This is a genomic window from Kribbella sp. NPDC000426 (assembly GCF_040300265.1).
GTDB lineage: Bacteria > Actinomycetota > Actinomycetes > Propionibacteriales > Kribbellaceae > Kribbella.
The window spans coordinates 664,525-720,343 of the sequence record NZ_JBEPDK010000004.1 but is presented as its reverse complement, the minus strand read 5'-3'; the positions used below and the strand labels follow the sequence as shown (position 1 = coordinate 720,343).

Sequence of the window (55,819 nt, the reverse complement as noted above, 5' to 3'; positions counted from 1 at the left end):
CCGTACGCCGACACCCGGTCCCAACTGCTTTGTAGTGCGTAGGCATCCATGGGGCTCGGCTATCCGGCTCGGAACGGCAACTCCTGGGGCGGAACGGACATGTACTCCCGGTCGTCGGCGTAACTCACCGACGAGTACTGCGTTGACAAGAGTGCCCTCCTACTTTTAGTCCCCGAGCCTGTCCACCCCGTGATCTTCCCGATCTACCCCCGGGTTCGCGGCTTGAAACGGCGTGTCGGACTCCAACGTCTCGAAAATCTGGACCCCGGCTTGAGGGTCAATCGCTTGATTTACAAGGCGATTCCGAGACCGTGAAGTTGCTCCTGGCAACCAATATCGCGAGGTGTCCGGAGTTAATCGATTGACTGAGGCAGGCGCCGGCTGATCTGCTGGGAGGCTGGTGCGCCGGAACGGCCGGTGCGGACCGGGAGGAGGAGAGCCGATGTCTGTTCTGTCCTGCAGCTTTGCTCTGAAAGGTTCATCGGTTTGGCTTTCGCACGTTCGTTCAGTTGTGAACACTGCGGCGTAGAGGTCTCCCTCGACGCCCCTGGAACCACCCATCGAAATCACTGCCCGAGTTGCCTGTGGTCGCGTCATCTCGACCGCAACGTGCCGGGTGATCGCAAGGCGGACTGCTCCGGCGGCATGGAGCCGATCGCGGTCACGGTCCGCGGCGAGGGCCGCTGGGTCCTCATCCACAGGTGCACCAACTGCGGGCGCCTGCGGCTCAACAAGACCGCCGGCGACGACAACGTCCTACTGCTGATGCGGCTGGCGGCGTTACCGCTCACGATGCCGTTCATCCCGTTCGCCGCCGAGCCCGAGACTCAGGTCAACGGCGGTACCAACGGCAACGGCAACGGCAACGGCAGTCATCCCGTCGTCCGCAAGCCGAGGGCGCGGAAGGCGAAGACCTGAGCTCAGGCCGGTGCGGCGGGCAGTCTGCGCTTGACGAGGCCCCAGAACGTCTGGGGCCACGTGTAGAGGAACAGCGCGCAGAGGCCGACGTACATGGCCACGGTGAACCAGCCGAGCGCCTCGATCCCGGTGTGGTGGCTGATGACGCTCATCCCGGCGACGATCGACAGCGTCTGCAAGCCGGTGTCGAACGGCGCGGGCAGACCGGCCTGCGTCGCCTGATCGCCGAGGTTACCGAGTGCGTTGACGCCCTGCCCGAATGGCGCGATGCCGATGAACAGGATCGGCATCGCCTGGATCGGGAGCGGGCCGTGGACGAAGAGCCGCTGCAGCACGAGCGGCAGGACCACGATCGTCATGAGCAGGTCGAGCCCGAACATCGCGTACAGGCAGATGACGAACAGCGCCTTGCCCTGGCCCGGGTGCAGGTGCTGGAGCAGCGGCAGGGCGAAGGCTGCCGACACCATCGTCCCGGTCGGCGGCAGCAGCCACGCGGGGGACTGGCCGATGATGCTCAGGTCGTGCTTGATGATCATCAGCAGCGTCAGCCCCACCGCGCAGACGAGGCCGACGACAGTGCCGATGGTCCACAACGTCGCACTCAGACCGAGGGCCAGGCCGTCCGGCAGGAACGTGTGCCCGACCGTGTAGCAGATCAGTCCGGTGGCCAGGAACGCCAGCGAAATGCATGCGTAGAAGGGCGCAACGGTCGGGTTGAGCAGGTCGGCGCGGGCCTGGTCGCTGTGGAAGTACCAGTGGATGCCGCGGGCAACTACCAGTGCGACGAGCTCGAGGAACGCGAGTACGGCGAAGACCTGCCAGACCCGCAACGCGCCGGGGAACTGGTGCGGCAGCGTGATGCCGGCGCCCGGAATGATGGCCGTCCCCATGATCGCGGCGTACCAGTTGGGGCCCAGGTAACGGAACGCCGCCCAGCGGCGATCGGCGGCACTCATCAGATGTCGATCAGTGCAGCGTCGAGCAGACGGGTGAGCTGGGCCGGAGCGCGCCCGGCCTTGGCCAGCACGTTGGTCCCGATCACCACCGCCAGGAGAGCGCTCGCGGCGTCGACGGGATCACGGCCTGGGATCAGCTCGCCGCTGGCCTGACCGCGTTCGATCGCGGCCCGGAACGCCTCTTGGACCAGGTCGAACATCTCCTTCGAGACGTCCGCGACGGCATCGTCGGAGCTGCCGAGCTCGGCGACCGAGTTGACGATCAGGCACCCGAGCTGGTGCTCGCCGACGCCGGCGAGGTTCCGCATCGCCGTCCGCAGTTTGGGACGCACCGGCCCCGGTCCGTCGAGAGTCTCGGCCAGCTCGGCGGCGCGATGGGCGCTGTACCGACGGATGGCCAGCTGGAACAGGTGGTGCTTGCTCTTGAACGTGTTGTACAGACTGCCTTTGCCGATGCCGAGCTCGTCGACCAGGTTCTGCGGGGTCGTCGCACCGAAGCCGCGCTGCCAGAAGACCTCCACCGCCCGGTCGATGGTCTGCTCCGCGTCGAATGTCATGGGTCTCGCCACGCCTTCATCCTAGGGTTCTGTACTCTTAAGTCAAAAATGCGAACCGGGAGGGAACGAGAGTGCGGATCGGTTCACATGTCGCGGTCGCCGGTGGGCTGGTCAAGGTCGGGCTGGGGGAGGCCGCGGCGGTCGGCGCCGAGATCGTCCAGCTGTTCGCGGGCAACCCCCGGAGCTGGACGCCGGCTGCGGTGGACCCGGCGGCCGACGAGGCGTTCCGTACGGCGAGCGCCGAGCGGGACCTCCCGGTCGTCGTCCACGCGCCGCACCTGATCACCTCTGCTCGCCGTCGGACCTGGTGCTGAGCCGCTCGACGGCCGCCCTCGAGCTGACCATGCAGCGCGCGACGTCGCTCGGCGCGACCGCGGTCGTCGTCCACGCGGGGTCGATGGTGACGAACGGACGGCGCGCCGAGGTACTCCGTGGGCTGCGTGATCTCGTCGTACCGATCGCCCACCGGTGGCACGACGTACGGCTGCTGATCGAGCCGACGGCCGGTGCCGGTGAGGCGGCCGCGTCGACGATCGAGAGCAGCGTGGAGTACCTGGACGCTCTGGGCGAGCCGGAGATCGGGCTGTGTCTCGACACCTGCCACCTGCATGCGGCCGGCGAGGATCTGAGCGCCGTCCGGCAGGTGGCGGACAGGGTCGGGTTGATCCACGTGAACGACAGCCGTGATCCCGCCGGGTCGCGCCGCGACCGGCACGAGTCGCTCGGCCGAGGCACGATCGGGCTGGGCGCGCTGGAGCAGGTGCTGGAGGGCCTGGACGGCATCCCGCTGTTGGTCGAGACGCCGACGCACGCGCGCGACGTGGCCCTGCTGAAGGACATGCGTGCGGCGTACCGGTCGTCTGTCGTACCGTGAATCATGCCGTGGTTCCCGGAGTTCTCCACCGCGATCGAGCTGGCCCGTCGTGATGCCCGGGCGCGGGAGCAGGCAGATCCTGTCGCGCAGTACCTGAAGGCTCTGTACGACGACGCGCCGGGCGCGCTGGAGCGGACCTGGCCCGGAGACGTGGTCGTGCACGATCCGCGAGCCGGGGAGATTCGCGGGCATCGTGACCTGCACGCATTCATCCACAGCAACCGCGAGTGGATGGCCGCGCACCACGCCCGGCTGAAGGTGGCCGGCTCGATCACGGTCGACGGGCGGGCGGCGGTCGAGCTGCTCGTCCACGTCGTGCACGAGGGGGAGGAGGTGGCGTGGCCGGTCGCGGTGGTCGCCGAGTCGCTGGACGAGCGCTCGGTCGAGTTCCGGACGTACTGCAGCCAGTGGCCGGTCGACGGACTGCGCCACCTGCGGCCGGCCTTCCTGGAAGCCGGCGCCGTCGAGGCGACCGATGTCGTGGCCCGGCATCTGGACGCGCTGGCCGGTGGTGATGTCGAGTCCATCGTCAAGACCTTCGAGTCGGACGGCTACGTGCAGGAGCCGATGGACAACGTCCACCGCGGCGCGGACGGCCTCCGCGCGTTCTACGCCGACGCCGGGGCAACCGCCGTACAGCCGTGTGCTGTCACTGACGACGGCGTCGGCTGCGCGCTGGAGTACAACGTCGACGGACCGCCGCAGGCAGGTCTCGCGGTTTTCGAACGCGGCACGGACGGCCTCCTCGCTGCAGTCCGGCTGTACGACGACATCAGCCGGTAGGGCGCTTGTTCCATCCGTGGAAGGCGCTGTGGTCACCGCTGTCCCAGGCCTCCCGCAGCCCGGGCTTGCTCAGATCCCAGTCCGGACGAACTTCGCTGCTCGCGGCGCGGAGGTCCTGCCACAGCTCCGCGATCGTCGGCCGGCCCCAGAACCAGTAGCCGTTGTAGATGCTGTGGACAACTAGTCCGGGCTTGAGCACGAGCGTGTAAGGGATCATCGGGTCGTTGTCCGGGTCGGTGTACTCCTGGATGGCGAGATCCCGCTGGACGATCCGTCCCGGGTCGGACAGGAACGGCCATTGGGCACCGACCGAGGCCCGGAACTCCTGCAGTGTGTGGTGTTCGTCGGTCGCGATCGTCACGATCTGCGTGTAGCTGACCGCGATCTTCGGGTAGAACGCCGCAAGCTCCAGATGCTGCTGGTGCTCCTTGGGGCAGTAGTGGCCGCGCGCAAGCGTGAGGATCATCGGATCCTCACGCTGCAGGTCGCTCAGCCTGCGTACTACCTCGTCCTGGTCGGGCAGCTCGTAGTCGGGGAACACTGCGCCGGGCACGATGTCAGCTCGCATGTTCGTCACTGTAGACCCGGCGCATGCGCTCCCGGTTGCTGCTGACCGACTGGTATCAGGGCCGCGAACCCTGGTGCGTCAGACCAGGGAGTGACCCGGGTGCGGGAGACCGGTAGCGCGGAGCATCGTCGGAGCGGAACGCATCCGGGAGGAGAAGAAGACCTATGTGTTTCGCTCACTCGGCAACCGCCAGCGACGCCGTACATGTCCAGGCCGGGGTCGGCCCTGAGGCCGCCGCCAGCTTCGCCCAGTTGGCCGGCGAGGGCGGGCTCGGCACGGTCGACATCGCCGGATCGGGTACGCCGGAGACCGTTGCCGCTCCGCGTGGGGACCGCGTCCTGGACGGGTACGGGCAGGTAATGCACAACCGCTGGAACCGCGACCTGGAGCCGGCCGTGACGGTCCGTCCGGGCGAGGAGATCCAGCTGCTGTGCCGCGACGCTCTCGACATCGGTGATCAGGCGCAGACGTTGACGCCGGACGGATCGATGACGCTCGACCTCGGCAGGATCCATCCGCTCACCGGCCCGGTGCACATCGAGGGCGCCGAGCCGGGGGACATCCTCGAGGTCGAGGTGCTCGACGTCAGCCCGCTGGTCGACTTCGGCTACACGACCGTCAGCCCCGCTCTCGGTCTGTTCGGGACCCTGCGCCCGGACGTCCTCGGCGTCTTCGCCCCGTGGATCGAGGCGGCACAGCTGAGCGATCCCAGTCCCGGCCGGGTGCCGTCGGCGATCCCGGCGGACCAGCCGTTCGGCACCGGCGCGGCGTACGTGCAGCTCTACCGGTTCGAGCGCGGGCAGTCGTCCGGCTACGCCACGTTCGTCGGCTCGGACACCGGGACGCGGGCGCAGATCCCGATCGCGCCGTTCCTCGGGATCATGGGCAACGCGCCGATGCGCAAGGGCATGTACCGCACGTTCCCGCCCAGCTTCAGCGGCGGGATGGGCGGCAACATCGACGTACGCCAGATCACCTCGGGCTCCCGGCTGCAGCTTCCGGTGTACGCCGAGGGCGCGCTGTTCTCGGCCGGCGACGGGCACATGGCGCAGGGCGACGGCGAGATCTCGGGGACCGCCATCGAGACGCTGATGTCGGCGACCCTGCGGTTCCAGGTCATCAAGAACACCGTGATCAGCGCGCCGCGGGCGATCGTGCCGGCGGCGGACCCGACCCAGCGGGCGATGTCCGCCGAGATGGCCGCGCAGGGGTACTACATCACCACCGGCGCCGGTCCGGACCTGATGGAGGACGTGAAGAGCGCCGTCCGCGACATGATCGACTGGCTGGTCACCGACCAGGGCGTGAGCATGCATGAGGCGTACGCGTTGTGCAGCGTGGCCGGCGACCTGAAGATCAGCGAGCTGGTCGACCTCCCGAACTGGCTGGTCTCGATGACCGTCCCCCGCGGAATCTTCGAAGGAGCCGCGTGATGACTGTCGCCGATCTGCTGGTGGCCACGCTCAAGGCGTCCGGGGTCAAGCGCGTGTACGGATTGCCGGGTGACTCCCTCAACGGGCTGACGGACGCGCTGCGTCGCGACGGCGGGCTGAGTTGGCAGCATGTCCGGCACGAGGAGGCTGCCGCGCTGGCAGCGGCAGGAGAAGCTTCGACGACCGGCGAGCTCGCAGTGTGTGCGGCGAGTTGCGGGCCGGGCAACCTGCACCTCATCAACGGTCTGTTCGACGCCCAGCGCAGCCGGGTGCCGGTGCTGGCAATCGCCGCGCACATCCCGTTGGCGGAGGTCGGAAGCGGGTACTTCCAGGAGACCCATCCACAGGACCTGTTCCGCGAGTGCAGCGTGTACGTCGAGCTGGTGAGCACCGCTGACCAGTTCCCGCGGATCCTCCGGGTAGCGATGCGTACGGCGATCGAACGGCGAGGCGTCGCGGTGGTCGTCGTACCCGGCGAGGTGTTCAAGGCGGCGGCACCTGATGGCGCGGTGCATGGCATCCGGGCAACGTCCGCGCGGGTGCTGCCTGCCGAGGCGGAGCTGGTGGCGGCGGCCGGCGTGCTCAACTCGGCCGGCGCGGTCACGATCCTCGCCGGGGCCGGGTGCCAGGGCGCGCACGACGAGGTGGTCGCGATCGCCGAGCGGTTGAAGGCGCCGGTCGTGCATGCCTTACGCGGCAAGGAGTTCGTCGAGTACGACAATCCGTACGACGTGGGCATGACGGGTCTGCTCGGCTTCGTCTCGGGGTATCGCGCGATGGAGCATTGCGATGCGTTGCTGATGCTCGGCACCGATTTCCCGTACCGGCCGTTCTTCCCCGAGAACGCGCGGATCGTGCAGGTCGACGTCCGCGGCGAGCAGATCGGCCGGCGGGTGCCGGTCGACGTACCGCTGGTCGGGACGGTGAAGGACACGGTCGAAGCCCTCCTGCCGCGGCTCGCGGCGCGGGCGGACGTGAAGCATCTGGAGACGATGACCGCGCACTACCAACGGACCCGTCGCCGGTTCGACAAGCTGGCCGAGCCCGGCCGGCGCCGGCGCCCGCTGCACCCCGAGACGGTCGCGGCGGCGGTCGACCGGCTGGCCGACGACGACGCCGTACTCATCCCTGACGTTGGTACGCCGACGCTGTGGGCCGCGAGGTACTTCCGGATGAACGGCCGGCGGCGGCTGATCGGCTCCTTCATCCACGGCACGATGGCCAACGCGCTGCCGCAGGCTCTCGGTGTGCAGTCCGCGTTCCCGGACCGTCAGGTCGTTGCCTTCTCCGGCGACGGCGGGCTGGCGATGCTGATGGGGGAGTTGCTGACGCTGCGCCAGCTGCAGCTTCCGGTGAAGATCGTGATGCTGAACAACGGTGCGCTCAGTTTCGTCGAGCTGGAGATGAAGGCCGACGGCATCGTCAACTACGGAACGGACCTGGACAACCCGGATTTCGCGGCGGTGGCCCGGGCGGTCGGTGTGCACGGCATCCGGGTGGACACCGCCAGAGACCTGGACGGCGCACTGAAGGAGGCGTTCGCGCACCGCGGGCCGGCGTTGGTCGACGTACGGACGTTGCGCCATGAGGTCGCGATCCCGCCGCGGATCGAGTTGAACCAGGCGGCCGGCTTCACCCTGTGGGCGACCCGGAGTGTGCTGAACGGCGACGCCAGCGCGGTGATCGAGGTCGCCCGGACGAACGCGAGGCAGCTCGCGCGGGAGTGACTCAGTCCTGGTCGACCGGGAGGGCGACGGTCACGTGGAGGCCGCCGCCCAGCCGGGCCATCAGGGTGAGCGTGCCGTTGTGGGCCTCGGTGATGCTCTTGACGATCGCGAGGCCCAGACCGACGCCCGGCTGATGGGTCCGGGCGCCGCGCTGGAACGGTTCCGTCAGCGTGGTGACCAGTTGCCGGCTCAGGATCTCGCCGGTGTTCTCGACGGTCAGGACGACCGTGTCGAAGCGGGCCGCGGTGGTGACGGCGATCGTGCCGTGCTCCGGCAGGTTGTGGACGATCGCGTTGTGGATGAGGTTCGTCGCGAGCTGGAGCAGCAGCGTGTGCGAACCCGCGGTCGGCGTGAGCTCGCCGGCGGTCTCGATCGTGATGCCGCGCTTCTCCGCGAACGGGAGCAGGGTCTCGGTGGCTTCTTCGACGATCAGCGAGAGGTCGACCCGTTCCTGGGTGAAGGATCGTTGGTCGGCGCGGCTGAGCAGCAGCAGCGCCTCGGTCAGGTTGATCGCGCGGGTGTTGATCGCACGCAGGCGTTCGTCCAGGTCGCCGCTGTCACGGTCGGGGTCGTTGATGGCGACGTCCAGGAGCGTCTGCGTGATCGCGAGCGGCGTCCGCAGCTCGTGGGAGGCGTTGGCCGCGAACCGCTTCTGTTCGGCGACATGCGCCTCGAGCTGCGCGAGCATCCGGTCGAAACCGTCGGCGAGTTCACGGAACTCGTCGGTCGGTCCCTCGAGCTTGATCCGGTGGGACAGCGAACCGTTCTCGGCCAGACGCGTGGCGTTGGTGATGCGGGTCAGCGGCGCGAGCATGCGGCCCGAGAGGATCCACCCGCCGAGCAGGCCGAAGATCAGCAGCAGGATGAACACCGCGGCAGCCCGCGGCGCGAATACCTCCAGCAGCCGCGACCGGACCGGGAAGACGCTGCTGCCGGCCGTGCCGTCCGGGACGGTCAGCACTGCGCGCTCGGGGACGTACCGCAGGAGGAACAGCCAAACGGCCGCGAGGAGCAGGGTGCCCGCAAGCATGAGGAACGCTGCGTAGCTGAGGGTGAGCTTGAGGCGGACGCTCAACCCGGGCTGCCTATGCATGACCTGCTTCCCCGGTGAGCTCATACATACACCGGACGCTACCGGGCGGCGCATATCGTTCGCATATCCGAAACCGCATACGTTCCGGCAACACCACGGTGCCTTCACTGGAGGCCGGTACAGACGGAGGTAGCGAGATCATCAGAGGGTGGCACTGGGTCGACACGCTCACCGGCGTCGCCTTCCTGACGGTGCTCGCACTGCCGGTGGCCGCGCTGGTGGTGCCTTTGGTGCGCCGCGGACGTCCGTGGCGGATCGCGGTGGCTGAGGTCGGCATCGTCTACGGGACGCTGCCGTGGGTGTGGATGACGCTGATACCGGGCAGCCACGCCGGTGTCGCACCTCGACGCGTGAGCCTCGTACCGCTGCACGACCTGGTCACGATGCCGGGCCCTCAGATCGTCGGCAACCTGTTCGTGTTCGCAGCGCTCGGGTTCCTCGCCCCGTTGCGGTTCGCGGCCTTGGCGTCCGTACCTCGGATCCTGGCGCTCGCGGCGGGCTGCTCGATCGCGATCGAGGTGTCGCAGTACGTCTTCCAGTTGGACCGGGTGTCCTCTGTGGACGACGTACTGCTCAACACCGCCGGCGCCGGACTGGCTGCACTCGCATCACGCCGCTGGTGGCTGGTCAGGGCTGCGGAGCCGGAAGCTGCACAGTCTGTCCGGAGCTGATCGACTCCTCGATCGCGCAGATGAGTTCAGTGACCAGTACGCCGTGATCGATTCCCGGCCCGAGGTCGCCGCCGTCGACGAGCCCTGCCGCGAAGTCCTGGACCATCCACACCGCGGGACCGACCTGGGACCGGCCGATCCGGCCCGCGACCGGCCAGGTCGACCGGTACTTGTCGCTGACGACGGTCAAGCCCTGGTGCGACAGGTCCGCAGTCACTGATCCCTCGGTGCCGACGACCTGGAACCGGAAGTCGACGATCCCGTCCCCGGCATCCGGCAGCGTCCACGCTGACGACAGTGTCGCTGTCGATCCGTCCTCGAAGCTGACCAGCGCATGGACGACGTCCCAGGTGTCGATACCGCGCTTGGCGAGCACGCCACGAGAGCCGACCGCGTTCACCGACACGGCCCGACGGCCGGTGAGGTAGAGGATGAGGTCGACGGTGTGCGGCATCAGGAACCAGGCCGGCGACGACTTCGCGGCCCACGACAGCATGGTGGTCGGCACGAAGTACGAGTTGCTCAGGGTGGCTGACGCCGTGATCGGGTCGCCGATGGAATCCATCGCCGCCTTGGCCTGGACCACGTGCGGGTTCCATCGGTTCTCGAAGCCGACGAGACATCGCACGCCCGAGCGGTGGATCGCTTCGGCGATGGCATGGGCGTCGTCGAGATTCGTGGCGACCGGCTTCTCGATCAGTAGATGCTTGCCGGCCGCGGCCACGTCGACAGCAACCTCACGATGGGCGAAGTCCGGGGTCGCCACGATCACGGCGTCCGGGTCGAGTTTCTCGAGCAGCTCGACATGTGACGAGACGACGGGCAGTCCCGTGGCCGCTCGGGCTTGCGCGGCCACCCGCTCCGAGGGCTCGGCCAGACCGGCGACGGTGACGTCGGGCTGGGTATGGAGTGCCTCGGCGAACAGCCTCCCGCGCAGACCGGCGCCGACGATGCCTATGGTGACCATCAGAACAGTGTGAAGCCGCCGTCGACCTTGACGATAGAGCCGGTCATGAAACTGGACGCCTCGCTCGCCAGGAAGATTGCCACCGGCCCCAACTCCGGCGGCAGCCCGTACCGCTTCATCGCGGCCGGATCGACGCACCACTGTTTGAACTCGGGCTGGTCGACCGGCGACATCTCGGTCAGGAAGTACCCCGGCGCCATCGCGTTCACCCGGATCCCGTGCGGCGCCCACTCGGCCGCCAGCGCCTTGGTCAGCTGGTGTACTGCGGCCTTCGACGACAGGTACGACGCCTGCCAGCGCGGCTGGTTCACGATCTCCGCCGACATCGACCCGACGTTCACGATCGTCCCGCCGCCGCGCTCGGCCATCCGGCGGGCGACCGCACGACTGCAGTACCAGAGGCCGTCGACGTTGACCGAGAACACCTCGTGCCACGCGGTGTCGGGCGTCTCGAACGCGCGACCGGCGACCCCGATCCCGGCGTTGTTCAGCAACACGTCGATCTCGCCGAACTCGCTGCTGACCTGCTCGACCGCGCGCTCCACGTCCTCGACGTCGGACACCTCGAGCTGGACGCCGTACGCCCGGATGCCGAGCGCGGTGAGCTCGGCCGCGGCGGCTTCGGCGGCGGCGAGCGTCCGCGCGGTGACCGCGACCGCGGCGCCGGCGTCGCCGAGCGCCTCGGCCATCGCGCGCCCGAGACCCCGGCTGCCACCGGTGACGAGAGCGACCTTGCCCTCGAGGGAGAACTTCTGCATCGCGTTCATGGTGACCCTTCTGTGGTGCCTCAGTTGGCCGGAGTGGTTGGCCAGAGTGGAGCCAGGCCGGAGGAGAGGAGGGCAAAGCCTTGGTTGGCGGCTTTGACTGCGGTGGGCAGAGCTTTCGGGGCGGGGGTGCCGGACGCGCAGCGGTCGAAGTTCGTCATCGCCAGGGTCCAGTGGACCGAGGTGATCTGTGCGGCGGCCAGCCGGGCGGTGAGTTCGGGGGTCCCGGCGGTCTCGTGCAGGGCCGAGGCCAGTTCGGATTCGGAGTTCTCGTTGAACTGGAGCATGCGCGCCATCAGGGCCGGCGTGGCGCGCAGCAGCCGGTAGAGGTCGATCACCTGCGGGAGATCGGTGAGGCCGGTGAACGGGTCGTGGGCGCGGAGGCGCTCGATGAAGTGGGTGTGCAGCGCGGCCAGCGGTGACTGGCCGGCGGGGCGAGCGCGGACGACACGGGCCGGCTCGTCTTCGTGGTCGGCGAAGCGGTGGACGACGAGGTCCTCCTTGGTCGGGAAGTACGCGAAGAGCGTACGCCGGGACACATCCGCGACCTCCGCGATCCGGGTGATGGACACCTGGTCGAAGCCGTGCTCGACGAACAGCTCGATGGCCGCCGTCGAGATCGCCTCCCGGGTCCGGAGCTTCTTCCGTTCACGCAACGCCATGGCGGGAGCGTAGCACCGAGTGCTAATCTGCACTTAGTCTACTTTTGCACTGGGGAGAGTTTTCATGGACGTACTGATCGCAGGTGCCGGGCCGACCGGGCTGATGCTGGCCTACGAGCTGGCGCTGGCCGGCGTCGACGTGACCGTCGTCGAGCGGCTGGAGACGCGGATCGAGCAGACGAAGGGCGGCTCGCTCCAGGCCCGTACGGCCGAGGTGCTGGACCTGCGCGGACTGCTCGGCCCGATCCAGGCCCGTGAGCTGCCGCGTGAGCAGGTCGGCGGGCACTTCGCCGGGCTGCCGGTGTCGCTCGACGCGTCTGCGTGGAACACCCGGCATCCGTACCCGATCTCAGTGCCGCAGTGGATCGTCGAGGAGGAGCTCGAGAGCGCGGCGATCGCACGAGGAGTTCGAGTGCGTCGTGGCCTCGACGTCAGCGCGGTCTCGCAGGACTCCGACGGGGTGACGGTGACGGCCGGCGGCGAGGTCTTCCGGGCTCGGTATCTCGTGGCGTGCGACGGAGCGCACAGCACCGTCCGCAAGCTGCTCGACGTACCGTTCCCGGGCCGGCCGGGGACGTTCCGCGCGGTGCTGACCGACGTACGGCTGTCGTCGGTGTCCGACGAGGTGCCGGCGACCGCGGGTCACTTCAGCACGATGACCAAGCAGGCCGGTGAGTACTGGGGCATGCTCGTGCCGGTCGGCGAGGGGAAGTACCGGTTCACGTTCGGCCGGGACGGGGTCGCGTCGCCGGACGAGACGGCGCACGCGCTCAACGTTCTGTACGGCGAGGAGACCCGGATCGCCGAGGTGCTGAACTCGTCCGAGTTCGGTGACGCGACGAGGCAGCTGGAGTCGTACCGGTTCGGGCGGATCCTCTTCGCGGGGGATGCCGCGCACATCCACCCGCCGTTCGGCGGGCAAGGGCTGAACCTCGGCGTACAGGACGCGTTCAACCTCGGGTGGAAGCTGGCGGCCGCCGTCCGCGGTACGGCGGACCTGCTCGACACGTACCAGACCGAGCGGCATCCCGTCGCGGCGCGCGTACTGCGTCATACCGCGGCGCAGCGGGTCTTCGCCCTGCCCGGGCCGAGCGAGGACGTCGTCGAGCTGCGGGAGATCTTCACGGACCTGATGCGCCTGCCCGACACCAACCGCTACCTCGCCGGCATGATGTCCGGGCTCGACGCGCCGGACCGGATCCCGGACTTCGAGCTCGTCACCGGTGACGGACCAGTCTGGTTGTCGTCGCTTCTGCACTCGGGCCGCGGTCTGCTGCTCGACTTCGGCGACTGTGACTGGCCGGAGGGTTGGGCCGACCGGGTAGACGTACTGCAGGTCAAACCGGACGGAGAGCACGACGCGCTGCTGATCCGCCCCGACGGACTGCTGTGTTGGTCAGGAGAGGCTGATCTCGTGACCGCGTTGACGACGTGGTTCGGCGTCAGAGCGGGGTGAGGACGCAGAACTCGTTGCCGTCGGGATCGGCCATGACTGTCCAATAGACGTCACCCTGGCCGATGTCGAGCTTGCTGGCACCGAGGGTTTCCAGCCGGGCGACCTCTACCGCCGGGTCGTCGTCCGGGTACGGGCGGAGGTCGAGGTGGATGCGGTCGAGCCCGGTCTTGGGCTCGGACGAGCGGAGGAACTCGAGGTACGGGCCGACACCCTTCGACGAGCGCAGCGACGTGAAGTCGTCGGTCTCTTCGTGCAGGGTCCAGTCCGTCGCCTCGCTCCAGAAGCGGGCCATGAGGTGCGGATCCACGCAGTCGACGACGACCGCGGCGATCGGGCCGGTGTCGCTGTAGATCTCGCGGGGCTCGAGCACGCAGAACTCGTTGCCCTCCGGGTCGGCGAGGACCGTCCACGGCGCGTCGCCCTGGCCGACGTCGGCGGGGGTTGCGCCGAGCCCCTGCAGTCGCGCGACCAGCGCGGCCTGGTGATCCAGGGAGGTGGTGGCCAGGTCGAGGTGGACACGGTTCTTACCCGTCTTGGGCTGCACGCCCGGGATCAGGTCGACGACCACGGCACTGGCGTCGGGATACGTCACTCCCTCGGGCTCGAGGTTGGTTTCTTCGGGCTTGTCGCCGGTGACCTTCCACCCGAGGGCCTCCGCCCAGAACCGCCCCAGCGCGGAGTTGTCCTGAGCCTTGATCACAGCCTGCACGAGTCGCGTCGCCATACCGGGATCCTATGTCTCAGGGCGAGTGATATTTGAGCAGTCCGATCAGCAGCAGGGTGGCAACCACGATCACCGTGAGCATCGCAGGCCGGGGCGGGCGTTCGTTCACCGAGCCTTGGCCGCCAGTGCCAGCGACAGCATCCGGTCGATGACCTCGGTGCGGGACAGGCCGGTGGCGTCCATCATCCGGGGATACCGGCTGTACGACGTCATACCGGGAAGCGTGTTGACCTCGTTCAGTACGACGGTTCCGTCCGCCGTCAGGAACATGTCCACACGCGACAGACCACGGCAGCCCAGTGCGCGGTAGATGGCTTTCGCCGTCTCCTGAACGAGCGCGCGCGACTCGGCCGGGATGTCCGCCGGGACGATCACCGTCGAGTTGTCGGAGCCGCTTTCCGGCGTGCTCTCCTGGTGGATCTTGAAGAAGCCGTGCGAGAGGGCGATCTGGTCGACCTCACCGGCGAGCAGCTCGGGATCGTTGCCGAGGATCGCGCAGCCGATCTCGCTGCCGACGACGGCCTCCTCGATCAGCACCTTCGAGTCGAACTTTCTGGCGGCCTCGACGGCGGCCGGCAGCTCTTCCTTGCTCGCGACCTTGCTGACGCCGAAGGACGAGCCCGAGCGGGCCGGCTTCACGAAGATCGGGTAGATGAACTGGTCGGGATCGATGGCCTGGCTCGCTGTGAACGTCCAGAAGTTCGGCGTCGCGATCCCGGCGCTCGCCGCGACGGTGTACGCGAGGGACTTGTCCATGCACAGCACCGAGCTCTGGATGTCACAACCGACGTACGGAAGGCCGGAGAGCTCGAGCAGTCCCTGGATCGCGCCGTCCTCGCCTTGTTTGCCGTGCAGGACCGGGAAGAGGACGTCGAGGTCGATCGTCTCGTACTTCCCGTCGTCGAGCACGAGCAGCCCAGGGGAGGTGCAGTCCGGTGACAGCATCACCGGGCGGCAGGCGCCGTTCTCCCAATCCGTGGCCGGGCTCTCGCAGAGTTTCCAGGCGCCGTCGGTGGTGATGCCGATGTAGAACGGTTCGTACTTCGTGGGGTCGATGTTCTCCGCGACCTGTTGCGCGGACTTCACCGAGATGGGGTGTTCCTCGGAGCGGCCTCCGAAGATGATGCCGATCTTCATATCCACTGCTGCTTCCTGTTCTCGAATGTCCGGCAGTTGATGATCGAGTTCTCGACCGTGTCGCTGAGGGCGTGATCGGTGTAGTACGCGGTGTGCGGACTGACGATCACGTTCGGCAGTTCCTGGAGTCTGAGCAGTTGTTTGCTGTCGACGGGTTCGTTGCTGCAGTCGGTGTAGAAGATGCCGTCCTCGCCTTCGAGGACGTCCAGCGCGGCGCCGCCGAGCCGTCCGTCCTCGAGCGCGGTGAGCAGCGCCTCGGTGTCGAGCAGCGGGCCGCGGCCGGTGTTGACGACGTACGCTCCGGGCTTCATCTGCTCGATCCGCCGACGGCCGAGCAGATGGCGGGTGTCGTCGGTGAGCGGGGTGTGCAACGTGACGAGGTCGCTGACGCGCAGCAGCTCGTCTAGCGGGACATAGTCGGCCGACGTCGCCGGACGGTTGTCATAGGCAACGGTTCTGCAGCCGAAGCCGCGCAGCCGGTCGATCACGGCCGCACCGATGCGTCCGGTGCCGACGACTCCGACGGTCAGGTCGCGCAGTTCCTTGCCGCGGACATCGTTCAGCCGGTAGTCGTGGATGTCGGTACGGCGGATCATCGACTTCGCGTTGCGAACCGCCATCAACATCAGCATCAGCGTGTAGTCGGCGACGCTGTCGGGGGAGTAGGCAACGTTCTCGACGGTGATGCCGACGCTGTCCGCGTAGTCGACGTCGAGGTGGTTGTAGCCGATGCTCCGCGTCGAGATGTACGCGACGCCGGCCCGGGCGAGGGCCAGCAGCGTCGGGTTGGTGATGGGCGTCTTGTGCCCGACGCTGACACATCGCTTGCCGTGGGCAAGTTCGACGGTGGCCTCGGACACGGGCGCCTCGGTGATCGTCGGGACGACGCCGAGACGCGGAGCGAGCTCCCGGAACAGAGCAGCCTCGTCCGGCCGGCACCCGTAGATCGTCAGGGCGAGGTCCGGGAGGGTCGCAGACGACAACCAGGACGCCAGCGAGTTGTGAGTCATGCCTCCAGTGAAGGAAGCGTTGCGTTGCCAGACTGTATGCGGTTTTTGATATGCCGACGATATCCAGGGCTCGGTTGACTAGGCGGATGATCCCGCTCAGCCTCGATGAGATCGCAACGGTCGTCGGCGGAACGGTCGCCGGTGACGGCTCCGTGAAGGTGACCGCGCCCGCCGTACTCGACGGTCGCGAGGCGGAGCCCGGTGGCTTGTTCGTCGCCTTCGCCGGTGAGCATGCCGACGGCCACGACTACGCCGCGCAGGCCGGCCGGGCCGGTGCGGTGGCTGTCCTCGGCTCACGTCCCACAGCCTTGCCGACGATCGTCGTGGAGGACGCACAGGCGGCCCTTCAAGCCCTCGCTGCTCACGTCGGCGTGCAGCTAAGCGACGGGCTGACTGTTGTGGGCCTGACCGGCTCGCAGGGCAAGACCAGCACCAAGGACCTGCTGACCGCAGTGCTCTCGAGTGTGGGGCCGACGGTCGCGACGATCGGCTCGCTCAACAACGAGCTCGGCGTACCGCTGACGATCCTGCGCGCCGACGCTGCGACTTGCTTCCTTGTCATCGAGATGGGTGCGCGGCGGATGGGCGACATCGCTCACCTCGCAAGCCTGGTCCCGCCTGCGGTGGCTGTCGTGCTCAACGTCGGGCAGGCCCATCTCGGTGAGTTCGGCTCGCGCGGCGCGATCGCCACGGCGAAGGGCGAGTTGGTGCAGGGCCTGGCGCCGGGTGGGACCGCCGTACTGAACGCCGATGATCCGCGGGTCATCGCGATGCGAGCGCTGACGGATGGTCCGGTGCTGACCTTCGGCCGGGCGGAGCACGCCGACGTACGTGTGCTCGACCTGACCCTCGATCGCCTCGGGCGGCCCTCCTTTACCTTGCGGACCGCAGATGCCGTGGCGTCCGTCGTACTGCCGTTGGTGGGCGCGCACCAGGCGTTCAACGCGGCGGCTGCGTCAGCGGCTGGGTTGGCCATCGGGGTACCGATCGAGATGACTGCGGCTGCGTTGGCCACCACTTCCTTGTCGAAGTGGCGGATGGAACTGTGCGAGGTGCCCGGCGGCATCACGCTGCTGAACGACTCCTTCAACGCCAACCCCGACTCGACCCGCGCCGCCCTGGACGCGATGGCGGTGATAGAGGGCGGACGTCGCATCGCCGTGCTCGGCGAGATGCTCGAGCTGGGCGAGGAGAGCGAGTCCGAGCACCGCATCGTCGGCGAGTACGCCGCCACCCGCGCCGACGTCGTCATCGCCGTCGGCGAGGGTGCACGCGCGATCGCGGCCGGCGCGGGGGAGCACGCGGTGGCACTGCCCGACAACAACGCCGCCATCGATTGGCTGCGCCAGACCCTCGCCACGGGCGACGTGGTCCTGGTCAAAGCCTCGCGCGAAGCTCATCTCGAAGAAGTCGCTGAAGCAATCGCCACATCAGCTCGGCTCCGGTAGCGGGCGGAGGAAGCGGGTCGAGACGTCGGTCTGGTCGGCGTAGCCGTGGTGCTGGTAGAAGGCGTGGGCGTCGCGGCGGTGGTTCGCGCTGTTGAGGTCGATGCGGACGCAGCCACGGGCGGTTGCGAAGGATTCCGCAGCGGCCATGAGTTTGGTGGCGATGCCCTGGCGTCGGGCCTGGGTGGACACGACCAGGGCGACGATGCGGGCCCACGAGCCGTCGCGCTGGAAGAACGGGGCGACGTGGACCGCTACCACGCCCAGTACGTTGCCGTCCGTCTCCGCGACGTACGCGGCCAGCGCCGGATTGTCTGCCCAGACCTGGATCCGGTCGGCGGTCTCGCTTGCGCCGTCCTGGGGATAGCCGAGCTGGTCCAGGAGTTCGTTGACGCAGGTCGCGTCGGCAGGAGTTGCGGGTCGGATGTTCATCGGCGGCGCCGTTTCATGTAGAGGTCGAAGGCGCGGTACACCATCGGGCGCAGCGGGAGGTCCCACTCGCCGGCGTACCGGACCGCTTGCCCGCCGGTGCCGACCTTGAACTGGATCAGCCCGACATGGGAGTCCTGCGGATCGAGCGTCGGCGTGATGCCGCGCAGGTCGTACACGTCGCACCCGGCGGCCAGCGAGTCCCGGATCATCGCCCACTGGCACGCGTTCGATCCGCGCACCTCGCGTTTCGACGTCGACGAAGCGCCGTACAGGTACCACGCATGAGCGCCGACGCGGACCAGGATCGTCGCGGCCACCAGCTCACCCTGGTGGTGTGCCAGGTACAACTTGGCCGAGCTCATCGCGGCGAACAGGTTCTCGAAGTACGGCAGCGGCCGCGGTGTGAATCGGTCGCGCTCGGCAGTGTGGACATACAGGTCGTGGAACGCCTTCACCTCGGTGCCGACCGAGACCTCCACTCCCTCCTTCACGGCCTTCTTGATGTTGCGCCGCCACTGCTGGTTCATCCCTCGGAGTACGTCGTCCTCGGTCCGCCCGGCCAGCGGAAGCTCATAGATGTACTGCGGCTGCCCGTCGCCGAACCCGTCCTCCGGACTCTGCGCCAGCCACCCCGCCCCCTCGAGCCATCGCGTCACCGGATCCCCGCCCCGCCCCGTGAGCCGCTTGACCTCCGGATCCGCGATCCCCGACTTGACCTCCGCGGCGCTCCAGACGTCCGTACGCACGGGCGGTCCGAGCCGGATCGCGAATGCTCCCTGCGCCTTCAGGTACTTCGCCAACGGGTCGATCCACTCGTCGAGCGGTCCGTTCCAGTCGATCACGGGCCCCTGCGGCAGGTAGGCCAGCGTGTACCGCTCCAGCCGCGGCACGGGCCGATGCAGCACGAGGCCCGCGCCGACGAGCCGACGCCCGTCGTACCAACCGAGGGACTCGCTGCGCCACTCGGTCTTGACGGCGCCCCACTCCGGGATCTGCAGGAAGCTGACCGACCGCTGCGCTTCGACGAATGCCTGATGATCGCCAGGGCTGATACGAGTGACGGTCAGGGTCACCGCTGCATCCTCGGGTCGTGCGTCGGGTCGGCGTACATCGGCCCGCATCCGTCCGGCCGAAGCTCGTAATGCCACGGCTCGTTGCGGTAGATCTGGCACAGCCCGTAGGCCGCCCCGTGCTCCGCCAGCCACGCCTTCGCCTCGGAGTGCCCGATGTCGACCGCCCCGCCGCGCACATGCTGGGACGTATCCGGCGTCGCGACCCATCGAGCCGCTTCCTCCGCCGAGCCGTACTTCACGATCGCGTCGCGCAACAGCTCGTTCTGGTACTCCGGAGAGCGCCAGCCACTGTTCACATAGAAGGTGACGCCGTCCTCCAAGGCGTCCGAAGCGGCCTTGCGCAGCGCCGTCAGCAGCGCCGGGTCGAGGTTGGCCACGGCCGGGTAGTCGTCGTCGAACACCGTCACCCCGGCCGGGACGGCGCCGTCATCCTTGCCAGGCGCACCAATTGCCGCTCGAGTCATGGTTCCAGTCAAGGCAGCGCGGTGTTGCCGGTACGTATGGGGAATTCGATATACGGACGATACGTTCGACCTCGTAGCATCGGGAGTATGCGGGTGCTGCTGGTCGAGGACGAGCCGGAGATGGCGGGCGCGATCCGCGACGGCCTGCGCCTGGAGGCGATCGCGGCCGATATCGCCGGCGACGGCGACACCGCGCTCGAACTGCTCGGCATCAACAGCTACGACATCGCCGTCCTGGACCGCGACATCCCCGGCCCGTCCGGCGACGAGATCGCGAAACGGATCGTTGCCTCCGGCAGCGGTATGCCGATCCTGATGCTGACCGCGGCCGACCGGCTCGACGACAAGGCGTCCGGGTTCGAGCTCGGCGCCGACGACTACCTGACCAAGCCCTTCGCGCTCCAGGAGCTGGTACTGCGGCTGCGAGCCCTCGACCGCCGCCGCGGCCACAACCGGCCGCCCGTGCGCGAGATCGCCGGCCTGCGGGTGGACCCGTTCCGCCGCGAGGTCTACCGCGACGGCCGGTACGTCGCGCTGACCCGCAAGCAGTTCGCCGTACTCGAGGTCCTCGTCGGGGCCGAAGGCGGTGTCGTCAGCGCCGAAGAGCTGCTCGAGCGGGCCTGGGACGAGAACGCCGACCCGTTCACGAACGCCGTACGGATCACTGTCTCCGCGTTGCGCAAACGCCTCGGCGAACCGTGGATCATCACCACCGTGGCAGGTGTCGGCTATCGCATCGACACGCCCGAGGAAGGCGAGCGTGGCTAGGGAGCCGGGGCTGAGCGTCCGGCTCAAGCTCACGCTCAGCTATGCGGCGGTCATCATGCTCGCCGGCGCCGGGCTGCTCGCGGTCGTCTGGGTGTTCCTGCTGCGCTACGTTCCCGCCCGGATGGCTCCGCGGGCGCCTATGAGCGGTCCGGACCGTGCCGCGCTGCTCGACGCGTTCGTGCCGAAGGCGATCCTGATGCTGACGCTGCTGCTGATCGCCGGTCTGGTCGGCGGCTGGATCCTGGCCGGCAGCATGCTCGCGCCGCTGACCCGGATCACCAACGCCGCACGCCTGGCCACGAACGGATCGCTGTCCCACCGGATCCAGCTGGAGGGTCGCCAGGACGAGTTCCGCGAGCTGTCCGACGCGTTCGACACGATGCTCGAGCGGATCGAGGCACACGACGCCGAACAGCAGCGGTTCGCCGCCAACGCCTCCCACGAACTGCGGACCCCGCTCGCGATCACCCAGACCCTGCTCGACGTGGCCCGCAAGGACCCGAACCGCGATCCCGCCGAGCTCGTCGACCGCCTCGACTTCGTCAACAGCCGGGCGATCGACCTGACCGAAGCCTTGCTGCTGCTCAGCCGCGCCAACCAGCGGACCTTCGCCCGCGGCGACGTCGACCTGTCGCTGGTTGCGGAGGAGGCCGTCGAGACGCTCCTCCCACTCGCGGAAAAGCGCGGTCTGACGGTCGAAACCTCCGGTGACGTGGCCCCGATGGTCGGCTCGCACACCCTGCTGCTGCAGCTGGCCACGAACCTCGTCCACAACGCGATCGTCCACAACCTGCCCGCGGACGGCGCCGTGTGGATCACCACGACCCTGCACCCGAAGACCGTGGTTCTCACGGTCGAGAACACCGGCGAGATCATCCCCGCCCCCGTGGTCTCCACCCTGATCGAGCCGTTCCAGCGCGGCGGCGGACGGATCCGCACCGACCACGCCGGCGTCGGCCTGGGCCTCGCGATCGTCAACAGCATCACCCAGGCGCACGACGGAATCCTGATCCTCGCCGCCCGTCCGTCCGGTGGCCTCCGCGTCACGGTCCAGCTCCCCGCCGTCCGTCGCTGAGAACCGAACCGCAGCTGTCCTCAGTCCCGGGCAGAGTGCTACCTTGTCTCCGGAATGGTTTTCATTATCAATTGGCGATGAGGGACGGGTGCGCTGTGAGGCTGCGTAGTTCTGTTGGATTCCTGGCCTGTGCCGCGGCGCTGGCAGTGCTGGCCGGGTGTAGTTCGTCGGCGGCCGACGAGACCGCCACGGCAAGCTCCAAGACCGGTGTGCAGGTCGTTGCGTCGACCAACGTGTACGGCGACATCGTGAAGCAGATCGCGGGGGACAAGGCCGAGGTGACGTCGATCATCTCCGACCCGGACCAGGACCCGCACTCGTACGAGGCGAACGCGCAGACGCAGCTCTCGCTGTCGAAGGCGAAGGTCGTGATCGAGAACGGCGGCGGCTACGACGACTTCATGGACACGATGCTCAAGTCGGCCGGCAACACCTCGGCGAAGGTCCTGAACGTGGTCGGCATCTCCGGGCACAAGGCGCCCGCCGGCGGCGAACTCAACGAGCACGTCTGGTACGACTTCCCGACCATGGAGAAGCTGGCCGCCCAACTGGCGTCCACCCTGTCCGAGGTCGACTCCGCGAACAGTTCGACGTACGCCGCGAACGCCGCGGCCTTCACCGGCAAGGTGAAGCAACTCGAGGCGACCGAGGCCTCGATCAAGGCGGCGCACACCGGCGACGGTGCCGCGATCACCGAGCCGGTGCCGGTCTATCTGTTGACTGCCTGCGGGCTGGTGAACAAGACGCCGGGCGAGTTCAGCGAGGCGATCGAGGAGGGGACGGACGTTCCGGCGGCGGTGCTGCAGCAGACGCTGACGTTGTTCAGCGCGAAGCAGGTCAAGCTGCTGGCGTACAACGAGCAGACGTCGGGCCCGGAGACGGAGAAGGTGCTCGCGGCAGCGAAGGCGAGCGGCATCGCCGTCGTACCCGTGACCGAGACGCTGCCCGACGGCAAGGACTACCTGGGCTGGATGACTGCCAACCTGGACGCGATCCGTTCGGCTCTGGCCTGATGGACGTCCTGCGGTTCGAGAAGGCATCGTTCGGGTACGGCGGGCGGCGGTTGTGGGGCGGCCTGACGATGAGCCTTCGGGCGGGGGAGTTCCTCGCCATCCTCGGCGCCAACGGATCGGGGAAGACCAGTCTGTTGAAGGCCGTTCTCGGTCTGCATCCGCTGATGTCCGGGTCCGTCGAGGTCGCGGGCGCGCCGCCCCACCGTGGCAGCACCCAGATCGGGTACGTGCCGCAGCACCGGCGGATCGACACGCTGACGCCGCTCCGGGCCCGGGACGTGGTCGGCCAGGGCCTGGACGGGCATCGATGGGGGATCGGCCGACCCGACCCGCGGCGCCGCCGGCGGATCGACGAGCTGCTCGAGTCGGTCGGCGCTGACGCCTTCGCGGACCGTCCGATCGGGCAGCTGTCCGGCGGCGAGCAGCAGCGGGTCCGGATCGCGCAGGCGCTGGTCTCCGACCCGAAGCTGCTGCTCTGCGACGAGCCGTTGTTGTCGCTGGATCTCAACAGCCAGCGCACGATCTCCGGCCTGGTCGACCGCCGGCGCAGTACGCACGACACCGCGATCGTCTTCGTCACCCACGACATCAACCCGGTCCTACCGTACGTCGACCGCGTGCTCTACCTGGCCAACGGGCGCTTCCGGACGGGAACGGTCGACGAGGTGATGACGTCGTCGACCTTGAGCGACCTGTACCAGTCGCCGGTCGAGGTGGTCCGCTCCGGCGGGCGCGTACTGGTGGCCGGCGTCCCCGAGGACACGCATCACACCTCGATCCTGCGGGCCGGGTGAGGTCGGTGCTGACGGCAACTGTCTGGCACGAGATCTTCAACTTCACCAACTACGGTGAACTGCTGGCGCTGGTCCGCAACTCGATCATCGCCGGGGTGGCGCTCGGTATCGTCGGCGGCCTGATCGGCGTGTTCGTGATGATGCGCGACCTGCCGTTCGCGGTCCACGGCATCAGCGAGCTGTCGTTCGCGGGCGCCTCTGGTGCGCTGCTGCTGGGCGTGAACGTCGTCGCCGGCTCGCTGACCGGTTCGATCATCGCCGCGATGCTGATCGGCGTACTCGGAAGTCGTGCTCGTGATCGGAACTCGATCATCGGGGTGCTGATGCCGTTCGGGCTGGGCCTCGGCGTGCTGTTCCTGGCACTGTACAAGGGTCGTGCGGCGAACAAGTTCGGCCTGCTGACCGGGCAGATCGTGGCGGTGGACACGCCGCAGTTGTCCTGGCTGATCGTCACGGGCGTCGTCGTACTGCTCGGGCTGCTGATCGTCTGGCGGCCGTTGATGTTCGCCAGCTCGGACCCGGAGCAGGCGGCGGCTCGAGGTGTCCCGGTGCGGGTCCTGTCGTTGGTGTTCATGGTGCTGCTCGGCCTGGCGGTCGCCATCTCGGTCCAGATCGTGGGCGCCCTGCTCGTCCTGAGCATCGTGGTGACGCCCGCGGCCGCCGCGCTGCGGGTCGCAACCTCTCCGTGGCTGGTCCCGGTACTGAGCGTGATCTTCGCGACCGTTTCCCTGGTCGGAGGAATCCTGCTCGCCCTCGGCGGCAGCCTGCCGATCAGTCCATACGTGACCACGATCTCGTTCCTCATCTACCTGGCCTGCCGCACTGTCCTCGGTTGGAGAGTGGCGGTTCGCACGTAGCTGTTAGAGAGGTGTTAGAAGGGGCCGGTACCGGTTCTCCGGCTGGCTAGGCTCCGAGCGGTGACAGAAACCCGTGAGAACGAGACGGTCGGGCTACCGCCCCCGGTCCGTGGGCGATTCGCCGAGTGGTTGCTGCACGACCGCCCCGCCGGACACGCCGGGCCGCATCGGCCGGCGCCGCACCCCACCCACCGCTGGTGGAAGGTGATGTGCCTGACCGGGGTCGACTACTTCTCCACGCTCGGGTACCAGCCCGCCATCGCGGCCGCCGCGGTCGGGCTGCTGTCACCCGTTGCGACGCTGGTCCTCGTCCTGCTCACCCTGCTCGGCGCCTTGCCGGTCTACCGGCGGGTGGCGGCCGAGAGCCCGCACGGCGAGGGCTCGATCGCGATGCTCGACCGGCTGCTCGGCCGCTGGAAGGGCAAGTTCACGATCCTGGTCCTGCTCGGCTTCATGGCGACCGACTTCATCATCACGATGACGCTGTCGGCCGCCGACGCCACCGCGCACGTCGTCGAGAATCCGTACGTGCCGCACTGGTTCGAGGGCAAGGAGGTGATCATCACGCTCCTGCTGCTGGCGCTGCTCGCGGGCGTGTTCCTGCGCGGTTTCGGAGAGGCGATCGGGATCGCGGTTGTGCTGGTCGTCGTCTACCTCGGGCTGAACGTCGTTGTCGTCGGCAACGCGCTCTGGAACGTGATCACCGCGCCCGAGCTCGTCACGAACTGGCGCGGCATGCTGACCACCGAGCACTCGAACATCTGGGTGATGATCGGTATCTCGCTGGTCGTGTTCCCGAAGCTCGCCCTCGGTCTGTCCGGGTTCGAGACCGGCGTCGCCGTCATGCCGCAGGTCGACGGCGCCGCTGACGACGATCCGGCCCACCCGGCGACCCGGATTCGGAACACCCGCAAGCTGCTCACCACCGCCGCCCTGATCATGAGCGGGTTCCTGATCACCAGCAGCTTCACCACGATCGTGCTGATCCCCGAGAACGAGTTCAAGGACGGCGGTCAGGCGTCCGGCCGGGCGCTGGCCTACCTGGCGCACGAGCACCTCGGCAGCGTCTTCGGGACCGTGTACGACGTGAGCACGATCCTGATCCTCTGGTTCGCCGGCGCCTCGGCGATGGCCGGTCTGCTGAACATCGTCCCGCGGTACCTGCCCCGCTACGGCATGGTCCCGGACTGGGCCCGCGCGACCCGCCCGCTGGTGATCGTGTTCGGCCTGATCGCGTTCGTGATCACGTTGCTGTTCAAGGCCGACGTCGACGCCCAGGGCGGCGCGTACGCGACCGGCGTACTCGTGCTGATCATGTCGGCCTCGATCGCGGTCACGTTGTCGGCACGGCGGAAGGGGGAGAGGGCCAAGACGGTCGGCTTCGCCGTGATCAGCCTGGTGCTGCTGTACACGACGATCGCGAACATCATCGAGCGGCCCGACGGCGTACAGATCGCGTCGTTCTTCATCGTCGCGATCATCCTCACCTCGCTGATCTCGCGGGCCACCCGGTCGACCGAGCTCCGGGCGACCGAGGTGCGGTTCGACGAGGACGCCTGCCGGATGATCTCCGCGGCCGCCGTCGCCGGTGAGCTGCGGATCATCGCGAACGAGCCGGACGATCGCGACGAAGCGGAGTACCAGGAGAAGGAAGCCGAACAGCGCGAGGTGCGCAACCTGCCCGAAGGCCTGCCGATCCTGTTCCTCGAGGTGACGCTGACCGACGCGTCGCAGTTCGAGACCGAGCTCGACGTGCACGGCGACGAGCGGTTCGGCTACCAGATCCTGCGGGTCGAGAGCCCGAGCGTGCCGAACGCGATCGCGGCGCTGATGCTGAAGATCCGCGACGACTGGCATGTCATGCCCCACATCTACTTCGCCTGGGCCGAGGGCAACCCGTTCTACTTTCTCTTCCGCTACCTCATCTCCGGCGAGGGCGACGTACCGCCCGTCACCCGGGAGGTGCTGAGGCGGGCCGAGCCCAAGCGCTCCAACCGCCCCTGGGTCCACGTCGGCTGAACGATCCGGAACCGCATCCGGCAGACGACGGCGTCGGTACGGCGACGCAGCGCATGCGCGAGGATCGCGCCGCGCTGGTTCTGCAGCAACCGTTGCCAGAGATGATCCGGCTCGATCTCGGGGATGAGCACGAACACCGTGTCGACCTCGCAGCGGTTCACGTACTGCACGACCGGAGCGGTCAACGTACGGCGTTGGTCGTAGAGCGCGATCAGCGGAATGCCCGGCTGCCACCGTTGCCAGTCGTCGAGCAGGCGGACGAACGCCCTGGTGTCCTCGGCGTCCGCGGTGTTGACCGCATGGACGGCCACCACGTCATGACCGAGTCCGCGCGCGACCGCCAAGGCCTCACCGGTCAGCTTCCTCACACCGTGCACGGGTACGACGACACGCGACCGGCGCGAGGTCAGCGAATCGGGGACGTGCCCCAACCCGAGCCGATGACCGATCCGGCGGTAGTTGCGGTTGACGGACTCCATCACGAGCACCAGCACGGGCAGTGTGATCGCGATCAGCCAGGCGCCGTCGGCGAACTTCGAGGCGGTGACGACGATCGCCGCGACACCGGTGAGGAGAGCGCCGAATCCGTTCAGCGCCAGCTTGTGCCGCCAGTACGGCGGGCGACTCTGCCACCAGTGGCGGACCATGCCGGCCTGGGACAGGGTGAAGCCGACGAAGACACCGATCGCGAACAGCGGCACCAGCGTGTTCATGTCACCGCGGGCCGCGATCAGCAGCACGGCCGACACCCCGGCGAGGAACAGGATGCCGTACCGGTAGACCTGCCGTTGTCCTCGCAGCTGGAAGACGTGCGGAAGGTAGTTGTCCTTGGCAAGCAGTTGGCCGAGGACGGGCAGCCCGCCGAACGACGTGTTCGCCGCCAGCGCCAGCAGCAGCACGGTCGCGAACTGGACAACGTAGTACCCGAAGCCGTGGCCAAGCGCGCCGTCGGTGAGCTGCGACAGCACGGTCACACCGTCGACCGGCCGGATGTCGAACTTCTCGATCAGAATCGCGAGGCCGATCAGCATCACGCCGAGCAGCCCGCCCAGTGCGAGCTCCGCCCGCTGGGCCCGCACCACGCCGGGCTTGCGGAACGACGGTACGGCGTTGGCGATCGCCTCGACCCCGGTCAGGGCGGCGCAGCCGTTGGCGAACGCCTTGAGAATCGGCAGGAGGCCGATCGCGTGAACCTGACCGGCCTGCTCCGCGTTCCCGGTGGCAACGGCCACCGGTCCTTCGCGGAACAGACCGGCCAGGATCACGGTCGATCACCAGCGACGCCGCGGCCACCAGGCTCGCCCGACGACCCAGGTGGGCCTTCGCGACGCCGTACGAGCCGCCGCCGTTCGGGAAGGCCGCGATCACCTGCCGGTAGGACAGGACCAGCACCATCAGCAGTACGGCGATCGCGATCGTGATCGGGAGCGTCAGGCCCAGCGCCGCCGTTCCGCCCAGGGCGAGGACCAGCACGATGGCCTCCGGACCATAGGCAACGGAGGCCATCGCGTCCAGCGACAATGCCGCCAGGCCTCCCACGACGCCGAGCCGATGCCTATCGTCCGAAGATGTGGTCACCGCACTACCTTCCGGTGCGGCAACCGGCGCGTCAGTACTTCTCACAGAAGCCAAACGCAACTCTCATACGAATCACACAGAGGTGAGCTGCTCCTCCCGCTCGTGCTGCTCCGGCTCACGCTGCGCGTCGGCGTGACCCGGCCACCAGGCGCGGTGGCCGATCAGGGCCGTGAGCGCCGGGGTGAAGAACATCGCCATCACGAAGGCCGCGATCGCGATGCCCGCGGAGATCGCGAAGCCCATCTGCGAGAGGACGTTGTTGCCGGCCAGCATCATCGACGCGAACGTGCCCGCGAGGATCAGGCCGGCGGCGGCGATGGTCGGACCGGTGTGGTGCACGGCCAGGGCCGCGGCCCGCTTCGGGTCGTGTCCCTCGCGTGCCTCCTCGCGCAAGCGGGCGACCATCAGGATGTTGTAGTCGGTGCCGAGGGCAACCACGAACAGGTACATGATCACCGGCAGCGTGAAGATCAGCCCCGAGTTGTGCTGCAGGTGCTGGAACACCAGCACCGACGCACCGAGTGTCGCCCCGAAGCCGAGGAACACCGACGCCATCAGGTACCACGGCGCGACCAGACTGCGTAGCAGCAACGCGAGCACGATCATGATCAGGATCGCCGCGACCGGGAACACGATGCGGTAATCGTGGTTCATCGCGTCCTGGAAGTCGACGAACACCGAGGTCAGTCCGCCGACGACCGCCGTCGTACCGGCCGGTGCGGCCGCGTGCGACGCGTCGCGCAGCGGACCCCGGACCGTGGCGATGGCCTGGTCCGACTCGGGCGCGGACTTCAGCGTGACCTTGAAGTCGGCGACCGTGCTGTCCGGGGACAGCGTGGCCGGCGAGACGTCCCCGACACCGTCGACCTTGGTCAGCACGGTGCGGTAGGTATCGAGCTGGTCCTTGCTCAGCGGGCTCGACGACCGCAGCAGTACGTCGGACGGCTGGGTGACGCCGGCCGGCAGGCTCTTGAGCAGTTCCTTGCTGTACACGGTCGATTCGGAGGTGTCGGCCGTCGAGCCGGAGGTGAGGTCGAACGTCGGGTTGAAGCCGATCGCGAACGCACTCAGCACGATCAGCAGGCCACCCGCAGCGACCGCGAAGGCAGCCGGCCGGCGTCCGAGGCCGCGACCCATGGCGGCGAACTTCGCGCCCTTCGGCTCGACCTTCCAAGCCTTCGACGGCCAGAACACCTTGGTGCCGAGCAGCGAGACGATCGCCGGTACGAGCGTGAGCCCGGCCAGCAGCGCGACCGCGACCGAGATCGCGAGCGCCGGTCCCATCGCACGGAACATGCCGAGCGTCGACAGGGTCAGTGCCATGAACGCGATGATCACCGCTCCGGCCGCGGACGCGATCGCCTCACCGACCCGGGTGACGGCGCTGACCATTGCGGCCTTGGCGTCCTCGCCGGCCCGCAGCCGCTCGCGGTACCGGAACATCAGGAACAGGATGTAGTCGGTGCCGACGCCGAACAGCACCACCAGCAGGATCGAAGTGATCGAGCTGTCGATCTTCAGGTCGAAGGCCTTGCTCACGATCGCGATCAGGCCGTTGACCACCGTGGAGACCGCGCCGATCACCACGATCGGCAGCAGCGCGATCACGGGACTGCGGAAGATCAGCAGCAGGAGCAGCAGGATCAGACCAACCGTGGCGATCCCGATGATCGCCAGGCCCTTGTTCGAGGATTCCTGCGCGTCGAGTGCCTGCGCGGCCGAGCCGGTCACGCCTGCCTTCAGCGAGGTTCCGTGCAGCTTGTCCTGCAGCGCCGTACGGAGTGCTTTGACGGCGTCGTTCTGCCGGGTGTCGCTCGGGTTGGTGATCTTGGTCAGCTCGACCGCGGCGATCTGGATCAGCCGGTTGCCCGTCGGCGGGACCGCCTGGATCCCGGTGACGTCCTTGAGCTTGGCCTGGTTCAGCTGTCCGGCGATCGTCCCGACCGTTGCGGCGTCGGCGGCGCTGATCGGCGCGCCGTCGCTGCGTTCGAACACCACGATGGCCGCGGGCGTGGTGGCGTTCGGGAAGGCCTTCTCCTGCAGTTGTGCTGCCTGGATCGACTCGTAGTGCGACGGCAGGAACGCCGATTGGTCCGTCGTCGCGGTCAGTTTCGGGGCCGTCGCGGCCACCGCGGCGATGATCAGCACCCAGGCGCCGATCGTCCACCACGGCCGCCGTACGACCAGCGACCCCAGTCGTGCGAACATGACAGTTCCTCTCAGAAAGTTTTCGTTACCCCTGACGATGCCGAGCACCCCTGACACCGCCCTGACACGCCACTGCCACGGCATCCGGCCGAGCAGGGCCCGACGAGTGAGACTGTGGTGAAGGAGAGGGGGTAGGTTGCCGATTCCCGGGGTTGAAACGGTGCGGCAGTACCAGCGGGGCTGGTTGCGGCCCGATGTGGTGGCGGGGCTGACGGTCGCGGCGTACTTCGTGCCGCAGGTGATGGCGTACGCCGAGCTCGCCGGGCTGCCCGCTGTGATCGGACTCTGGGTCGCGCTCGGTCCGCTCGTGCTGTACTTCCTGCTCGGGTCGTCGCGGCTGATGTCGCTCGGACCGGAGTCGACGACCGCCCTGTTGACCGCGACGGCGATCGGTCCGTTGGCCGCCGGGGATCCGGCTCGGTACGCGACGTTGGCCGCAGTGCTTGCGCTGCTGGTCGGGGTGATCTGCGTGATCGGGTGGGCGGCGCGGCTGGGATTTCTCGCCGATCTGCTGTCGAAGCCGGTGCTGATCGGCTACCTGACCGGGATCGCGGTGATCATGATGACCGGCCAGCTCGGGCGGCTGACCGGTGCTCCGGTGGAGGGCGATACGCCGCCGGCCGAGGTGCTGTCCGCGATCCGGCTGATCGATCAGTGGCAGCTCGCGCCGATCGTGCTGTCGGTGGTCGCGCTCGTGCTGCTGTTGGCGCTGGCCCGGTGGACTCCGCGGCTTCCGGGACCGCTCATCGTCGTGGCACTCGCGGCGTTCGTGACCTGGGCGGCGGGGCTGGGCGACAAGGGCGTGGCTGTGGTCGGCGCGGTGCCGAGCGGTCTGCCGACGCCGCATGTGCCGTCGATGTCTCTGCACGACGTCGGTCTGCTGGCGTTGCCGGCGGTCGGCGTGGCGCTGGTCGGCTACACGGATACCGTTCTGACCGGTCGTGCCTTCGCCAGTCGCGGCGGCGGGCCGATCGACCCGGGCCGGGAGTTGCTCGTCCTCGGGTTGGCCAACGTCTCCGCGGGCTTCGTGCGCGGCTTCCCGATCAGCAGCAGCGGCAGCCGGACCGCCCTCGCGGCCGCGTCCGGCGCGAAGAGCCAGGTCTACTCGCTGGTCGCCGCGCTGACGATCGTGGCCACTTTGCTCTTCGCCGGCCCGCTCCTGGCCACATTCCCGATCCCGGCCCTCGGCGCGCTGGTCGTGTACGCCGCCATCCGGCTGATCGAAGTCGGCGAGTTCCGCCGGATCGCCGCCTTCCGGCGTACCGAGTTCTTGTTGGCCGTGGCAACAACCGTCGGCGTGATCGCCCTCGACGTCCTGTACGGCGTACTCGTGGCCGTCGCGCTGTCCGTCCTCGACGTACTGCGGCGGGTCGCCCGCCCGCATGACGGCATCCTCGGCTACGTGCCGGGTATCGCCGGTATGCACGACATCGACGACTACCCCGACGCGCGGCCGGTCCCGGGCCTCGTCGTCTACCGGTACGACTCGCCGCTGTTCTTCGCGAACGCCGAGGACTTCCACCGTCGCGCGCTCGCGGCCGTCGACGATGCAGCGACTCCGGTGCGCTGGCTGCTGCTGAACACCGAGGCGAACATCCAGATCGACGTCACCGCGGTCGACGCGCTGGACACGTTGCGCGAGGAGCTCGCCGCGCGCGGAATCGTGCTGGCGCTGGCGAGGGTCAAACAGGACCTCCGCGACGACCTCGAGGCGGCGGGGTTCCTCGATCGTTTAGGTCCCGGACGCGTCTTCTACACCCTCCCGACCGCCGTCGAAGCCTTCCGCGCCGAACAACCCGGCTAGCCTGGTCAGTGAATGCCTGACCTGGGGAGCAAACATGGCTGTGTTGACGAAAGCCGAAGCGCTGGCAATCATCCGGCGCGCATACGGCCCTGATCTCGCCCAATCCATCGAGGACCGCCTGCCGGACCGGATCGACCCGGACGACGACGCGGATGCCGAATTCCTGGCAACCCTCGGCCTGACCCGCGACGGCCTGGCCAACGCAATGGGCGGCGAGCTCTAGAGCAGATCTCCGCAGAATGAGCGGATGGAGCGGTTGACCAGTTGGGGGCGTTCCCAGGGCATGAAGTGGCCGGCGCCCTTGACCCAGAACGGGCCGACCCCTTCCGGGAAGGCCAGCGCGCAGCGTTCCTCGGCGTGCTCGCCGACGGTGACCTGGTCCGCGCCGATCAGCACCAGAGCACGCTGCCGCACCGGGCGGTCGATCAGCTCGGGCGCCGATAACGGCCGGGTGCCCATCAGCACCTCGTAGTCGGCGAACGACGCGCGCAGCCGCGCGGGGTCGCCGTACGGCTCGGTCAGGAACGCCAGGTCGTCATCGTCGAACGCATCGGGCGGACACCAGAGGCGATGCCCGTAGAACTCGCCGATGTACCGCCGCCGACGTTCCGGTGTGTCCAGCTCGGCGACCAGTTCGTCGGCATGCCGGCCCTGGCGCCGCTGGTAGTCGTACACCGCCGGCTTGGCCCGTCCCGGCGGGATCCCGGCTGCCGCGAACGCGTCCGGCAGATCGGGCATCGAGTCATCCAGGATCACCAGCCGGTCCACCCGCTCCGGATGCCGGTTGGCCAGGTCGATCGAGATCATCGCGCCGAGGTCGTGCCCGGCGACGACGGCCCGCTCCCAGCCGAGTACGTCGAGCAGCCCGGTCAGGTCGCCGTTGAACGCGTTGAAGTCGTAGAACTCGTCCGGCGCGAAATCCGAGTCGCCGTACCCCCGCAGGTCCGGCGCGACGACGTCGAACCCGGCCTCGGCCAGCGGGATCAGGTTGTGAGACCAGATCCGGCTCGTGCACGGGAACCCGTGGATGAGCAGCAGTGGTACGCCGCCCGCGCCGCGCCGCCGGACCGCGAGCCGATGCCCGGGACGCACTTCGATCCGCTCTGGCGCCACGACTTCAGCAGGAAGAACCATGCGTTCGGTCTACACGATCACCCGGTCAGACGGCCCTTGACCGGGGTCGGAAGCGGGCAGAGGCTGGCTGATGGACGGAGTGTCTTCGAGGGAGCGTCTTCGAGAGGGAGTGGCCTGATGGCGAAGGTACTGATTCTGACCGGTGATGCCGCGGAGGACCTGGAGGTGTTCTACCCCTACCAGCGTTTGCTCGAGGAGGGGTACGACGTCGACATCGCGGCGCCTGAGGTGAAGAAGCTGCAGTTCGTGGTGCACGACTTCGTGGACGGGTTCGACACGTACACCGAGAAGCCCGGGCACACCTGGCAGGCGGACGTCGCGTTCGCTGACGTGAATCCGGCGGACTACGTTGCCGTCGTCATCCCGGGTGGTCGCGCTCCGGAGTACATCCGCAACGACGCGGACTGCCAGCGGATCGTGAAGCACTTCTACGGCGAGTCGAAGCCCGTCGCGCAGCTGTGCCACGGGCCGCTGATCCCGGCGGCGGCCGGGGTGCTGAACGGCCGGAAGACGTCGGCGTACCCGGCGCTCGCACCGGACATCCGCGCCGGGGGCGCCGAGTGGGTCGACGGTGACGCGGTCGTCGACGGGACCGTGGTCTCGGGTCGCGCGTGGCCGGACCACCCGACCTGGATGCGCGCGTTCATGGCGATCCTGAAGGAGCACGCTCCCGCCTAGTTCGGACGCGTGCAGCCTTTCTGCAGCGTTCGGAGAGGCAGGCTGGACGGAGCCACCGGGAGGAGTGAGCATGCCGGTCGCACCGTTGAAGGAACTCGTCGACGAGGCCTTGGCCAAGGGGTACGCCGTTCCCGCGATCAACATCGTCGACGAGTTGAGCCTGCGGGCCGTCGTCGACGCCGCCGTGGAGCTACGCTCGCCGCTGATCGTGCAGACGTCGGTGAAGACCGTGAAGTCGGTCGGGCGCGACGTCCTCAAGGCGATGTTCGACGCGACCGTCGCGCCCGAGCCGGTGCCGGTCGCCCTGCACCTGGATCACTGCCCGGACCGCGAGGTGATCAGCTCCTGCCTCGCGGCCGGCTGGAACTCGGTGCTGTTCGACGCCTCCGCGCTGCCGGTCGAGGAGAACCAGCGGCAGACCGTCGAGGTCGTCGCCGAGGCGCGCAGGTACGGCGCCCACGTGGAAGGCGAGATCGAGGGCATCACCGGGGTCGAGGACGGCGTCGGCTCCGACACCGAGTCCGAACGCCAGTCCCTGGAGGTCGCCACCCGGTTCGTGCAGACGACCGGGGTCGACGTGTTCGCGCCGGCGATCGGCAACGCGCACGGTATCTACCGCTCGACACCCGAACTCGACTCGCAGCGGATCACCGACCTGGTCGCCGCGACCGGGATCCCGATGGCACTGCACGGCGGATCCGGGCTGACACCGGAGCAGTTCCGGGACCTGATCGGGCGCGGCTGCGCGAAGGTGAACATCTCCACCGCGCTCAAGGTCGCGTACATGAAGTCGTCGCTCGAGCATCTCGAGGAGGCACGCGCGAAGGACAAGTGGGACCCGCCGACGCTGTTCCGGACCATCCACGCCGCGGTGAAGGCGATGACCGTCGAGCACATCGAGATCTTCGGTAGCGGCGGTCACGCATGACCGCGCTCATCTTCGACTGCGACGGCGTGCTCGGCGACACCGAACGCGACGGCCACCTGCCGGCGTTCAACGCGACGTTCGAGCACTTCGCCCTGCCGGTGCGCTGGTCGGTCGAGGACTACGGCCGGCTGTTGAAGATCGGCGGCGGCAAGGAGCGCCTGGCCACGCTGCTCGACGATCCCGACGTGGTGAAGGCAGCCGGGTCGCCGTCGACTGACGAGGAACGTACGCAGGTCGTCGCGGCCTGGCACCGGTACAAGACCAAGACGTTCACCGACCTCATCGCGGCCGGGGTCGTGCCGCCGCGTCCCGGCGTACGGCGAATCATCACCGACGCGCTGCGGGAGGGCTGGACCGTTGCCGTCGCGTCGACCTCCGCCGAGCCATCGGTGCGTGCCGTGCTGACCGGAGCGGTCGGCCCGGAGGTCGCGGCGCGGGTGCCGGTGTTCGCGGGAGACGTCGTACCGCGGAAGAAGCCCGACCCGGCGGTGTACGAGCTGGCTGTGCACCAGCTCGCGCTGGTCCGGGACCACACGCTCGTCGTCGAGGACTCGAGCAACGGTCTGCTCGCCGCGTCCGGGGCCGGGCTGTCCACGGTCGTGACCGTGTCCGGGTACACGCGCGACGAGGACTTCACCGGGGCGGCGCTGGTCGTGTCGAGCCTCGGCGATCCCGGCGGCGAGCAGCTCGAGGTCCTCGCGGATCCCTGGAACATCGGCCCCGTCGGCGCGCTCACGCTGACCGAGCTCGCCGGACTCGCCGGTCGACGGTCGTAAGGAGGAGGGCGAACATGAGTGACAGCTGGAGTGACGTCGACCTGGTGATGACGACGATCATCGACACCTGTCTCACCAACGAGAAGTACTTCGGTGACCTCGACTCGGTCGTCGGCGACGGCGATTTCGGGTACTCGCTGGCCCGCGGCTTCGAGAAGCTCCAGGCGCAGTACGGCGAGCTGGACCGGACCGACATCGGCACGTTCCTGAAGAAGGTCGGGATGCTCGTGACGTCGCGGATCGGCGGCACCTCCGGACCGATCTGGGGAACCGGCTTCCTTCGCGCCGGGATGACGGCCGGCGCGACCACGACCCTCGACGGCGCGGCGGTCGTCGCGATGCTGCGGGCCGCGATCGCCGGAATCATGACGCGCGGCGGCGCCTCATTGGGCGAAAAGACTCTGCTCGACGCACTGGTCCCGATGACTGACGCCATCGAGCAGGCGCTCGCGGACGGGTTGAGCAGTGACGAGATCGTGGACCGCGCCGCAGCGGCCGCCCGGTCGGCCGCCGACGCCACGATCGACCTGGTCGCCATGCGCGGCCGGGCCGCCTACACCGGCGAACGCAGCCGGGGATCGGTCGACGCCGGGGCCACCGCCGTCGCCGTACTGATGGAGCAGATAGCAGCGAATTGGAAGGGGCGGGACGCGGGATGAAGAAGTTCGTGAACGATCCCAAGAACTACGTGCCGGAGATGCTGCAGGGCATCGCGCTGGCGAACCCCGAGACCTTGAAGTACGTCCCGGAGTACAACCTGATCATGCGGACCGACGCGCCGCGCGACGACAAGGTCTCGATCATCCAGGGCTCGGGCTCCGGGCACGAGCCGGCGCACGTGATGACCGTCGGCAAGGGCATGCTCGATGCGGCCTGCCCCGGGGACGTCTTCGCCGCACCGCCGATGGACTACGTGTACGAGACCACCAAGCTGCTCGCGTCGCCGAAGGGTGTGCTGCTGCTGGTGAACAACTACACCGGCGACCGGATGGCGTTCGACATGTCGCAGGAGCTCAGCGCGGCGGACGGGCTGAACGTGAAGACGCTGATCATCGACGACGACGTCGCGGTCAAGGACTCGACGTACACCGTCGGCCGGCGTGGCGTCGCGGGCAACTTCTTCGTGATGAAGGCGGTCGGCGCGGCCTCCGAACAGGGCGCGGACCTGGACGAACTGGTCCGGATCGGCGAGAAGGTCAACTCGGTCACGCGGACGATGGGGATGGCGCTGACCGCGTGTACGCCGCCGGCGAAGGGCTCGCCGCTGTTCGAGCTCGGCCCGGACGAGATGGAGATGGGCGTCGGCATCCACGGCGAGCCGGGCCGCAGCCGTGAGCCGCTCGCGTCGGCGAACGAGATCATCGACCAGATGCTCGAGGCGGTCCGCTCCGACCTGCCGTACGAGTCCGGCGACAACGTCGCGCTGATGATCAACGGCCTCGGCGGTACGCCGATCAGCGAGCTCTACCTGCTCTACGGCCGGGCGCACAAGGTGCTCACCGACCAGGGCATCAACGTCCGGCGCAACTATGTCGGCGAGTACTGCACGTCACTGGACATGGCAGGCGCGTCGGTGACGCTGGTGAAGCTCGACGACGAGATCGACGGCCTGCTGTCAGCGCCTGCGGAGATCGCGATTCGCGTGTTCTGACAGGCCGTAGTCCGCGCGCAACCGGCGTACTTCGGACTGCGTCGACGGCCACAGCGGGGAGGCCGGCGAGAGCAGGGCCAGTTGGTGCTCCCACGCGCTGAGGTCGTTCACGCCGGCGTACGAGCGGGTCCACGCGACGACGAGGTCGACGTCGTGGGTCCGCAGTACGTCGGCGCGCATGCGGTTCTCGAGCCGGTTCCGGGAGGCGACCACGCCGGGGGCGTCGGACTGCGGGAGGAGCGGACCCGCGTACCTGCGCAGCGCCGACGAGAGGAGATGCGAGTCGAGGTCGTCGGCGGTCTCGAGCCAGTCGGCGGCGATGTCGCGGCGGAACCGGTACGGACGGGAGTCGAGGACGTCGGCGCCGAGGAGGGCGCGGAGGCGGGTCATCTCGCCGCGCAGCGAGGAGCGGTGATCTGCCTCGCCGTACAGGGCGTCGGAGAGTTCTTCGGCGGTGAGGCCCTCGGGATGTTCGGCGAGCAGTACGACGATGTCGCTGTGACGGCGGCTGAGCCGGAGGTCGCGGTCGTCGACCCGGATCTCGGCGTCCGGGCGGCCGAGCGCCGAGATGCGGATCCGATGGCCGGTGTCGCCGTTGAGTTTGCGGAGGATGGTCAGCCGGCCGAGCTCGGCCTCGGCCATCCGGGCGGCGGCCCGGACGAGCGCGAGTGACTGCGGTGAACTCGCGTCGGCGCCGCCGGTGATGTCGACGACGCCGAGGACCCGCTGCGTGTCGGGGTCGTAGATCGGGGCCGCGGCGCAGGACCACGGCTGGACGAGAACCGTGAAGTGTTCGGCCGACCGGATCTGGACCGGCGCGGTCACCTCGAGCGACGTACCGAGCGCGTTGGTGCCGACCTGCCGCTCGGCCCACCAGGCGCCCTCGCTGAAGTGGATGCCGTCGGCTGCCCGCAGTACGTCGGGCCGGCCGCACACCCACAGCAGCCGGCCGCCGCTGTCGCCGACGGCCATCACACAGTCGCTGTCGACGGCGGCCCGGCCGAGGACGTCGTACAGCATCGGGAAGACGGCCGAGAGCGGATGTTCGGCCCGGTAGGCGGCCAGTTCGTTGCCCTGGAAGGCAAACGGTGCTGCCGTGTCGGCGCGCAGCCCGGCGGCGACCGAGCGGTCCCACGAGGCCGCGACCAGCCCGCGCACGGGCTGTTTCTCCCCACCCTCGACGAACTCCTCGTGTCGCCGGTGCAGCCAGCGATCGATGGATTCCACCCTTCCAAGACAACTGCCGAAGCCCGCGAAAGTCCAGACCCGCAGCGGCGGGGGTCCGACACGCGGAGTAATCGCGCGGACCGCGCTTGGTTCCTAAACTGGGAGCGCGTGGATGACGGGTCTCCGGGAGGTCGCGGATGGCGGGACTGCCGGGTGGCCGTTATGACCGCACGGCCGCGGCCCGGGTGCTGGCCTCGGTCGCGGGCCCTGCTCCGTTCGATCAGGTGGTTCTCGGCGATGCGCGCCGGCTCGAGCCGGAGGTTGTGCCGCTCGACGGTCAGCTGACCGCGATGCAGTTGGACTACGTGCAGCAGCGGATGCGGCCGTGTCCGCCGGCGTTGGTGGTGAGTGCCGCCTCGAAGGTCAGCTGGCGGGACAGCGGCGGGGTCGCAAACGTCGCTCACTGCGGTCCGCTCGGGCCGATCGTGCCGCTGGTTGCCCGGGAGGCGACGCTGGCGATGTGGCAGGCGCTGGCAGGCTTGGATGCCGGGTTGGATGCCGGGTTGACGGACGACGAGCGCGCGGTGATGGCGGCGACGACGACCGACAAGGATCCGCTGGAGATCCTGCGGGTCGGGATCGACACGACGTCGCGGGCGCTGGTGCAGCACGCGTACCTTGCGGACCAGACGCCGTACCGCAGCGCCGCCGAGTTTGCGCGCGGGTTGCGGGATTCGGGGATCTTCGCGGTGGTGGCGAACACCTGGTTCTGGGGGTTGCAGTCGTCGACGTTCCGGCGCGGGATGATCCCGGCGCGGCTGGTCGCGCAGGACGACGGGACGGTGCGGTACGCCGCGGAGACGGTCGACGTACTGCGGGAGATGAAGCAGACCGCGATCGCGGACGCGCACGAGCAGCAGTACGCGCTGTTGCCGGCGGGGGAGCAGCCGCGGTGTCTGGCCAACATGTCCGTGGACGGGGTGCGGTTGCTGCCCGGGGTGGTGGACACGTTCGTGGAGACGTTCGTTCAGTTGCTCGAGTTGGTGGAGATCAGGGAGACCGGCATGGACACTGCTGACGAGGTTTTCGAAGTACCGGACATGACGTGCTCGCACTGCACGAACACGATCACCGGGGTGCTTGAGTCGCTCGGGGTCCGGGTCGCGGGGATCGATCTGGACACGAAGCAGGTTGTGGCCGCGTTCCCGTCGGACGAGGTGCGCGTGCAGAGCTTCGAGGCGATCCGGGAGCGCGGGTACACCGTCGTACCGCAGTGAGTTACTCGGGGTCGGGCTCTGTGCCGAAGTCGCGGAGGCGCAGGCTGTTGTAGGTGACGAACAGCGACGAGAGGCTCATCGCGGCGGCTGCGATCAGCGGGTTGAGCAGGCCGGCGGCGGCGATCGGCACGGCGGCGACGTTGTAGCCGAACGCCCAGATCAGGTTGCGGTGGATGGTCTGCCGGGTACGCCGGGCCAGCGCGATGGCGTCCGGGATCACTCGGAGGTCTTCGCGCACCAGGATGATGTCGGCCGACTTGAGCGCGATGTCGGTCCCGGTCACGACCGCCAGCCCCAGGTCCGCAGTCGCAAGCGCCGCCGCGTCGTTGATCCCGTCCCCGACCATCGCCACCCGATGACCCTCAGCCCGCAGCCGCTCGATCACCGCCGCCTTGTCAGCAGGCAGCACCCCCGCCCGCACATCCTCGATCCCCAACTCAGCCGCGACCGCCCGGGCCACCACCTCACTGTCGCCAGTCAGCAAGACCGTCCGCAGCCCTTGCCCCCGAAGCGCCTCAACCGCCACCCCTGCGGTAGGTCGCAACCGATCCGCCACCACAAACGAACCAGCGATCCGGCCATCAACCCCCACATAAACAACTGACCCCGCCGCACCACCACCCGCGCCGGCTGCGGCCGAGCCGTAGGCCGGTTGGGTGGTGATGCCTTCTGATTGCAGGAGGGTTGCGTTTCCTGCGGCTACTCGGTGGCCGTCTACTACGCCTGTTGCGCCTTGGCCGGGGTGGACCTTGAAGTTGGTGACTGGTTGGGGGGTGATGCCGTCCGCCTCGGCGCGGCGTTCTACGGCGCGGGCGATGGGGTGTTCGGAGTTGTGTTCGATCGAGACGACGTACCGGAGCAGGTCGGGGTCGATGTGTTCCACGACGAGTTCGCCGGTGGTGAGGGTGCCGGTCTTGTCGAGGACGATGGTGTCGATCACGCCGCTGGCTTCGAGCGCGTCCTGGCCCTTGATCAGGATGCCGAGGGTGGCGCCGCGGCCGATCCCGACCATGAGCGCGGTCGGCGTCGCCAGCCCGAGCGCGCACGGACACGCGATGACGAGAACTGCGATGCCCGTCCCCATCGCCTGCTGGAACGGCGCGCCGGAGACGATCCACCCGGCGGTGACGGCGATCGCGAGCGCGATGACCGCGGGCACGAACCAGACGATGATCCGGTCGACCGTGTGCTGGATGCGAGCCTTCCGCTCCTGCGCCTGCTCGGCGACAGCCGCCATCTGCGCGAGCTGCGTATGCGCACCGACCGCCGTCGCCGTCAGTACCAGCCGCCCGTCCGTGCTGATCGTCCCGCCGATCACGGGATCACCGGGCCGCACGCTCCGCGGCAACGGCTCCCCGGTCACGACGCTCGTGTCGACAGCCGCCGAACCCTCCAGCACGGTCCCGTCGACAGGCACGATCTCGCCCGCCTTGACGACGACAACCTCGCCCTTCACCACCTGTCCTGTCGGTACGTCGACCTCCGCGCCGTCCCGCAGTACCCGGGCCGTCGGCGTGGCCAACCGGCTCAGCGCACCGAACACATCGGCAGCACGCCGCCGCGACCTCGTCTCGAAGTACCGCCCCGCGAGCTGGAACACCGTCATGCCGGCCGCGACGTCGAGGTACAGCGCCCCGGTGTCGAGCGGGATCGACGACAGCCCCGGCCAATGACCACCAGTGCTCGATGCCCCGGGCAACAGCACCGACACCGCCGCCCACCCGAACGAGACCACGATGCCCAGCGACACCAGTGTGTCCATGCTCACCGCACGATGACGCAAGTTCCGGATCGTCGCACGATGGAACGGGTACGCCGCCCAGGTGACAACCGGCAGCGCGACGAGCAGCGAGACGATCTCCCACCCGGGAAAGCGGAGCGACGGTACGGCGGCCAGCACGATCGTTGCGTCCATCAACGGAATCGCCAGCAGGATCGCGACGATCAGCCGGCGGCGGAGCGCGGTCACGCGTTTGATCGTCAGCTGCTCCGCGAGCTCGTCCGCGGACTCGGGATCGCGCACGGTCGCGTCGTACCCGGCCTTGTCGACCGCACTGGCCGCGCGGTCCGCGAGATCCGCTCCGGCGCCGGTGACGATCGCGCGCTCGGTCGCGTAGTTGACGCTGGCCGTGACACCGTCGAGCTTGTTCAGCGCGCGCTCGACGCGGTTGGCGCAGGCCGCGCACGTCATCCCGCCGACCAGCAGTTCGACGGAGGTCGTCTCGGTCCGGGTCAGAGTCACCGCGGCTCCTTCGTCCGGTCCGCAGTCCGGTCAGCGGTTCGTTCGGAGAGGCGTTCGAGCATCGCGTTGTAGGCGTCGTACGAGTCGTCGAGGCCGCTGTCGAGATGGCGATCGATGCGCTTGGCAAGCTTCCCGTCCTGCACCGCCCATTGCAGCGCGAGGACGACGACCACGATCAGCAGCGGGATCTCGCCGCCGGCCCAGGCGATACCGCCGGCGGTGTGCTGCGTGGCAGCGAGGTCGACCTTCCACGGCAGCTCGAGGTGCTGGTAGAACGAGTCGCCGATGATCGCGCCGCCGGACATCAGGATGACGCCGAAGAACGCGTGGAACGGCATCGCGGCGAACAGGAACCCCAGCTTCGCCAGCGACGGCAGTTTCCGCGGCGTCTGGTCGACTCCGATCACGAGTCCGAAGTACAGGCAGCCGACGAGCAGGAAGTGGGCGTTCATCAGTTGGTGGGCCCAATGGAACTTCATCAGGGTGCCGAAGGCGTTGGTGAAGTACAGGCCGTAGTACGAACCGATGTAGATGCCGAAGACAAGCAACGGGTGGTAGAGCGCCTTGAGCGGCCGCGAGTGGAGTACGGCGACGATCCACTCGTGCGGACCTGGCTGCGCGTCCTTGGCCGCGGCCGGGAGAGCTTTGAGCGCGAGGGTCAGCGGTCCGCCGAGGACGAGCGGGATGGGGATCAGCATGCTGAGCGCCATGTGCATCGCCATGTGGACGGCGAAGCTCGGACCGGAGTACTTCCCGAGGCCCGAGCTGGTCACCACGACGATCAGCACCCAGCCGAGGGTCCAGGCGATGGTCCGGCCGACGGGCCACGACTCGCCGCGACGGTGCAGTCTGATGGCGCCGGCGAGATAGGCGGTGACAGCAGCGACGGCGGCGACCACGAAGAGCAGGTTCGGACGCCACTGGCTCACCAGCGTCGCGAAGGCGGGCGGCTTGTTCAGGTCGAAGCCGAAGAAGATCTGGCTGATCGACGTCGGCACGAAGAACTGCGGCGGGGGAATCCGGGTCATCGCGATGCCGCAGGCAACGAAGGCCGCCGTACCGGTGGTGAGCAGGACGGCGCCGAGCGGGAGTTTGCTGCGGGCAACCGAGTACAGGCCGACGGCAACCAGCGCCAGCGCCGCCAACCGGGCCAGCGTGAGCCAGCCGGTGGCCGAGGCGAACGGCGACGAGCCTGCCATCTTGAACCAGAGCAGCACCGCTTCGGTCACGATCAGCAGCACGGCCCCGATCAGAGCGATGCTGCGCCAGTGCGTGCGGTCGAGCGCCCGGTTCCGGCGGCCGGTGGCGAACCTGAGGGTCTGTACGACGGCCAGCCCGAGAAGGACCTGCGCGACGACCGTCTGGTAGACGGCGGAGTCGCCGGCGAAGTCGTGCCGCGGGCCGACGAGGACCTGGCCGACGACGACCGGAGCGAGCGAGCCGGCGAGCGCTGCCCAGAGCGCGATCAGGTAGGCGACCCAGCGAACCGTCACCACGCTTGTGACGAGCACCACGATGGCGGCCAGGCAGGTGATCATCCAGGCCCGCCCGAAGTCGCCGGAGAACATCGCGAACCAGAGCGCGCTCGGGCTGGCGATCCGGCCGAGCGACAGCCCGTTCGAGTCGGCGGAGTCGAACGCGATCAGGAGACCGGAGCTGACCACCCAGACCGTGGCAGCCCGGCGTACGAGGACCGGCTCGAACCACTCGGCGATCTCCAGCTGCCGCCGCGAACCCGATTCGCGCACGGGCCGCGCCTTGCCCGCGACGAGCGCCGAGACCAGCGCGCCGACGGTCACCAGCGAGGAGAGATCGGCCACCGCGCGGACGAAGGTCGCGACGAGCCCGGTCAGCCGACCAGGGTAGTCGCGGGCGATCGGCAGGTAACTGGCCGAGCCCATTCGTGCGGTGGTGACCAGCGATGCGGCCAGAACGAGTACGCCCAGCAGGACGACGTACCCGGTCAGCCACCGCCGGTGGCGCGTCGTACCCACGTCACTCCTGATCGATCGGTTGCCACAACCCCCAACTGGTGAATACGAGCGAGTTGTGGGAACAGTTCCCAGCAGCGGAACTTCTTTGCGACGACTGGAGTTAGAGGGGCGTGGTGACTGGAGCCTGGACGATCGTCCTGACCGCGGTCTTCGCTGCGACAGGTCTGTACGGCGTTTGGCGGCTGAGCACGAGGCGCTGGCAGGGGATCGAGACCGTCGTCGACGTCAGCCATGCCCTGATGAGCCCGGCAATGCTCGTGATGCTGTGGTGGCCGATGGCAGCGACCGGCCAGTGGGCTCAGATGGCGGTCTTCAGCGGGCTCGCGGTCGTCTTCTTCTACCACCTCTCCGGCTTGGAGACCGTCCCCGAGCGGGCCGGCGCGATGGCGCACGCCGGCATGAACCTCGGCATGGTCTGGATGCTGGCCGCGATGCCCCGCCTGATGTCCGGCGAGGCCTGGACGACGATGCTGAGCTGGTCCGCCGTCGGCCTGCTCGTCATCACCGCCGCCTGGTGGCTCGTCCACGCCGCCCGCACCCCCGGCCACCGAACCCTCTGCGGCTGCCACGGCCTCTCCTGCGCCGGCATGGCCACCATGCTCGCCCTGATGACACCGGCCCTGTGACGGTGTGCGTCACTCGTCGGCTAGCTGGCGGAGGGCTTGGAGGAAGGCCTCGGAGAAGGTTGGGAAGGGCTGGATGACGTCGAGGAGGACCGGGATCGGGGTCCTGGCGCGGATGGCCAGGGTTGCCTGCTGGAGCCATTCGCCGGCTTCGGGGCCGACCGCGTAGGCGCCGGTGACGACGGTCCCGTCGGAGACGAGGGTCAGGAACCCGGGCTGCGTGTCGTACGAGCGCAGGTACGTCGCCGTACGCGGCACCCCGGACAATTGGATCGTGGCTGTGTACGGCCCCTCGGCGTCACCCACCGAGGCGGCCTGCGGGTAGCTGTACACGACCCGCGGGACCGCCCGGTAGTCCGCGGTCCGCGGCTTGCCAAGAATGTTGCTCGCGGCAACACGGCCCTGGTATTCGCCGACATGGGTCAGTTGCCACAGGCCCGTAACGTCGCCGATCGCCCACAGGCCGGGACCGGCCGACAGCCGGTCGTCGACCGCGATACCCCGCGGGTTCGCGACGATGCCGACGGTCTCCAGCCCGATGTTGTCGACGCGCGGACGACGACCGGTCGCGACCAGGACGCGGTCGCCCTCGACCTGACTTCCGTCGCTCAGTTCGATCACGTACGTCGCCCCGTCGAGCCGGACGCGTTCCGCGCCGGTACCCACCCGTACGTCGACCTTGTCGGCCGCCAGCGCGACCGCGATCGCCTCGCCGACCGCCCGCGGCTCACGCGGCATGAGGTGCTCGTCGCGCTCGATCAGTGTGACGGTCGAGCCCATCCGAGCCAGCGCCTGACTCATCTCGACACCGGTCGCCCCACCGCCGAGCACGAGCAGCCGGTCGGGTACGTCGACCAGCCCGGTCACGTCCCGGTTCGTCCACACACCGGGCAGCTCACGCAGTCCGGGAACAGGCGGGATCACCGGATCGGCGCCGCACGCGATCACGATGTTGTCGGCGGTGTGCGTCCGATTGTCCACTGCGACGGTGTGCGGCCCCGCGAGCCGGCCGTGGCCGCGCAGTACCTCGAGGCCGACGCTCTTGGCCCACGAGACCCCGCCGGCGTCGTCGTAGTTCGACACCATGAAGTCACGCCACCCGAGGGCGGCGTGTGTGTCGAGCGATCCGGTCACGGCCTCCCGCGCGCCGGGCGCGTCGAGCGCCTCGGCCAGCGCCTCGCCAGGTCGTAGCAGAGTTTTCGACGGGATACAGGCCCAATAGGAACACTCGCCACCGAGCAGTTCGCGCTCGACGATGGCAACCCGCGCACCGCCCTTGGTCAGGGCGGCTGCACAGTGTTCACCCGGAGCGCCGGCTCCGAGGACGATCACGTCGTACTCAGTCATCAGTCTTGGGCTCCCTTCGAACCTGCGGTTCCAGGCTCGCGCGGAGCGCGCAGCGGGCGGGCCAGGGAGTGTCCCTGGTTTCGCCCGACCAGGGACCGGCGCTGTGGCGCGACCCGGTCCGGGGGCCTGATCGTGGAGCCGTGAGCGGCTGGGAGGTCGGATGAGTGAGCCTGCGGTGACCGGCGCGGGGCTGGTCGCGTTGCGAGGGAGGGCCGGCGCTCTGCTGGTCGCCGCAACGGTGCTGGCGTCGATGGTCGGGTTCATCGACGCGTACATGATCAACGTCGCGATCCCGGCGATCGGCCGCGACCTGGAGATCGGTGTGAGCGAGCTCCAATGGGTGCTGACCGGGTACCTCGTCACCGTCGCGTCGCTGCTCCTGCTCGCCGGTGCGCTCGCCGACCACTTCGGCTGGCGCCGGATCCTGGTCGCCGGTCTCATCGTCATGCTGGTCGCGTCGCTGTGCTGCGCCGCAGCCCCGAACGGCGGTGCCCTGATCGCGGCCCGCGTGGTGCAGGGCGCGGGCGGTGCGCTCGTCGTACCGAGCAGTCTCGCCCTGCTGAACGGGACACTCCGGTCGGTCGACCGGGCCAAGGGGATCGGTGTCTGGGCCGGTCTGTCGACGCTCGGTACGACGCTCGGCCCGTACGGCGGCGGCTGGTTGATCGACCACGGCTCGTGGCGGTACGTGTTCCTCCTGAACGTCCCGCTGATCGCGGCCGGGTTGTGGGTACTGCACGGCGTACCCGAGGTCGCGCGTGAGCGGCGTCCCCTGTCGGTCGACGTCGTGGGTGCCCTGTTCACCGTGCTCGGGCTGGGTGGCGTGATCTACGCGCTGACGGCCGGACCGGCGTCGGGCTGGACCAGCGCACCGGTCCTGGTGTCGGCTGTCGTCGGCGTGGTCTGCCTGGTCGCGCTGATTCCGGTGGAGCAGAGGCAGTCGGCGCCGATGCTGCGTACGGCGCTGTTCCGGATCCGCCAGTTCGTTGCGATCAACGCCGCCACGATCCTCTTCTACGGCGCGCTGTCGGCCGCCAGCTACCTGGTTGTCCTGCAGTGCCAGCTGCGGCTCGGGTACAGCGCTACCGAGGCGGGTGCGGCGCTGATTCCGGAGTCGGCCGTGTTCCTGCTGGTCTCGCCGTTCGTCGGCGGTCTGGTGGCACGGGTCGGGACGCGCTGGCCGATGGCCATCGGCATCCTGATCGTGGCCGGCGGGTTCGCCTGGCTGTCTGCGGCGCAACCCGGTCAGAGCTATGTGCAGGCGATCCTGCCCGGCGCGCTGTTGTGGGGTCTCGGTATCGGGTTGACGGTTGCACCGTTGACAGCCGGCGTACTGGCCGCTGTTGACGATGCGGATCTGGGCGAGGCGTCGGCGATCAACGATGCCGCGTCCCGGGTCGGCGGGGTGGTTCTGATCGCGCTCGTCCCCGCGCTGCTGGGCGTGGGCGGCTCGGACGAGCTGGCTGGGCCGTTGGCGAACAGGTACCAGACAGCCATGCTCGTGATGTCGGCCTTGAGTGTCGTCGCCGCGGTGATCACGATGGTGTTCGTCGCCCGCGGTCGCCCGTCCGCCGCTCAGCTTCCGGCGACACCTCGCGTGCACGGTTGCGCCGTACCGGTAACCAACTGATTCGACTGATTCGACTGATTCGACTGAGGAGAGAGCACGATGACCGAGCCAACGGCGAGTCTCGCCGATCAGGTCGTGGTGGTGATGGGCGGCAGTGCGGGCATCGGGCTGGAGACCGCGCGGCTGGCCCGGGCGGCCGGCGCGCGGGTCGTCATCACCGGGCGGGATCGCGAGCGGCTCGAGAAGGCGGCCGTCGAGATCGGTGCCGAGCGGGCGCTGACGCTCGACCTGGACGATTCCGCGGACGTCGAGCGGGTGTTCGGCGAGCTGCCCGAGCAGCTGGACCACATCCTGATGGGCGGGAGCGGTCCGTTCTACGCGCCGCTCGCCGAGCTCGATCTGGGGGAGGCCGAGCGGTTCGTCAACCAGCATCTGGTCGGCTCGTTGCGGATCGCGCGGTTGTGCAGCGGCAGGGTTCGTGCGGGCGGCTCGCTGACGTTCATCAGCGGTACGGGCGCGCGGCGGCCGGGGGTCGGGCTGATGCTCGCGGCCATCGCGACGGCCGCGCAGTCCGCGATCGTCGCGAACCTGGCCGTCGAGATCGCCCCGATCCGGGTCAACACGGTCGCCGCCGGCTTCGTCGACACGCCGCTGTCGGCGCGGCTGCTCGGGAATCAGCTCGAGGAGCGCCGCGCGCAACTGCGGGCCACGCTGCCGATCGGGCGGGTCGTCGGCCCTGTGGACGTGGCGGCGCTGGTCGTGCACCTGATGACGAACACGGCGCTGACCGGCGCGACGTACGACGTCGACGGGGGACAGCAGCTGATCCCGGGCTAGCCGGCTTCGGGGAGTGCGTCGCGGAGTTGGCGGCGAGAGCTGATCGAGAGCTTGTCGAAGATCTTCCGCAGGTGCCATTCGACTGTGCGCGGGCTGAGGAACAGCCGGGTGCCCACCTCGGGGTTGGACAGGCCGTCCCGGACGAGCAGGGCGATCTGGCGTTCCTGCGGGGTGAGCTCGTCGCCTGCGGTCGAGGCGGCTGCGCGTCGGCGTACGGTCTCGCCGGTGGCTTGCAGTTCGCGGCGCGCGCGGTCGGCGAACGCGGTCATGCCGATCTCGGAGAACATCTCGTACGCCGTACGCAGCTCTGTGCGGGCGTCGCCGCGGCGTGTCTGCCGGCGCAGCCATTCGCCGTACAGCAGGTGCGCGCGGGCGAGGTCCGGGCGCAGTTTGGTGCCGTTGAGGTGCTCGATCGCCTCGACGTACGCCTTCTCGTCTTTGTGGACGAGTCCGCGGGCGCGTGCTTCGACGCCGAGTGCCCAGGGCTCGTCGGTGCCGCGTGTCTTCTCCTGCAGGCGGGCGAGCGCGGCGGCGGCCTCCTGCGGGTGTCCGCTGTGTACGGCGGCCTCGATCTGCTCGCTCAGCGCCCAGGACGACACGAACAGCTCGGGTGTGTCCTCGGCGGCGAGAGTTGCCCAGGGCAACGCTTCGTCGTGGTGGCCGAGCCCGTTCAGGACGACGGACCTGGCCCAGCGCGCGTACTGCGCCGCGGTGCCCTGGCCCTCGGCCGTCGTCCGCGCGATGGTGTCGTCGATCAGCGGGAACGCGTCGTCCGGGCGGCCTTGGAACGCGGTCAGCACGAGCGCGCCGTACGGGCCGATGTGGGTGCCGGTGGCCTCGCGTACGGCGTCTGCCTCGGCGCGGAGCGAGGTCGCTTCGGCGAACTCACCCGCCATCGCGAACACCTGCCCGAGCACGTTGACGCCGACGGCGAGTACGGCGAGCGCACCGGCGCGTCGCGCGGTCTCCACCTGCCGGATGGATGCGGCCAGACAGGCTTCGAAGTCCCACGCGGTCGCGGCCGCAGCCGTAGCCAGCCACCCCCAGCGCAGGATCTCCTCGGCCGAGACGTCTCCGTCGCCGAAGGCGACCGCGGCCCGCTTGAGGTACGGCACCGCCTCGTCGCGCCCGGCGGAGAACAACAGCGCGAACCCGTCCAGCATCACATCCGAACTGCGCTCGGACCCGTCGGGGCGCGGGGCCGCCATCGCGGCCTGGGAGACCTCGCGGAGGCCGGTGCCCGCCGCCAACTGGCCCGCGAAGAGCGCTGCGCTCCAGGCGTCGAGGTAGGTGTCACGGGCCAGGCGTACGTCGAGGGGCTCGAGTGTGCGGGCGGCCCGCAGCAGGAGGCCGGGGGCGTCGCGGCCGCGTTGTTGGGCGAAGGCTGCCTCGGCGCGGAGGAGGTCGATCCGCGCGCGCCCGAGGTCGTCGAGTTGGCCCGCCTCCGCTGTCGCCAGCAGCTCCCATGCGGTCCGGAAGGCGCCGGCCTGCACGCTGGCCTGCGCTCCGGCGAGCGCGCGCTCGGTACGGCGTACCGGATCGCGCGTCAGCACGACCGCCCGTTGCAGGAACGCCGCAGCCGCCGCGAACCCGCCGCGTGCCTGCGCCCGGTCCGCAGACCGCTCCAACTCCACAGCGACTGCCTCGTCCGGCCCGGTCGCGGCCGCAGCCAGATGCCAGGCCCGCCGGTCAGGGTCGGTGACGGAATCCGTCGCCCCGGCCAGAGCCAGATGTACGGCGCGACGCTCGGTCGCGGACGCCGATCCGTACAAGGCCGACCGCACCAGCGGATGGCGGAACGTCACCCGTTCGCCGAGGCTCAACAGACCGTCGATCTCGGCGAACGCGGCATCGATCCCGAGCTGGTCGGCGGCCCGCCGTACCAGGACCGGATCGCCGACCGGCTCGGCGGCCGCGACCAGTAGGAGGCGACGCGTCGGTGGCGGCAGCGCATCGGCCTGGCGCAGGAAGCTCTGCTCGATCCGTCCCGGCAACCCCTGGGCGCCCAGCAGGCCGAACCCGGCCGCCAGCTGGGTCGCAGTCAGTCCTCTAGGCAACTGCAGCAACGCCAACGGGTTGCCACCGGTCTCGGCCACAATGCGATCCCGGATCGGGGCGTCCAGCAGGAACTCGACCGCCGACCCCAGCAACGCGCGTGCTTCGTCGTCCGGCAGGCCGTCGACGTCGAGCTCCGGGAGACCGTTGAGCTCCACGCCGACCTCGCGCGCGCCGAACAGCAGACCGACCGCCTCGTTGCCGATCCGGCGGGCGACGAACCCGAGCGTCTGAGCGGTCGCGGTGTCGAGCCATTGCGCGTCGTCGACCACCACCAGCACCGGCTGCTCGGCAGCGAGATCCGAGATCAGGCTGAGTACGGCGAGCCCGACCATGAACCGATCCGGCGCCGGCCCGGGCGCCATGCCGAACACCGTGGCGAGCGCCCGCCGCTGGGGCTCCGGGATCCGCTCCATCCGGTCGAGGAGTGGCATGCACAGCTGGTGCAGAGCCGCGAACACCAGCTCCATCTCGGACTGGACGCCGACCGCACGCAGCTGCCGCAGATCGGGCGCGGATTCGGTGGCGTAGTTCAGCAGCGCGGACTTCCCGACGCCGGCCTCGCCGCGGAGGACGAGAACCTGGCTGCCGCCGTGGCGGATATCGGCGAGTAGCTGGTCGAGTACGGCGCGTTCGGAGCGGCGCCCGAGCAGAGCCGTTGCCTGAGCTCGCCCTGCCTCGGCTCCGCCGCCATGCTCCACCGTCCGTCCGCCCTTCCAGCGGTGAGACCACGACGCACTTTCGGAACGCCGCAGTTGCCGAACCGATCCAGCCTAAGTCCGCGGAGCCTCGCTGACCATCACACAGGCGTCTGGATGAGATCGCTCTCGTGTTGCTCGTGCAGCAGTTGCCGCGCGATCGAGCCGGGTCCTTCCAGCTGGAGCGTGTGTGTCGTGTCCGGGAGGCGGAAGCCCAGGGCGGTGACGCTGTCGAGGCAGCGAGCCGAGCCGAGGATCGCCCAGCCGGTGCGGGTCTCGGGGGACAGGTCGAGGTCTTCGGCGAGGAGGAGGTCGTCGTCGAGCCAGGCGCGGGTCGCCGTACGGAGCGTGCCGCCGACTTCGCCGTACCGTCCGAGGACGAGGGACTCGCGGAGCTGGGCGGTGCAGGTGGTCTCGAGGCGCGCGGTCAGGGTGCGGGTAACGTCGGCGCCGGCGGAGACGACGAACGGCTCGGCGTACCACTGGAGGCTGGCGCCGTCGGTGAGGCGGATGTCGACGTCCCAGCGGGCCGAGCCGCCGCGCATCGCGTACGCGACGGTGCCGGCCGTCTCCACGATCTCGAGCCTGGCGGGACCGGAGACGGCGATCTCGATGCGTACTTCGTCCCCGGCGAGCAGCAGGGCACCCGCGGCCACGAGCGCGACGCGCACCACGCCTGGCGGACCGTGCAGCCGTCGCGGCGACAGGTGGCCGGTCGTCAGCAGGCAGCGGTCACGGACCGGGTCGGCGGTGACGTCAATGCGTGTGGACATGGGTGATCACGCTGCCGTCCTCGCCGACGTGCGAGTGCGGCGCCATCGGGCCGGGGTCGACGGGGGTGTGGTCGCCGGTGCGTACGTGGTTCGTCATGTTGCGGACCCAGTCTTTGAGCCTGGTGACCGAGGCGGGGTCCTTCCGGGAGAGCGCGAGCACGGGTTTGCCGTCGCGGGCGGCCTCGGCGTCCTTGACCATCTGGTCGACGTCCACCTCGACGTACGGCGCGAGGTCGGTCTTGTTGACGACGAGCAGATCGGCCCGGGCGATCCCGGGTCCGCCCTTGCGCGCGACGTCACCGCCGCCGGCGACGTCGAGGACGAAGATCTGGGCGTCGACGAGGGCGGGGGAGAAGGTCGCGGTCAGGTTGTCGCCGCCGGACTCGACGAGTACGACGTCCAGCGGGGCGAAGTCGCGTTCGAGGTCCTCGACCGCGATCAGGTTCGGCGTGACGTCGTCGCGGATCGCGGTGTGCGGGCAGGCGCCGGTCTCGACGGCACGGATCCGGTCCGGGTCGAGTACGCCGGCCGCCCGCAGCAGCCGGGCGTCCTCGTCGGTGTAGATGTCGTTGGTGATCACGCCCAGGCGGAGCTCGTCGGCGAGTTCGCGGCAGATCGTCGCGATCAGCGAGCTCTTACCGGTGCCGACCGGTCCGGCTACGCCCAGCCGGAAGGAGCGGGTCTCGGGCATGTCAGGCATGGAACAACCTCATTCTCTCGGTCGCGTGGTTCTGTGCGTGGATGTCTATGAGTGGGGCCGCGTTGGCGGGGATCTTGTCGACGTCGGTCAGCGGCGCGACCTCGGCGACGAGCTCTTCGATGTCGTCGTGCAACGCGGCAAGCCAGGTCGCGGCCTCGGCGGGGTCCACCGGCAGCAGCTTCAACGAGGCGGACACGACGGTCTGCACATCGTCGTACGCACTAACCCGTGCCACCTGCTCGGGCGACATCCCCGTCACCGCCGCCACCACCCCCAACACAACCGGCCGCGCAATCTCCCGATCAGCCGGCAAATACTCAGTCACCCCCGGCCAAACCCGCCCCACCAACCGCAACAACAACCGCCCCTGCCGCCGAACCACCCCTCGAACCACATGCGAAGAAGTCCGCCCCGCCCAAGCCCCCTCCACCACCCCCAACCCCCACCCAACCCCACCCGCCTCGAGCCGGTCGGCGTCGAGTCGTGGTTTGGGGTTGTGATTTGGCGACCAGGATTCACGACTCGGCGGAGGGGGTGTCGACCAATCTGCACGACTCGGTGGTTCGGGGGCGGTGAGGACGACGTGGCGGGCCAGGACGGCGACCGCGGCGTCTACGCGGGCGACTGTCCGGAGGCGGTCGCGGGCGTACGCCGCCACGTCGGCAAGTTGTTTGCCGTCGGCACCTAGCCCGGCGCGTACGGCGGGCTCGAGGCCGGCCGACTGGGTGTGCCCGCCGGTGGGCAGGCGTCCGTCGGCGAGCATCAGCGCGACCAGTTCCGCCGTACCCATCAGAACATCGCGTACAACTGGGCGAGCGGAAGCACCTCCGCCGGCGACGGCTCCACGAGTTCGCCGTCGACCTCGATGGCGAACGTCTCCGGGTCGATCTCGATGCTCGGCAGCGCGCTGTTGTTCTTCATGTCCGCCTTGCCGACGTCACGAGTCGGCCGTACGCCGAGCAGCCGCCGGCGCAACCCGAGCCGTTCCGCCAGCCCGTCCTCGAGCGCCGCGGGCGACACGAACGTGTACGACAGATCGGCGCCGATCGCGTCGCCGAACGCAGGCCGCATCAGCACCGGCTGCGGCGTCGGGATCGACGCGTTCGGGTCGCCCAGCGCGGCCCACGCGATCGCGCCGCCTTTGATCACCAGGCTCGGGCGGACGCCGAAGTACCGCGGATCCCACAGCGTCAGGTCCGCGAGCTTACCCGGCTCCACCGAGCCGACCTCGTGATCGATGCCGTGGGCAACAGCCGGGTTGATCGTGTACTTCGCGACGTACCGGCGGACGCGCTCGTTGTCGGCCGGGAGATCCCCGGCGAGCGCGCCGCGGCGGTGCTTCATCACGTGCGCGACCTGCCAGGTGCGGGTGATCACCTCACCGATCCGGCCCATCGCCTGCGCGTCCGACGAGGTGACCGAGAGCGCGCCGAGGTCGTGCAGAATGTCCTCGGCCGCGATCGTGGTGGCCCGGATCCGCGACTCGGCGAACGCGAGGTCCTCCGGCACGTCCGGGCTGAGGTGGTGGCAGACCATCAGCATGTCGAGGTGCTCGGCGACCGTGTTCACGGTGTGCGGCAGGGTCGGGTTGGTGGAGCCGGGGATCACGTGCGGGTACGACGCGATCGAGAGAATGTCCGGCGCGTGACCGCCGCCCGCGCCCTCGACGTGGAACGCGTGGATCGACCGGCCCGCGATCGCGCCAAGCGTCGACTCGACGTACCCGGCCTCGTTGAGGCTGTCCGCGTGCAGCGCGACCTGCAGACCCCACTCGTCCGCGGCCCGCAGCGCGGAGTCGATCGCGGCCGGCGTCGAACCCCAGTCCTCGTGCACCTTGTAGCCGGCCGCACCCGCGAGCGCCTGCTCCGCCAGGGCGTCCGCGCTGACCGTGTTGCCCTTGCCGAGCAGGAGAATGTTGAGCGGTACGGCGTCCAGCGCGCGATGCATCTGCTCCAAGTGCCACGCGCCCGGGGTTACCGTCGTCGCCTTCGAACCCTCGCTGGGCCCGGTCCCGCCGCCGACGACCGTGGTGATCCCGGTCGCGAGCGCCTCGTGCAATTGTGAAGGCGACAGCAGGTGCACGTGCGAGTCGATCGCCCCGGCCGTGAGGATGCGCCCCTCGCCGGCGATCACGTCGGTGGACGGTCCGATCCGCAGGTCCGGGTGTACGCCGTCCGCGATGTCCGGATTCCCGGCGCGACCGAGCGCGACGATCCGGCCGTCGCGAATCCCGACGTCGGCGCGAACGATGCCCCACCAGTCCACCACGAGCACGTTGGTGATCACCGTGTCCGGCGCACCCTCGGCCCGCGTCGTCGTACCCTGCGCCATCGACTCCCGGATCGACTTCCCACCCCCGAACACCACCTCCTCCCCACCAACGGTGAAGTCGCGCTCAACCTCCACCCACAGGTCGGTATCCGCCAACCGAACCTGATCCCCGACGGTCGGCCCATACAACGCCGCGTACGCCGCCCGTGAGATCTCAACCACGGTCCACCTCGCCCACGTTGTCGGCGCCGAGGTCGTCGGCACCGGCCGGCTTCAGCTGGATGCCCGGCACCCGGCGTTTGCCTCTCAACGCCATTAGGTCCACCTCGCGGGACGCCCCGGGCTCGAACCGCTGCGACGTCCCGGACGGTACGTCGAGGCGGAACCCCCGCGCCGCCTCGCGGTCGAACGACAGCGCCGCGTTGGCATCCGGCAGGTGCAGGTGCGACCCGATCTGGATCGGCCGGTCGCCGGTGTTCACGATCACCAGGCGCAGGCGTTCGGCGTCGGTGCGATCGGCGTTCAGGCGGATCGTGCCCGGCGCGACACGAACTGCACCAGGTGCGACTGCGATACCAAGTGCATCAGGTGCGACCTCGACACCCAGTGCACCAGGTGCGACCGAGTGGGCTGTGTGCGCCCCCTGTCCTTCCGTGCTAAGTCTATCGGCGTCAGCCATGGGACCTGCCTTCAAATGATCGGGTTGTGGATAGTCACGAGCTTCCGGCCGTCGGGGAACGTGGCCTCGACCTGTACGTCGTGGAGCATTTCGGCCACTCCCGGCATCACCTGGTCGCGGGTGAGCACCAGGCGGCCGCTCTCCATCAGGTCGGAGACGCGAGCGCCTTCGCGCGCCCGCTCGATCACCCACGTGCTCAGCAACGCCACCGCTTCCGGGTGGTTCAGCAGCACCCCCCGGGCCAGCCGGTCGCGGGCGACCATGCCGGCCACGGAGAGCAGCAGCTTCTCAACATCAGCTGGAGTGAAGTTCATGGTGTGAGGTTGCGGGGCCGCCCCGCCGCAGGAACAACCACCGCCGACTCCCTTCAAAGCTCGAGACTGCAAGCAGCCTGTGAGGTCCAGACGAGGTTGGGGAGAATCTTGTACCGAATCGGGGGTGAGATCCTCCCCAACCTGGATCATGGCAGCGCCGGCAGCGCGGGCAGCGCCGGCAGCGCGGGTGGTTGGTTAGGGGTGCGCGGGGAGGACGTGGTCGGATAGCTTGTCTGTGCTTAGGCACAGGGAGCAGACTGCGGCGGCCTGGGTTG

55 protein-coding genes (2 of these 55 running past the window's edge) are annotated in these 55,819 nt (G+C 69.0%); 26 read left to right on the top strand and 29 right to left on the bottom strand.

Features of this window, described 5'->3' with window-relative positions:
* On the bottom strand, nt 1-50 hold the beginning of the coding sequence (locus ABT313_RS22715; RefSeq protein ID WP_350857088.1) for a globin domain-containing protein. Its footprint begins 1,255 nt before the window's first position; 50 of the gene's 1,305 nt are visible here — the first part of the coding sequence; its start codon is at nt 48-50; its stop codon lies beyond the left edge, outside the window.
* Nucleotides 51-417: 367 nt separating this feature from the next.
* On the opposite strand from ABT313_RS22715, the gene ABT313_RS22710 reads away from it, so the two are divergent.
* Complete coding sequence (locus ABT313_RS22710) at nt 418-918, top strand: RNHCP domain-containing protein (protein WP_350857084.1); 501 nt, start codon at nt 418-420, stop codon at nt 916-918.
* 2 nt (nt 919-920) lie between these two features.
* Here ABT313_RS22710 and ABT313_RS22705 read toward each other — a convergent pair whose 3' ends face one another.
* Entirely contained in the window at nt 921-1,874 is a 954-nt protein-coding gene (locus ABT313_RS22705; protein WP_350857081.1) for an SLAC1 family transporter, read from the bottom strand.
* A complete protein-coding gene (locus ABT313_RS22700; protein ID WP_350857079.1) occupies nt 1,874-2,443 on the bottom strand; it encodes a TetR/AcrR family transcriptional regulator in 570 nt (189 codons plus the stop codon). The genes ABT313_RS22705 and ABT313_RS22700 overlap by 1 nt, the downstream gene beginning before the upstream one ends.
* Nucleotides 2,444-2,502: 59 nt before the next feature.
* Between ABT313_RS22700 and ABT313_RS22695 the strand changes: the two genes are divergently transcribed.
* Genes ABT313_RS22695 through ABT313_RS22685 form a run of 3 tightly spaced genes read left to right on the top strand, consistent with a single transcriptional unit; the run spans nt 2,503 to nt 4,088 of the window.
* Nucleotides 2,503-2,745, top strand: coding sequence for a hypothetical protein (locus ABT313_RS22695; protein WP_350857076.1), 243 nt, complete (start codon nt 2,503-2,505; stop codon nt 2,743-2,745).
* Complete coding sequence (locus ABT313_RS22690; RefSeq protein WP_350857074.1) at nt 2,739-3,305, top strand: TIM barrel protein; 567 nt, start codon at nt 2,739-2,741, stop codon at nt 3,303-3,305. The genes ABT313_RS22695 and ABT313_RS22690 overlap by 7 nt, the downstream gene beginning before the upstream one ends.
* A gap of 3 nt (nt 3,306-3,308) precedes the next feature.
* On the top strand, nt 3,309-4,088 hold the full coding sequence (locus ABT313_RS22685) for a nuclear transport factor 2 family protein (RefSeq protein ID WP_350857071.1): 780 nt from the start codon (nt 3,309-3,311) through the stop codon (nt 4,086-4,088).
* Here ABT313_RS22685 and ABT313_RS22680 read toward each other — a convergent pair.
* Nucleotides 4,078-4,656 (bottom strand): redoxin domain-containing protein, encoded by a 579-nt coding sequence (locus ABT313_RS22680; protein ID WP_350857068.1) that lies wholly within the window; start codon nt 4,654-4,656, stop codon nt 4,078-4,080. The genes ABT313_RS22685 and ABT313_RS22680 overlap by 11 nt on opposite strands.
* Before the next feature lie 164 nt (nt 4,657-4,820).
* On the opposite strand from ABT313_RS22680, the gene ABT313_RS22675 reads away from it, so the two are divergent.
* Together ABT313_RS22675 and poxB are read left to right on the top strand one after the other, a co-directional pair.
* Nucleotides 4,821-6,089, top strand: coding sequence for an acetamidase/formamidase family protein (locus tag ABT313_RS22675; RefSeq protein ID WP_350857065.1), 1,269 nt, complete (start codon nt 4,821-4,823; stop codon nt 6,087-6,089).
* Entirely contained in the window at nt 6,089-7,816 is a 1,728-nt protein-coding gene (poxB, locus tag ABT313_RS22670) for a ubiquinone-dependent pyruvate dehydrogenase (RefSeq protein WP_350857062.1), read from the top strand. Before ABT313_RS22675 ends, poxB begins: the two co-directional genes overlap by 1 nt.
* 1 nt (nt 7,817) lies before the next feature.
* Here the strand turns inward: poxB and ABT313_RS22665 are convergent, their stop codons facing one another.
* A complete protein-coding gene (locus ABT313_RS22665) occupies nt 7,818-8,909 on the bottom strand; it encodes a sensor histidine kinase (RefSeq protein WP_350857059.1) in 1,092 nt (363 codons plus the stop codon).
* A 98-nt stretch (nt 8,910-9,007) separates the two neighbouring features.
* Here ABT313_RS22665 and ABT313_RS22660 point away from each other — a divergent pair, with 98 nt between their 5' ends.
* On the top strand, nt 9,008-9,580 hold the full coding sequence (locus tag ABT313_RS22660) for a VanZ family protein (RefSeq protein ID WP_350857056.1): 573 nt from the start codon (nt 9,008-9,010) through the stop codon (nt 9,578-9,580).
* Here the strand turns inward: ABT313_RS22660 and ABT313_RS22655 are convergent.
* The 3 genes from ABT313_RS22655 to ABT313_RS22645 are packed head-to-tail and all read right to left on the bottom strand — an operon-like array spanning nt 9,537 to nt 11,973.
* A complete protein-coding gene (locus ABT313_RS22655) occupies nt 9,537-10,547 on the bottom strand; it encodes a Gfo/Idh/MocA family protein (RefSeq protein ID WP_350857054.1) in 1,011 nt (336 codons plus the stop codon). The two genes, ABT313_RS22660 and ABT313_RS22655, sit on opposite strands and share 44 nt — an antisense overlap.
* On the bottom strand, nt 10,547-11,305 hold the full coding sequence (locus ABT313_RS22650; RefSeq protein WP_350857051.1) for an SDR family NAD(P)-dependent oxidoreductase: 759 nt from the start codon (nt 11,303-11,305) through the stop codon (nt 10,547-10,549). Before ABT313_RS22650 ends, ABT313_RS22655 begins: the two co-directional genes overlap by 1 nt.
* Before the next feature lie 29 nt (nt 11,306-11,334).
* Nucleotides 11,335-11,973 carry a TetR/AcrR family transcriptional regulator gene (locus ABT313_RS22645; RefSeq protein WP_350857048.1) on the bottom strand — a complete coding sequence of 213 codons (639 nt, stop codon included), beginning with the start codon at nt 11,971-11,973 and terminating at the stop codon, nt 11,335-11,337.
* Nucleotides 11,974-12,037: 64 nt separating this feature from the next.
* Here ABT313_RS22645 and ABT313_RS22640 point away from each other — a divergent pair, with 64 nt between their 5' ends.
* Nucleotides 12,038-13,429, top strand: coding sequence for an FAD-dependent monooxygenase (locus tag ABT313_RS22640; RefSeq protein ID WP_350857045.1), 1,392 nt, complete (start codon nt 12,038-12,040; stop codon nt 13,427-13,429).
* Here the strand turns inward: ABT313_RS22640 and ABT313_RS22635 are convergent.
* The 3 genes from ABT313_RS22635 to vanH all read right to left on the bottom strand — a co-directional run bounded on the left by ABT313_RS22635 (nt 13,416) and on the right by vanH (nt 16,300).
* A complete protein-coding gene (locus ABT313_RS22635; RefSeq protein WP_350857043.1) occupies nt 13,416-14,153 on the bottom strand; it encodes a VOC family protein in 738 nt (245 codons plus the stop codon). The genes ABT313_RS22640 and ABT313_RS22635 overlap by 14 nt on opposite strands.
* Before the next feature lie 105 nt (nt 14,154-14,258).
* Nucleotides 14,259-15,290 carry a D-alanine--(R)-lactate ligase gene (vanA, locus tag ABT313_RS22630; RefSeq protein WP_350857040.1) on the bottom strand — a complete coding sequence of 344 codons (1,032 nt, stop codon included), beginning with the start codon at nt 15,288-15,290 and terminating at the stop codon, nt 14,259-14,261.
* A complete protein-coding gene (vanH, locus tag ABT313_RS22625) occupies nt 15,287-16,300 on the bottom strand; it encodes a D-lactate dehydrogenase VanH (protein WP_350857037.1) in 1,014 nt (337 codons plus the stop codon). Before vanH ends, vanA begins: the two co-directional genes overlap by 4 nt.
* A gap of 86 nt (nt 16,301-16,386) precedes the next feature.
* On the opposite strand from vanH, the gene ABT313_RS22620 reads away from it, so the two are divergent.
* Nucleotides 16,387-17,748: a UDP-N-acetylmuramoyl-tripeptide--D-alanyl-D-alanine ligase gene (locus ABT313_RS22620; RefSeq protein WP_350857034.1), complete on the top strand. Its 1,362-nt coding sequence runs from the start codon at nt 16,387-16,389 to the stop codon at nt 17,746-17,748.
* On the opposite strand, the gene ABT313_RS22615 is transcribed toward ABT313_RS22620, so the two are convergent.
* From ABT313_RS22615 to ABT313_RS22605, 3 genes are read right to left on the bottom strand one after another with little or no spacing between them, the layout of a single operon-like run.
* Nucleotides 17,731-18,177 (bottom strand): GNAT family N-acetyltransferase, encoded by a 447-nt coding sequence (locus tag ABT313_RS22615; protein ID WP_350857031.1) that lies wholly within the window; start codon nt 18,175-18,177, stop codon nt 17,731-17,733. The two genes, ABT313_RS22620 and ABT313_RS22615, sit on opposite strands and share 18 nt — an antisense overlap.
* The gene (locus ABT313_RS22610) at nt 18,174-19,250 is read right to left on the bottom strand and encodes a lipid II:glycine glycyltransferase FemX (protein ID WP_350857028.1); all 1,077 of its coding nucleotides are present in this window, start codon (nt 19,248-19,250) and stop codon (nt 18,174-18,176) included. The genes ABT313_RS22615 and ABT313_RS22610 overlap by 4 nt, the downstream gene beginning before the upstream one ends.
* Nucleotides 19,247-19,714 carry a M15 family metallopeptidase gene (locus ABT313_RS22605; protein WP_350857025.1) on the bottom strand — a complete coding sequence of 156 codons (468 nt, stop codon included), beginning with the start codon at nt 19,712-19,714 and terminating at the stop codon, nt 19,247-19,249. The genes ABT313_RS22610 and ABT313_RS22605 overlap by 4 nt, the downstream gene beginning before the upstream one ends.
* A gap of 87 nt (nt 19,715-19,801) precedes the next feature.
* Here ABT313_RS22605 and ABT313_RS22600 point away from each other — a divergent pair, with 87 nt between their 5' ends.
* The 6 genes from ABT313_RS22600 to ABT313_RS22575 all read left to right on the top strand — a co-directional run bounded on the left by ABT313_RS22600 (nt 19,802) and on the right by ABT313_RS22575 (nt 26,240).
* Complete coding sequence (locus ABT313_RS22600; protein ID WP_350857022.1) at nt 19,802-20,482, top strand: response regulator transcription factor; 681 nt, start codon at nt 19,802-19,804, stop codon at nt 20,480-20,482.
* Entirely contained in the window at nt 20,475-21,557 is a 1,083-nt protein-coding gene (locus tag ABT313_RS22595) for a sensor histidine kinase (RefSeq protein ID WP_350857019.1), read from the top strand. The genes ABT313_RS22600 and ABT313_RS22595 overlap by 8 nt, the downstream gene beginning before the upstream one ends.
* Before the next feature lie 95 nt (nt 21,558-21,652).
* Nucleotides 21,653-22,570 carry a metal ABC transporter solute-binding protein, Zn/Mn family gene (locus ABT313_RS22590; RefSeq protein WP_350857016.1) on the top strand — a complete coding sequence of 306 codons (918 nt, stop codon included), beginning with the start codon at nt 21,653-21,655 and terminating at the stop codon, nt 22,568-22,570.
* The gene (locus ABT313_RS22585) at nt 22,570-23,364 is read left to right on the top strand and encodes a metal ABC transporter ATP-binding protein (protein ID WP_350857013.1); all 795 of its coding nucleotides are present in this window, start codon (nt 22,570-22,572) and stop codon (nt 23,362-23,364) included. The genes ABT313_RS22590 and ABT313_RS22585 overlap by 1 nt, the downstream gene beginning before the upstream one ends.
* Nucleotides 23,365-23,372: 8 nt before the next feature.
* Nucleotides 23,373-24,221: a metal ABC transporter permease gene (locus ABT313_RS22580; RefSeq protein ID WP_350857834.1), complete on the top strand. Its 849-nt coding sequence runs from the start codon at nt 23,373-23,375 to the stop codon at nt 24,219-24,221.
* A 60-nt stretch (nt 24,222-24,281) separates the two neighbouring features.
* Nucleotides 24,282-26,240 carry an APC family permease gene (locus ABT313_RS22575; protein ID WP_350857010.1) on the top strand — a complete coding sequence of 653 codons (1,959 nt, stop codon included), beginning with the start codon at nt 24,282-24,284 and terminating at the stop codon, nt 26,238-26,240.
* Here ABT313_RS22575 and ABT313_RS22570 read toward each other — a convergent pair.
* A complete protein-coding gene (locus ABT313_RS22570; RefSeq protein WP_350857008.1) occupies nt 26,138-27,505 on the bottom strand; it encodes an APC family permease in 1,368 nt (455 codons plus the stop codon). The genes ABT313_RS22575 and ABT313_RS22570 overlap by 103 nt on opposite strands.
* Before the next feature lie 385 nt (nt 27,506-27,890).
* The gene (locus tag ABT313_RS22565) at nt 27,891-30,026 is read right to left on the bottom strand and encodes an MMPL family transporter (protein ID WP_350857005.1); all 2,136 of its coding nucleotides are present in this window, start codon (nt 30,024-30,026) and stop codon (nt 27,891-27,893) included.
* Nucleotides 30,027-30,162: 136 nt separating this feature from the next.
* Here ABT313_RS22565 and ABT313_RS22560 point away from each other — a divergent pair, with 136 nt between their 5' ends.
* Nucleotides 30,163-31,830, top strand: coding sequence for a SulP family inorganic anion transporter (locus ABT313_RS22560; RefSeq protein ID WP_350857002.1), 1,668 nt, complete (start codon nt 30,163-30,165; stop codon nt 31,828-31,830).
* Nucleotides 31,831-31,864: 34 nt separating this feature from the next.
* Nucleotides 31,865-32,053 (top strand): hypothetical protein, encoded by a 189-nt coding sequence (locus ABT313_RS22555; RefSeq protein ID WP_350856999.1) that lies wholly within the window; start codon nt 31,865-31,867, stop codon nt 32,051-32,053.
* On the opposite strand, the gene ABT313_RS22550 is transcribed toward ABT313_RS22555, so the two are convergent.
* Nucleotides 32,050-32,964 (bottom strand): alpha/beta fold hydrolase, encoded by a 915-nt coding sequence (locus ABT313_RS22550; protein WP_350856996.1) that lies wholly within the window; start codon nt 32,962-32,964, stop codon nt 32,050-32,052. The two genes, ABT313_RS22555 and ABT313_RS22550, sit on opposite strands and share 4 nt — an antisense overlap.
* A gap of 117 nt (nt 32,965-33,081) precedes the next feature.
* Between ABT313_RS22550 and ABT313_RS22545 the strand changes: the two genes are divergently transcribed.
* The 5 genes from ABT313_RS22545 to dhaK all read left to right on the top strand — a co-directional run bounded on the left by ABT313_RS22545 (nt 33,082) and on the right by dhaK (nt 36,997).
* Complete coding sequence (locus tag ABT313_RS22545) at nt 33,082-33,642, top strand: DJ-1/PfpI family protein (protein ID WP_350856993.1); 561 nt, start codon at nt 33,082-33,084, stop codon at nt 33,640-33,642.
* A gap of 70 nt (nt 33,643-33,712) precedes the next feature.
* Nucleotides 33,713-34,570 carry a class II fructose-bisphosphate aldolase gene (locus ABT313_RS22540; protein WP_350856990.1) on the top strand — a complete coding sequence of 286 codons (858 nt, stop codon included), beginning with the start codon at nt 33,713-33,715 and terminating at the stop codon, nt 34,568-34,570.
* Complete coding sequence (locus ABT313_RS22535; protein WP_350856987.1) at nt 34,567-35,346, top strand: HAD-IA family hydrolase; 780 nt, start codon at nt 34,567-34,569, stop codon at nt 35,344-35,346. The genes ABT313_RS22540 and ABT313_RS22535 overlap by 4 nt, the downstream gene beginning before the upstream one ends.
* Before the next feature lie 14 nt (nt 35,347-35,360).
* Nucleotides 35,361-36,005, top strand: coding sequence for a dihydroxyacetone kinase subunit DhaL (gene dhaL, locus ABT313_RS22530; protein ID WP_350856984.1), 645 nt, complete (start codon nt 35,361-35,363; stop codon nt 36,003-36,005).
* Nucleotides 36,002-36,997, top strand: a complete 996-nt coding sequence (dhaK, locus tag ABT313_RS22525) for a dihydroxyacetone kinase subunit DhaK (RefSeq protein ID WP_350856982.1) — start codon at nt 36,002-36,004, stop codon at nt 36,995-36,997. Before dhaL ends, dhaK begins: the two co-directional genes overlap by 4 nt.
* On the opposite strand, the gene ABT313_RS22520 is transcribed toward dhaK, so the two are convergent.
* Complete coding sequence (locus ABT313_RS22520; protein WP_350856979.1) at nt 36,962-38,224, bottom strand: GAF domain-containing protein; 1,263 nt, start codon at nt 38,222-38,224, stop codon at nt 36,962-36,964. The genes dhaK and ABT313_RS22520 overlap by 36 nt on opposite strands.
* A gap of 137 nt (nt 38,225-38,361) precedes the next feature.
* On the opposite strand from ABT313_RS22520, the gene ABT313_RS22515 reads away from it, so the two are divergent.
* Nucleotides 38,362-39,441, top strand: coding sequence for a heavy-metal-associated domain-containing protein (locus ABT313_RS22515; RefSeq protein WP_350856976.1), 1,080 nt, complete (start codon nt 38,362-38,364; stop codon nt 39,439-39,441).
* Nucleotide 39,442: 1 nt separating this feature from the next.
* Here ABT313_RS22515 and ABT313_RS22510 read toward each other — a convergent pair whose 3' ends face one another.
* The gene (locus ABT313_RS22510) at nt 39,443-41,683 is read right to left on the bottom strand and encodes a heavy metal translocating P-type ATPase (protein WP_502884011.1); all 2,241 of its coding nucleotides are present in this window, start codon (nt 41,681-41,683) and stop codon (nt 39,443-39,445) included.
* Complete coding sequence (locus tag ABT313_RS22505; protein ID WP_350856974.1) at nt 41,680-43,677, bottom strand: cytochrome c oxidase assembly protein; 1,998 nt, start codon at nt 43,675-43,677, stop codon at nt 41,680-41,682. Before ABT313_RS22505 ends, ABT313_RS22510 begins: the two co-directional genes overlap by 4 nt.
* 113 nt (nt 43,678-43,790) lie before the next feature.
* Here ABT313_RS22505 and ABT313_RS22500 point away from each other — a divergent pair, with 113 nt between their 5' ends.
* Nucleotides 43,791-44,303, top strand: coding sequence for a DUF5134 domain-containing protein (locus ABT313_RS22500; protein ID WP_350856972.1), 513 nt, complete (start codon nt 43,791-43,793; stop codon nt 44,301-44,303).
* Nucleotides 44,304-44,312: 9 nt separating this feature from the next.
* Here ABT313_RS22500 and ABT313_RS22495 read toward each other — a convergent pair whose 3' ends face one another.
* Complete coding sequence (locus tag ABT313_RS22495) at nt 44,313-45,647, bottom strand: dihydrolipoyl dehydrogenase family protein (protein ID WP_350856969.1); 1,335 nt, start codon at nt 45,645-45,647, stop codon at nt 44,313-44,315.
* Nucleotides 45,648-45,807: 160 nt separating this feature from the next.
* On the opposite strand from ABT313_RS22495, the gene ABT313_RS22490 reads away from it, so the two are divergent.
* Together ABT313_RS22490 and ABT313_RS22485 are read left to right on the top strand one after the other, a co-directional pair.
* Entirely contained in the window at nt 45,808-47,277 is a 1,470-nt protein-coding gene (locus ABT313_RS22490) for an MFS transporter (RefSeq protein ID WP_350856966.1), read from the top strand.
* Between the two features lie 39 nt (nt 47,278-47,316).
* Nucleotides 47,317-48,054, top strand: a complete 738-nt coding sequence (locus ABT313_RS22485; protein WP_350856963.1) for an SDR family oxidoreductase — start codon at nt 47,317-47,319, stop codon at nt 48,052-48,054.
* On the opposite strand, the gene ABT313_RS22480 is transcribed toward ABT313_RS22485, so the two are convergent.
* The 8 genes from ABT313_RS22480 to ABT313_RS22445 form a co-directional block, all read right to left on the bottom strand.
* Nucleotides 48,051-50,810, bottom strand: a complete 2,760-nt coding sequence (locus tag ABT313_RS22480) for a helix-turn-helix transcriptional regulator (protein ID WP_350856960.1) — start codon at nt 50,808-50,810, stop codon at nt 48,051-48,053. The two genes, ABT313_RS22485 and ABT313_RS22480, sit on opposite strands and share 4 nt — an antisense overlap.
* A gap of 98 nt (nt 50,811-50,908) precedes the next feature.
* Nucleotides 50,909-51,580 (bottom strand): urease accessory protein UreD, encoded by a 672-nt coding sequence (locus ABT313_RS22475; protein ID WP_350856956.1) that lies wholly within the window; start codon nt 51,578-51,580, stop codon nt 50,909-50,911.
* On the bottom strand, nt 51,564-52,280 hold the full coding sequence (gene ureG / locus ABT313_RS22470; RefSeq protein WP_350856953.1) for an urease accessory protein UreG: 717 nt from the start codon (nt 52,278-52,280) through the stop codon (nt 51,564-51,566). Before ureG ends, ABT313_RS22475 begins: the two co-directional genes overlap by 17 nt.
* Complete coding sequence (locus tag ABT313_RS22465; protein ID WP_350857828.1) at nt 52,273-53,043, bottom strand: urease accessory protein UreF; 771 nt, start codon at nt 53,041-53,043, stop codon at nt 52,273-52,275. Before ABT313_RS22465 ends, ureG begins: the two co-directional genes overlap by 8 nt.
* A 26-nt stretch (nt 53,044-53,069) precedes the next feature.
* Entirely contained in the window at nt 53,070-54,773 is a 1,704-nt protein-coding gene (locus ABT313_RS22460; protein ID WP_350856950.1) for an urease subunit alpha, read from the bottom strand.
* Nucleotides 54,766-55,230: an urease subunit beta gene (gene ureB, locus ABT313_RS22455; protein WP_502884010.1), complete on the bottom strand. Its 465-nt coding sequence runs from the start codon at nt 55,228-55,230 to the stop codon at nt 54,766-54,768. Before ureB ends, ABT313_RS22460 begins: the two co-directional genes overlap by 8 nt.
* Nucleotides 55,231-55,241: 11 nt before the next feature.
* Nucleotides 55,242-55,544, bottom strand: coding sequence for an urease subunit gamma (locus ABT313_RS22450; protein ID WP_350856947.1), 303 nt, complete (start codon nt 55,542-55,544; stop codon nt 55,242-55,244).
* 195 nt (nt 55,545-55,739) lie between these two features.
* Nucleotides 55,740-55,819 carry the 3' end of a purine-cytosine permease family protein gene (locus tag ABT313_RS22445; protein ID WP_350856944.1) on the bottom strand. 1,558 nt of this gene lie beyond the right edge of the window, so 80 of the gene's 1,638 nt are visible here — the last part of the coding sequence; the start codon falls outside the window, past its right edge; its stop codon occupies nt 55,740-55,742.

What these genes read in the sequence shown, in the direction of transcription:
- ABT313_RS22620 (WP_350857034.1), top strand. Translation starts at nt 16,387, where the DNA reads ATGATCCCGCTCAGCCTCGATGAGATCGCAACGGTCGTCGGCGGAACG.
- ABT313_RS22640 (WP_350857045.1), top strand. Translation starts at nt 12,038, where the DNA reads ATGGACGTACTGATCGCAGGTGCCGGGCCGACCGGGCTGATGCTGGCC.
- poxB (WP_350857062.1), top strand. Translation starts at nt 6,089, where the DNA reads ATGACTGTCGCCGATCTGCTGGTGGCCACGCTCAAGGCGTCCGGGGTC.
- dhaL (WP_350856984.1), top strand. Translation starts at nt 35,361, where the DNA reads ATGAGTGACAGCTGGAGTGACGTCGACCTGGTGATGACGACGATCATC.
- ABT313_RS22680 (WP_350857068.1), bottom strand. Translation starts at nt 4,656, where the DNA reads ATGCGAGCTGACATCGTGCCCGGCGCAGTGTTCCCCGACTACGAGCTG.
- ABT313_RS22450 (WP_350856947.1), bottom strand. Translation starts at nt 55,544, where the DNA reads ATGAACTTCACTCCAGCTGATGTTGAGAAGCTGCTGCTCTCCGTGGCC.
- ABT313_RS22655 (WP_350857054.1), bottom strand. Translation starts at nt 10,547, where the DNA reads ATGGTCACCATAGGCATCGTCGGCGCCGGTCTGCGCGGGAGGCTGTTC.
- ABT313_RS22555 (WP_350856999.1), top strand. Translation starts at nt 31,865, where the DNA reads ATGGCTGTGTTGACGAAAGCCGAAGCGCTGGCAATCATCCGGCGCGCA.
- ABT313_RS22600 (WP_350857022.1), top strand. Translation starts at nt 19,802, where the DNA reads ATGCGGGTGCTGCTGGTCGAGGACGAGCCGGAGATGGCGGGCGCGATC.
- ABT313_RS22485 (WP_350856963.1), top strand. Translation starts at nt 47,317, where the DNA reads ATGACCGAGCCAACGGCGAGTCTCGCCGATCAGGTCGTGGTGGTGATG.
- ABT313_RS22550 (WP_350856996.1), bottom strand. Translation starts at nt 32,964, where the DNA reads ATGGTTCTTCCTGCTGAAGTCGTGGCGCCAGAGCGGATCGAAGTGCGT.
- ABT313_RS22515 (WP_350856976.1), top strand. Translation starts at nt 38,362, where the DNA reads ATGGCGGGACTGCCGGGTGGCCGTTATGACCGCACGGCCGCGGCCCGG.
- ABT313_RS22490 (WP_350856966.1), top strand. Translation starts at nt 45,808, where the DNA reads ATGAGTGAGCCTGCGGTGACCGGCGCGGGGCTGGTCGCGTTGCGAGGG.
- ABT313_RS22675 (WP_350857065.1), top strand. Translation starts at nt 4,821, where the DNA reads ATGTGTTTCGCTCACTCGGCAACCGCCAGCGACGCCGTACATGTCCAG.
- ABT313_RS22605 (WP_350857025.1), bottom strand. Translation starts at nt 19,714, where the DNA reads ATGACTCGAGCGGCAATTGGTGCGCCTGGCAAGGATGACGGCGCCGTC.
- ABT313_RS22465 (WP_350857828.1), bottom strand. Translation starts at nt 53,043, where the DNA reads ATGCTCGCCGACGGACGCCTGCCCACCGGCGGGCACACCCAGTCGGCC.
- ABT313_RS22495 (WP_350856969.1), bottom strand. Translation starts at nt 45,647, where the DNA reads ATGACTGAGTACGACGTGATCGTCCTCGGAGCCGGCGCTCCGGGTGAA.
- ABT313_RS22475 (WP_350856956.1), bottom strand. Translation starts at nt 51,580, where the DNA reads ATGTCCACACGCATTGACGTCACCGCCGACCCGGTCCGTGACCGCTGC.
- ABT313_RS22615 (WP_350857031.1), bottom strand. Translation starts at nt 18,177, where the DNA reads ATGAACATCCGACCCGCAACTCCTGCCGACGCGACCTGCGTCAACGAA.
- ABT313_RS22665 (WP_350857059.1), bottom strand. Translation starts at nt 8,909, where the DNA reads ATGCATAGGCAGCCCGGGTTGAGCGTCCGCCTCAAGCTCACCCTCAGC.
- vanA (WP_350857040.1), bottom strand. Translation starts at nt 15,290, where the DNA reads ATGAAGATCGGCATCATCTTCGGAGGCCGCTCCGAGGAACACCCCATC.
- ureB (WP_502884010.1), bottom strand. Translation starts at nt 55,230, where the DNA reads ATGGCTGACGCCGATAGACTTAGCACGGAAGGACAGGGGGCGCACACA.
- ABT313_RS22645 (WP_350857048.1), bottom strand. Translation starts at nt 11,973, where the DNA reads ATGGCGTTGCGTGAACGGAAGAAGCTCCGGACCCGGGAGGCGATCTCG.
- ABT313_RS22535 (WP_350856987.1), top strand. Translation starts at nt 34,567, where the DNA reads ATGACCGCGCTCATCTTCGACTGCGACGGCGTGCTCGGCGACACCGAA.
- ABT313_RS22565 (WP_350857005.1), bottom strand. Translation starts at nt 30,026, where the DNA reads ATGTTCGCACGACTGGGGTCGCTGGTCGTACGGCGGCCGTGGTGGACG.
- ABT313_RS22585 (WP_350857013.1), top strand. Translation starts at nt 22,570, where the DNA reads ATGGACGTCCTGCGGTTCGAGAAGGCATCGTTCGGGTACGGCGGGCGG.
- ureG (WP_350856953.1), bottom strand. Translation starts at nt 52,280, where the DNA reads ATGCCTGACATGCCCGAGACCCGCTCCTTCCGGCTGGGCGTAGCCGGA.
- ABT313_RS22545 (WP_350856993.1), top strand. Translation starts at nt 33,082, where the DNA reads ATGGCGAAGGTACTGATTCTGACCGGTGATGCCGCGGAGGACCTGGAG.
- ABT313_RS22540 (WP_350856990.1), top strand. Translation starts at nt 33,713, where the DNA reads ATGCCGGTCGCACCGTTGAAGGAACTCGTCGACGAGGCCTTGGCCAAG.
- vanH (WP_350857037.1), bottom strand. Translation starts at nt 16,300, where the DNA reads ATGACTCACAACTCGCTGGCGTCCTGGTTGTCGTCTGCGACCCTCCCG.
- ABT313_RS22635 (WP_350857043.1), bottom strand. Translation starts at nt 14,153, where the DNA reads ATGGCGACGCGACTCGTGCAGGCTGTGATCAAGGCTCAGGACAACTCC.
- ABT313_RS22685 (WP_350857071.1), top strand. Translation starts at nt 3,309, where the DNA reads ATGCCGTGGTTCCCGGAGTTCTCCACCGCGATCGAGCTGGCCCGTCGT.
- dhaK (WP_350856982.1), top strand. Translation starts at nt 36,002, where the DNA reads ATGAAGAAGTTCGTGAACGATCCCAAGAACTACGTGCCGGAGATGCTG.
- ABT313_RS22705 (WP_350857081.1), bottom strand. Translation starts at nt 1,874, where the DNA reads ATGAGTGCCGCCGATCGCCGCTGGGCGGCGTTCCGTTACCTGGGCCCC.
- ABT313_RS22650 (WP_350857051.1), bottom strand. Translation starts at nt 11,305, where the DNA reads ATGCAGAAGTTCTCCCTCGAGGGCAAGGTCGCTCTCGTCACCGGTGGC.